At 66.6% G+C, this 56,291-nt stretch carries 53 protein-coding genes (1 of these 53 running past the window's edge); 34 read left to right on the top strand and 19 right to left on the bottom strand.

Annotated elements, in window-relative coordinates:
• The 3 genes from OC184_RS03065 to dacB all read left to right on the top strand — a co-directional run.
• Positions 1-719 carry the 3' portion of a bifunctional metallophosphatase/5'-nucleotidase gene (locus OC184_RS03065; RefSeq protein WP_265505723.1) on the top strand. 880 nt of this gene lie to the left of the window's left edge, so only the last 719 of its 1,599 coding nucleotides appear in the window; its start codon lies off the left edge, out of view; its stop codon occupies positions 717-719.
• Positions 720-771: 52 nt separating this feature from the next.
• A complete protein-coding gene (locus tag OC184_RS03060; RefSeq protein WP_265505722.1) occupies positions 772-1,365 on the top strand; it encodes a nicotinate-nucleotide adenylyltransferase in 594 nt (197 codons plus the stop codon).
• 158 nt (positions 1,366-1,523) lie between these two features.
• Positions 1,524-2,750, top strand: coding sequence for a D-alanyl-D-alanine carboxypeptidase/D-alanyl-D-alanine endopeptidase (dacB, locus tag OC184_RS03055; protein WP_265505721.1), 1,227 nt, complete (start codon positions 1,524-1,526; stop codon positions 2,748-2,750).
• On the opposite strand, the gene OC184_RS03050 is transcribed toward dacB, so the two are convergent.
• Complete coding sequence (locus OC184_RS03050; RefSeq protein WP_265505720.1) at positions 2,747-3,169, bottom strand: tellurite resistance TerB family protein; 423 nt, start codon at positions 3,167-3,169, stop codon at positions 2,747-2,749. The two genes, dacB and OC184_RS03050, sit on opposite strands and share 4 nt — an antisense overlap.
• A gap of 88 nt (positions 3,170-3,257) precedes the next feature.
• Here OC184_RS03050 and OC184_RS03045 point away from each other — a divergent pair, with 88 nt between their 5' ends.
• The 9 genes from OC184_RS03045 (at position 3,258) to OC184_RS03005 (ending at position 16,270) form a co-directional block, all read left to right on the top strand.
• Positions 3,258-4,838 carry a lysine--tRNA ligase gene (locus OC184_RS03045; RefSeq protein ID WP_265505719.1) on the top strand — a complete coding sequence of 527 codons (1,581 nt, stop codon included), beginning with the start codon at positions 3,258-3,260 and terminating at the stop codon, positions 4,836-4,838.
• A 142-nt stretch (positions 4,839-4,980) separates the two neighbouring features.
• A complete protein-coding gene (locus OC184_RS03040; protein WP_265505718.1) occupies positions 4,981-7,275 on the top strand; it encodes a glycosyl hydrolase family 28-related protein in 2,295 nt (764 codons plus the stop codon).
• A gap of 222 nt (positions 7,276-7,497) precedes the next feature.
• Complete coding sequence (gene acs / locus OC184_RS03035; RefSeq protein ID WP_265505717.1) at positions 7,498-9,453, top strand: acetate--CoA ligase; 1,956 nt, start codon at positions 7,498-7,500, stop codon at positions 9,451-9,453.
• A gap of 120 nt (positions 9,454-9,573) precedes the next feature.
• Entirely contained in the window at positions 9,574-9,831 is a 258-nt protein-coding gene (locus OC184_RS03030; protein ID WP_265501655.1) for a DUF4212 domain-containing protein, read from the top strand.
• 10 nt (positions 9,832-9,841) lie between these two features.
• Positions 9,842-11,650 carry a sodium:solute symporter family protein gene (locus tag OC184_RS03025; protein WP_265505716.1) on the top strand — a complete coding sequence of 603 codons (1,809 nt, stop codon included), beginning with the start codon at positions 9,842-9,844 and terminating at the stop codon, positions 11,648-11,650.
• Between the two features lie 58 nt (positions 11,651-11,708).
• Positions 11,709-13,520: a DUF294 nucleotidyltransferase-like domain-containing protein gene (locus tag OC184_RS03020; protein WP_265505715.1), complete on the top strand. Its 1,812-nt coding sequence runs from the start codon at positions 11,709-11,711 to the stop codon at positions 13,518-13,520.
• Positions 13,517-14,020 carry a hypothetical protein gene (locus OC184_RS03015; RefSeq protein ID WP_265505714.1) on the top strand — a complete coding sequence of 168 codons (504 nt, stop codon included), beginning with the start codon at positions 13,517-13,519 and terminating at the stop codon, positions 14,018-14,020. Before OC184_RS03020 ends, OC184_RS03015 begins: the two co-directional genes overlap by 4 nt.
• Complete coding sequence (locus tag OC184_RS03010) at positions 14,013-14,381, top strand: response regulator transcription factor (RefSeq protein ID WP_265505713.1); 369 nt, start codon at positions 14,013-14,015, stop codon at positions 14,379-14,381. Before OC184_RS03015 ends, OC184_RS03010 begins: the two co-directional genes overlap by 8 nt.
• Positions 14,378-16,270, top strand: a complete 1,893-nt coding sequence (locus OC184_RS03005; RefSeq protein WP_265505712.1) for an exonuclease domain-containing protein — start codon at positions 14,378-14,380, stop codon at positions 16,268-16,270. The genes OC184_RS03010 and OC184_RS03005 overlap by 4 nt, the downstream gene beginning before the upstream one ends.
• On the opposite strand, the gene OC184_RS03000 is transcribed toward OC184_RS03005, so the two are convergent.
• The 5 genes from OC184_RS03000 to trpA form a co-directional block, all read right to left on the bottom strand.
• Positions 16,267-16,650, bottom strand: coding sequence for a hypothetical protein (locus OC184_RS03000; protein WP_265505711.1), 384 nt, complete (start codon positions 16,648-16,650; stop codon positions 16,267-16,269). The two genes, OC184_RS03005 and OC184_RS03000, sit on opposite strands and share 4 nt — an antisense overlap.
• A 41-nt stretch (positions 16,651-16,691) precedes the next feature.
• The gene (locus OC184_RS02995) at positions 16,692-17,354 is read right to left on the bottom strand and encodes a molecular chaperone DjiA (protein WP_265505710.1); all 663 of its coding nucleotides are present in this window, start codon (positions 17,352-17,354) and stop codon (positions 16,692-16,694) included.
• An 87-nt stretch (positions 17,355-17,441) separates the two neighbouring features.
• Entirely contained in the window at positions 17,442-17,987 is a 546-nt protein-coding gene (locus OC184_RS02990; protein ID WP_265505709.1) for a GNAT family N-acetyltransferase, read from the bottom strand.
• Positions 17,981-18,466, bottom strand: a complete 486-nt coding sequence (locus OC184_RS02985) for a VOC family protein (RefSeq protein WP_265505708.1) — start codon at positions 18,464-18,466, stop codon at positions 17,981-17,983. The genes OC184_RS02990 and OC184_RS02985 overlap by 7 nt, the downstream gene beginning before the upstream one ends.
• A 69-nt stretch (positions 18,467-18,535) precedes the next feature.
• Positions 18,536-19,333, bottom strand: coding sequence for a tryptophan synthase subunit alpha (gene trpA, locus OC184_RS02980; protein WP_265505707.1), 798 nt, complete (start codon positions 19,331-19,333; stop codon positions 18,536-18,538).
• A 128-nt stretch (positions 19,334-19,461) separates the two neighbouring features.
• Here trpA and ychF point away from each other — a divergent pair, with 128 nt between their 5' ends.
• Positions 19,462-20,559, top strand: coding sequence for a redox-regulated ATPase YchF (ychF, locus tag OC184_RS02975; protein WP_265505706.1), 1,098 nt, complete (start codon positions 19,462-19,464; stop codon positions 20,557-20,559).
• Positions 20,560-21,675: 1,116 nt separating this feature from the next.
• Here ychF and OC184_RS02970 read toward each other — a convergent pair.
• On the bottom strand, positions 21,676-22,176 hold the full coding sequence (locus OC184_RS02970; protein ID WP_265505705.1) for a hypothetical protein: 501 nt from the start codon (positions 22,174-22,176) through the stop codon (positions 21,676-21,678).
• Positions 22,177-22,292: 116 nt separating this feature from the next.
• Between OC184_RS02970 and OC184_RS02965 the strand changes: the two genes are divergently transcribed.
• A complete protein-coding gene (locus OC184_RS02965; RefSeq protein WP_265505704.1) occupies positions 22,293-22,703 on the top strand; it encodes a SufE family protein in 411 nt (136 codons plus the stop codon).
• Here the strand turns inward: OC184_RS02965 and mnmA are convergent.
• Positions 22,675-23,844, bottom strand: coding sequence for a tRNA 2-thiouridine(34) synthase MnmA (mnmA, locus tag OC184_RS02960; RefSeq protein WP_265505703.1), 1,170 nt, complete (start codon positions 23,842-23,844; stop codon positions 22,675-22,677). The genes OC184_RS02965 and mnmA overlap by 29 nt on opposite strands.
• Positions 23,845-24,002: 158 nt before the next feature.
• Here mnmA and sciP point away from each other — a divergent pair, with 158 nt between their 5' ends.
• The 4 genes from sciP to recG all read left to right on the top strand — a co-directional run bounded on the left by sciP (position 24,003) and on the right by recG (position 29,464).
• Positions 24,003-24,287, top strand: a complete 285-nt coding sequence (sciP, locus tag OC184_RS02955; RefSeq protein WP_265505702.1) for a CtrA inhibitor SciP — start codon at positions 24,003-24,005, stop codon at positions 24,285-24,287.
• Between the two features lie 91 nt (positions 24,288-24,378).
• Complete coding sequence (gene ctrA / locus OC184_RS02950) at positions 24,379-25,089, top strand: response regulator transcription factor CtrA (protein ID WP_265505701.1); 711 nt, start codon at positions 24,379-24,381, stop codon at positions 25,087-25,089.
• A 101-nt stretch (positions 25,090-25,190) separates the two neighbouring features.
• On the top strand, positions 25,191-27,371 hold the full coding sequence (gene ligA, locus OC184_RS02945; protein WP_265505700.1) for an NAD-dependent DNA ligase LigA: 2,181 nt from the start codon (positions 25,191-25,193) through the stop codon (positions 27,369-27,371).
• Positions 27,368-29,464 (top strand): ATP-dependent DNA helicase RecG, encoded by a 2,097-nt coding sequence (recG, locus tag OC184_RS02940; protein WP_265505699.1) that lies wholly within the window; start codon positions 27,368-27,370, stop codon positions 29,462-29,464. Before ligA ends, recG begins: the two co-directional genes overlap by 4 nt.
• Before the next feature lie 289 nt (positions 29,465-29,753).
• On the opposite strand, the gene OC184_RS02935 is transcribed toward recG, so the two are convergent.
• Positions 29,754-30,191: an iron-sulfur cluster assembly scaffold protein gene (locus tag OC184_RS02935; RefSeq protein ID WP_265505698.1), complete on the bottom strand. Its 438-nt coding sequence runs from the start codon at positions 30,189-30,191 to the stop codon at positions 29,754-29,756.
• Between the two features lie 73 nt (positions 30,192-30,264).
• Between OC184_RS02935 and hisI the strand changes: the two genes are divergently transcribed.
• On the top strand, positions 30,265-30,621 hold the full coding sequence (gene hisI / locus OC184_RS02930; RefSeq protein WP_265505697.1) for a phosphoribosyl-AMP cyclohydrolase: 357 nt from the start codon (positions 30,265-30,267) through the stop codon (positions 30,619-30,621).
• A 24-nt stretch (positions 30,622-30,645) separates the two neighbouring features.
• Here hisI and gluQRS read toward each other — a convergent pair whose 3' ends face one another.
• The 3 genes from gluQRS to OC184_RS02915 form a co-directional block, all read right to left on the bottom strand.
• Positions 30,646-31,482, bottom strand: coding sequence for a tRNA glutamyl-Q(34) synthetase GluQRS (gene gluQRS, locus OC184_RS02925; RefSeq protein WP_265505696.1), 837 nt, complete (start codon positions 31,480-31,482; stop codon positions 30,646-30,648).
• Complete coding sequence (gene trmFO, locus OC184_RS02920) at positions 31,464-32,801, bottom strand: methylenetetrahydrofolate--tRNA-(uracil(54)-C(5))-methyltransferase (FADH(2)-oxidizing) TrmFO (protein ID WP_265505695.1); 1,338 nt, start codon at positions 32,799-32,801, stop codon at positions 31,464-31,466. Before trmFO ends, gluQRS begins: the two co-directional genes overlap by 19 nt.
• A gap of 98 nt (positions 32,802-32,899) precedes the next feature.
• Positions 32,900-33,517, bottom strand: a complete 618-nt coding sequence (locus OC184_RS02915; protein ID WP_265505694.1) for a 50S ribosomal protein L25/general stress protein Ctc — start codon at positions 33,515-33,517, stop codon at positions 32,900-32,902.
• Positions 33,518-33,721: 204 nt separating this feature from the next.
• Between OC184_RS02915 and OC184_RS02910 the strand changes: the two genes are divergently transcribed.
• Entirely contained in the window at positions 33,722-34,720 is a 999-nt protein-coding gene (locus OC184_RS02910) for an acyltransferase family protein (protein WP_265505693.1), read from the top strand.
• A 14-nt stretch (positions 34,721-34,734) separates the two neighbouring features.
• Here the strand turns inward: OC184_RS02910 and OC184_RS02905 are convergent, their stop codons facing one another.
• A complete protein-coding gene (locus OC184_RS02905) occupies positions 34,735-35,904 on the bottom strand; it encodes an alpha-hydroxy acid oxidase (protein ID WP_265505692.1) in 1,170 nt (389 codons plus the stop codon).
• A gap of 56 nt (positions 35,905-35,960) precedes the next feature.
• Positions 35,961-36,203 carry a hypothetical protein gene (locus tag OC184_RS02900; protein WP_265505691.1) on the bottom strand — a complete coding sequence of 81 codons (243 nt, stop codon included), beginning with the start codon at positions 36,201-36,203 and terminating at the stop codon, positions 35,961-35,963.
• Positions 36,204-36,290: 87 nt separating this feature from the next.
• Here OC184_RS02900 and OC184_RS02895 point away from each other — a divergent pair, with 87 nt between their 5' ends.
• The 7 genes from OC184_RS02895 (at position 36,291) to OC184_RS02865 (ending at position 43,745) form a co-directional block, all read left to right on the top strand.
• Positions 36,291-36,875 carry a TetR family transcriptional regulator gene (locus OC184_RS02895; RefSeq protein ID WP_265505690.1) on the top strand — a complete coding sequence of 195 codons (585 nt, stop codon included), beginning with the start codon at positions 36,291-36,293 and terminating at the stop codon, positions 36,873-36,875.
• A gap of 72 nt (positions 36,876-36,947) precedes the next feature.
• Positions 36,948-38,870 carry a DNA primase gene (gene dnaG, locus OC184_RS02890; protein WP_265505689.1) on the top strand — a complete coding sequence of 641 codons (1,923 nt, stop codon included), beginning with the start codon at positions 36,948-36,950 and terminating at the stop codon, positions 38,868-38,870.
• Positions 38,871-39,019: 149 nt separating this feature from the next.
• A complete protein-coding gene (rpoD, locus tag OC184_RS02885; RefSeq protein ID WP_265505688.1) occupies positions 39,020-40,993 on the top strand; it encodes an RNA polymerase sigma factor RpoD in 1,974 nt (657 codons plus the stop codon).
• Positions 40,983-41,408: a BLUF domain-containing protein gene (locus tag OC184_RS02880; protein ID WP_265505687.1), complete on the top strand. Its 426-nt coding sequence runs from the start codon at positions 40,983-40,985 to the stop codon at positions 41,406-41,408. The genes rpoD and OC184_RS02880 overlap by 11 nt, the downstream gene beginning before the upstream one ends.
• A gap of 69 nt (positions 41,409-41,477) precedes the next feature.
• Positions 41,478-41,891, top strand: coding sequence for a BLUF domain-containing protein (locus tag OC184_RS02875; protein WP_265505686.1), 414 nt, complete (start codon positions 41,478-41,480; stop codon positions 41,889-41,891).
• A 7-nt stretch (positions 41,892-41,898) separates the two neighbouring features.
• The gene (gene rmuC / locus OC184_RS02870) at positions 41,899-43,326 is read left to right on the top strand and encodes a DNA recombination protein RmuC (RefSeq protein WP_265505685.1); all 1,428 of its coding nucleotides are present in this window, start codon (positions 41,899-41,901) and stop codon (positions 43,324-43,326) included.
• Positions 43,323-43,745 (top strand): secondary thiamine-phosphate synthase enzyme YjbQ, encoded by a 423-nt coding sequence (locus OC184_RS02865; protein WP_265505684.1) that lies wholly within the window; start codon positions 43,323-43,325, stop codon positions 43,743-43,745. The genes rmuC and OC184_RS02865 overlap by 4 nt, the downstream gene beginning before the upstream one ends.
• Here OC184_RS02865 and OC184_RS02860 read toward each other — a convergent pair.
• On the bottom strand, positions 43,736-44,407 hold the full coding sequence (locus OC184_RS02860) for an SDR family oxidoreductase (RefSeq protein ID WP_265505683.1): 672 nt from the start codon (positions 44,405-44,407) through the stop codon (positions 43,736-43,738). The two genes, OC184_RS02865 and OC184_RS02860, sit on opposite strands and share 10 nt — an antisense overlap.
• A gap of 154 nt (positions 44,408-44,561) precedes the next feature.
• Here OC184_RS02860 and nrdR point away from each other — a divergent pair, with 154 nt between their 5' ends.
• Entirely contained in the window at positions 44,562-45,026 is a 465-nt protein-coding gene (gene nrdR, locus OC184_RS02855) for a transcriptional regulator NrdR (protein WP_265505682.1), read from the top strand.
• A complete protein-coding gene (gene ribD / locus OC184_RS02850) occupies positions 45,023-46,033 on the top strand; it encodes a bifunctional diaminohydroxyphosphoribosylaminopyrimidine deaminase/5-amino-6-(5-phosphoribosylamino)uracil reductase RibD (RefSeq protein WP_378927050.1) in 1,011 nt (336 codons plus the stop codon). Before nrdR ends, ribD begins: the two co-directional genes overlap by 4 nt.
• Here ribD and OC184_RS02845 read toward each other — a convergent pair.
• The 3 genes from OC184_RS02845 to OC184_RS02835 all read right to left on the bottom strand — a co-directional run bounded on the left by OC184_RS02845 (position 46,030) and on the right by OC184_RS02835 (position 50,630).
• Positions 46,030-48,033, bottom strand: a complete 2,004-nt coding sequence (locus tag OC184_RS02845) for a capsular polysaccharide biosynthesis protein (RefSeq protein WP_265505680.1) — start codon at positions 48,031-48,033, stop codon at positions 46,030-46,032. The two genes, ribD and OC184_RS02845, sit on opposite strands and share 4 nt — an antisense overlap.
• A 7-nt stretch (positions 48,034-48,040) precedes the next feature.
• Positions 48,041-49,129, bottom strand: a complete 1,089-nt coding sequence (locus OC184_RS02840; RefSeq protein ID WP_456095343.1) for a polysaccharide biosynthesis/export family protein — start codon at positions 49,127-49,129, stop codon at positions 48,041-48,043.
• Between the two features lie 145 nt (positions 49,130-49,274).
• Positions 49,275-50,630: a capsule biosynthesis protein gene (locus OC184_RS02835; protein WP_265505679.1), complete on the bottom strand. Its 1,356-nt coding sequence runs from the start codon at positions 50,628-50,630 to the stop codon at positions 49,275-49,277.
• Between the two features lie 175 nt (positions 50,631-50,805).
• Here OC184_RS02835 and OC184_RS02830 point away from each other — a divergent pair, with 175 nt between their 5' ends.
• The 5 genes from OC184_RS02830 to OC184_RS02810 all read left to right on the top strand — a co-directional run bounded on the left by OC184_RS02830 (position 50,806) and on the right by OC184_RS02810 (position 55,080).
• The gene (locus tag OC184_RS02830) at positions 50,806-51,402 is read left to right on the top strand and encodes a riboflavin synthase (protein ID WP_265505678.1); all 597 of its coding nucleotides are present in this window, start codon (positions 50,806-50,808) and stop codon (positions 51,400-51,402) included.
• A gap of 47 nt (positions 51,403-51,449) precedes the next feature.
• Positions 51,450-52,568, top strand: coding sequence for a 3,4-dihydroxy-2-butanone-4-phosphate synthase (gene ribB, locus OC184_RS02825; RefSeq protein ID WP_265505677.1), 1,119 nt, complete (start codon positions 51,450-51,452; stop codon positions 52,566-52,568).
• A 3-nt stretch (positions 52,569-52,571) separates the two neighbouring features.
• Entirely contained in the window at positions 52,572-53,117 is a 546-nt protein-coding gene (locus OC184_RS02820) for a 6,7-dimethyl-8-ribityllumazine synthase (protein ID WP_265505676.1), read from the top strand.
• Positions 53,114-53,590, top strand: coding sequence for a transcription antitermination factor NusB (gene nusB / locus OC184_RS02815; protein WP_265505675.1), 477 nt, complete (start codon positions 53,114-53,116; stop codon positions 53,588-53,590). The genes OC184_RS02820 and nusB overlap by 4 nt, the downstream gene beginning before the upstream one ends.
• Before the next feature lie 506 nt (positions 53,591-54,096).
• The gene (locus OC184_RS02810; protein WP_265505674.1) at positions 54,097-55,080 is read left to right on the top strand and encodes a DUF481 domain-containing protein; all 984 of its coding nucleotides are present in this window, start codon (positions 54,097-54,099) and stop codon (positions 55,078-55,080) included.
• A gap of 633 nt (positions 55,081-55,713) precedes the next feature.
• Here OC184_RS02810 and OC184_RS02805 read toward each other — a convergent pair.
• Complete coding sequence (locus OC184_RS02805) at positions 55,714-55,860, bottom strand: hypothetical protein (RefSeq protein ID WP_265505673.1); 147 nt, start codon at positions 55,858-55,860, stop codon at positions 55,714-55,716.
• Between the last annotated feature and the right edge of the window lie 431 nt (positions 55,861-56,291).

Raw genomic sequence — 56,291 nt, 5'->3', positions numbered from 1 at the left:
ACCTTCTGAAGGCCGAGGGGCAGCCGATCCTGCTTGACGCGTCGGTCTCGCAGGACGAAACGATTGCCGCGCGCGTGAAGGAAATGGCCGAACCCATCGCCGAACTTCGCGAGAAAGTGGTCGCCGACGCCGTGGCGCCAATCGATGGCGATCGGGCGAATTGTCGGGCAAGGGAATGCCAGATGGGAAATCTCGTCGCCGATGCCATGCTGGAGAGGACTGCGGATCAGGGCGTCCCGATCGCGATTCAGAACGGCGGCGGCCTCAGGGCCTCGATCGACCATGGCGAGGTGACCATGGGCGAGGTCTATACCGTCCTGCCGTTCCAGAACACGCTGGCCACCTTCCAGCTGACAGGGGCCGGGATCATCGCCGCCTTGGAGAATGGCGCCAGCCAGTACGATGAGCAGGCCGGGCGCTTTGCCCAGGTCGCCGGCCTGAAGTACACCGTCGATCCGGCGGCTGAAGTCGGCTCTCGCATCAGCGACGTGATGGTGGAGAACGACGGTGAGTGGGTGCCCATCGACGAAGATGCGACTTATGGCGTTGCGACCAACAACTACATGCGTGGTGGCGGCGATGGCTATGCCATGTTCGCGTCAGAGGGGAAGAACGCCTATGACTTCGGGCCAGATCTGGCCGAAGTCGTCGCAGAATATCTTGGCAGCCGGCAAGACGGATACGAGCCCTATACCGATGGCCGCATCACCGTCAAATAGCTTCACGAACTGCGCCGTTGGCTTTGCTGCGACATTGCGCTAGTCGGTGCGGATGCGGACAGGGTTCCCAATCGCGCAGCCTGGTCAGCGGATCGGCGTTCTTGGCGGGTCGTTCGATCCGCCGCACCCCGGACATGTCCTGATCAGCAAGGTCGCGATGCGCAAGCTGCGGCTGGATCGGGTCTGGTGGTTGGTATCTCCGGGCAACCCGCTGAAGGCGCACGGACCGGCGCCGCTCGATGACCGGCTTGGTGCGGCGCGCAGGCTTGTGGTCGACCCGCGGATCGTGGTCACGGATCTGGAAGCAAGGCTGGCGCTTCGTAAGACCGCCGACACGATCCAGGCGCTGCGGGCGCTTTATCCTGATGTCCGGTTCGTGTGGCTGATGGGGTCGGACAACCTGGTCCAGTTCCACCGGTGGGATCGCTGGCGCGAAATTGCGGCGCAGGTGCCGATGGCGGTCCTTGCGCGGCCAGGAAGCAGGATGGCGGCGCGTTATTCGGTCGCTGCGACCGTCTTGCGCCGGTTCCGCGTGGCCGAGGATCGCGCGGCGACGCTTGCTGGTCGCCACGCGCCGGCTTGGACGCTTCTCAACCTGCCGATGTCGCCGCTCTCCTCCACGAAATTGCGGGCGGGTGGCACATGATGTTGAACCGACGCCGCTTTCTTGCCGCACTAAGCGCGGCTGCGCTGCCGACAGGTGCCGGCGCCCGGGTAACTGGGACGCGTCCTCCGCAACGGCCCGCGCCAGACCCCAGGGAGGTTGTTGCCGCCAGCGGCGTTCAGGGGCGGATCTCCTTCGCGATGCTGGACGGCCGGACGCAACTGCTTGGCAAGGCGGCGCTGGCCATGGCGCCGGCAAGCACGCTGAAGGTCATCACCGCCCTCTATGCGCTGGACCGCCTGGGGCCAGAGCATCGGTTTCAGACACGACTGATCCGGTCGGGCGACATGTTGATCCTGGCAGGTGGCGGCGACCCGGTGCTGTCCACCGACGACCTGGCAAGTCTGGCCGCGGCTTTGGCCGGCAGCGGTCAACAGCCGGCGACGCGATTTGCCGTGTGGGGCGGGGCGCTGCCCGCCATCGCGCAGGTCGCGCCCGAGCAGGCGGTGCACCTGGCGTACAATCCCACCATTTCCGGGATGATCCTGAACTTCAACCGCGTCCATCTGGGCTGGCGGAGGGTCGGCGTGGATCATCAGCTCAGCGTCGAGGCTCGCGCGGCCGCCCAGTCGCCCCGCGCCTACACGATCAGCGCCATGCCTGCGACGCATGCGGATCTGTTCACCTATCGCCATGACATCGACCGCGAATACTGGACGATCTCTCGCGCCGCGATGGGCCGCTCCGGCAGCCGGTGGCTGCCCGTTCGCCTGCCCGAGCTTTACGCGGGTGACGTCTTCCAGACGCTGTGCCGGGCGCGGGGGGTTGTGCTGCCTCCACCCGAAGTCATCGGCGATCTGCCGGCAGGAGAGGTCGTCGCCCGGCATGACAGCCCGGCGCTGCAAACGCTTGTGCGGGACATGCTGCTCTATTCCACCAACATCACGGCAGAGGCGCTTGGCCTGCATGCCAGCGGCGTCGGGTCGCTGGTAGAGTCGGCCGAAAGGATGCGCCGCTGGCTGGGCGCTGTCGGGCAGGGGATGAGACTGGCCGATCACTCGGGCCTGTCCGAGGAAAGCCGCCTGTCGGCCTTTGGTCTTGCCAGCGTTCTGGATGGGCCAGGGCGCGACCTTCGACTGGCGCCGCTCTTGAAGCCCGCGCCGCTGGCCGAGGACCTGGCTCCCGGTCCAGCGGGACATCGTGTGCGGGCGAAGACGGGGACGTTGAACTTCGTGTCGAACCTTGCGGGCTATGTCACGACGTCCGCAGGCAATGAAGCGGCTTTTGCCATCCTGTGCACCGACGACGCCCGCAGGGCAGCGGCGGTCGGAGAGGAACGCCCCGCCGGCGTCAGCACCTGGACGCATGCCGCGAAGGCGCTGCAGCAGGACCTGCTGGGGGCCTTCGCGGCCAATCTTGACCGCTAGAAGGTCATGTGCCGGACCCGCGCCGAAAGCTCGATGGCGGCGGCGTGGAGGCGGTTGATGTTCAGCTGCTCGCGGATTTCGGCCAGCATCACGATCTCTCCCTCATAAAGCCGGCCGTCGGCGGCGCCGACATCGCAGGCCAGGGCATAGGCCGTCTCGTAGAGCTTCTCTGGCAGGGCATCGCGGATCAGGCCAAAGAGCGCGTCCACGCCGTCCTCCTCGTCGAACAGCGTCATGACGGTCTGGCTGACCGGCCGGATGCGGTCGTCGTCATAGGATGCGAATACCGGGGCATGGTCGACCATGCGCTGGATCGCGACCAGTTCCGAGGTGCGGATCGTGCTGTCGGACGCCGAGACGGCGACCATCACCGCGACCAGCGCATCGCAGGGGCTGAGGGAAGGCAGGTCGATGGTCATGGCACGCTCCGGCTGGTTCGGGCGCAGATTATTGACGATGCCCGGCGCATTCAATAAGCCTTCCGGACCCTGAGCAGGAGAGAGCGACATGACCACCTTGCGCGACGCCGCAATGCAATCGAAGGCCTGGCCATTCGAAGAGGCGCGCCGGGTGCTGAAGCGCTATGAAAAGAAGGACCCCGAGAAGGGGTATGTCCTGTTCGAGACGGGCTACGGCCCCTCGGGCCTGCCGCACATCGGCACCTTCGGCGAGGTGGCGCGGACCACGATGATCCGCCGCGCATTCGAGTTGATCAGCGACATCCCCACGCGCCTGATCTGCTTTTCGGACGACATGGACGGGATGCGCAAGGTGCCCGAGAACGTCCCGCAGCAGGACATGCTGAAGCAGCACCTGCAGCTGCCGCTGACCGCCGTTCCGGACCCGTTCGGCACCCATGACAGCTTTGGCGGGCACAACAACGCGATGCTGCGCCGTTTCCTCGACACCTTCGGCTTCGCCTACGAATTCGTCAGCGCCACCGAGTTCTACAAGTCCGGCCAGTTCGACGCCGTGCTGCTGCGCGCGGCCGAGAAGTACGACGCCATCATGGAGGTCATGCTGGCATCGCTGCGCGAGGAACGCCAGCAGACCTATTCATGCTTCCTGCCGATCAGCCCCAAGACGGGCCGCGTCCTCTATGTCCCGATCAAGAACGTGGATGCCAAGGCCGGCACCATCACCTTCGACGAGGATGGCGAGGAGATCACGCTGCCCATCACCGGCGGCAACGTGAAGCTGCAGTGGAAGCCCGACTTCGGCGCCCGGTGGGCCGCGCTGGACGTCGATTTCGAGATGTATGGCAAGGACCACAGTACCAACACGCCGATCTATGACCGCATCTGCGAGATCCTTGGAGGCAAGAAGCCCGAGCACTTTACCTATGAGCTGTTCCTCGACCAGCACGGGCAGAAGATCAGCAAGTCCAAGGGCAACGGTCTGTCGATCGACGAATGGCTGACGTATGCGGCCACCGAAAGCCTGTCCTATTTCATGTATCAGAAGCCCAAGACAGCCAAGCGGATGTATTTCGACGTCATCCCCAAGGCCGTCGACGAATACCACCAGCAGCTGCGCGCCTTCCCCGACCAGACGCCCGAGCAGCAGCTGGCCAATCCGGTCTGGCACATCCACGGCGGTGATGTGCCGGCGTCCGATCTGGTCGTCCCGTTCCAGATGCTGCTGAACCTGGCCTCGGTCGCAGGGGCAACCGGCAAGGACGGACTGTGGGGCTTCATCCGCCGGTACGCGCCCGAAGCCTCGCCCCAGACGCACCCAAGCCTGGACGCGGCGGCGGGTTTCGCGCTGCGATATTTTGAGGACTTCGTCGCGCCGACGCGCACCTTCCGCGAGCCAACCGAGGTCGAGCGCCGGGCTATGGAGGATCTGGTTGCGCGCCTGGCAGCCTGGGACCAACCCGCCGACCCCGAGGCGCTGCAGTCGATGGTCTTCGCCGTCGGCAAGGAGCACGGGTTCGAGCCGCTGCGCGACTGGTTCAGCGCGCTGTATCAGGTCCTTCTGGGGGCCGACCAAGGGCCGCGCTTCGGGGGCTTCATCGCGCTCTATGGCGTCGACGAGACGCGGGGCTTGATCGAAGATGCGCTGGCCGGCAAGCTGACCGTCGGCTGACGCCGGGCGGCAGCCGTTGCGCGGGCGACGGTTGCACCGCACGGCGCCTTCAAGTCGCGTTAACCTTTCATCAACTATTCCTGTCGGCATCACGCGGGTCCCTGCCGGGTCCCATCGTCATGCCGATCTGGAGGAATAGCCGATGAACATTGCGATCACCAACGGGCTTCTGCTGATGCCGCCGGCGTTCCGGTCCGGGCTGGACGTCTGGTCGCAGACCGACGGCAGGTCGGGCAGCCCGACTTGGGCCATGGCTGGGAACGCGTCGTTGGTCCCGGCGGACCAGGACTTCGGCGCCTGCCTCGAAGTCGTCAAGCAGCAGACGACGACCAGCCTGCGCTTCATGGGCGAGACGCCGATGATCCCCGGCGTCTATCTGCGCATTTCGGCGCGCGTCAAGGCGGTGGCTGGCGCACTGGCCAGCGTGCGCATTGCCGGATGGGCGGGCGACGGTGCCCGCAATCATGTCGACGGACTGGTCGAGACCGGCAGCACGGTCGCCCTGCGCAATTATGGTGACGTGGTCGAGGTCAGTGCCATTGTCGGCGTCGGATCGCGGCGCGGCGTGGACATGGGCTGGGGTCCGCGTCCCGTCTTCGGTCATTTTGGCCTGGACTTGGTGGGTGCGAACGGCGGCGCCTTCCGCATCGAGTCTATCCGGATCGACGACATCACTGCGGCCTTCGTGCCGTCGCTGCTCGACTGGGTCGACGTCCGCGACTTTGGCGCTGTCGGCGACGGCGTCACGAACGACCGCGACGCCTTCCTCGCCGCGGACGCGGCCAGCAACGGCGGTTCGGTGGTGGTGCCCGAGGGGAACTTCTTCATCTCGGGCGACCTGTCGATCAACAGCCCGATCCGCTTCAAGGGGCGGATCACCACGCCGGCGGCGACCCGCATCTCGTTCCTTAGCAGCTTTGATTTTCCAACCTATGCTGACGCCTTCGGCGACGAGACAATCGGGATGAAGAAGGCGCTGCAGGCGCTGCTGGGCTATACCGACCACCTGTCGCTGGACCTGTGCGGGCGTCGGGTCGACCTGGACGACCCGCTGATGATCGAGCAGCTGGCGCCCACCACGGACGCCTTCTCGAACCGCCGCGTGATCCGCAACGGCGGCATCCAAGCCAAGCCCGGTCCGGCCTGGGCCACAGGCAATTGGTCCAGCGTCGCCACATATCATCCGAACAACCCCCTTCAGCTGACCAACGTCGCGAACGTCGCGCAGATCGAGGTCGGCAGCCGCGTCATCGGCAACGGCGTCGGGCGCGAGGTGTATGTCAACGCCCGAAATATCGCACAGGGCACGCTGACGCTGTCGCAGCCGCTCTATGGTGGGGCGGCGACGCGGACCTACACGTTCGAGCGCTATCGATACCTGTTCGACTTTTCGGGGATGCGTCAGCTGGACCGGCTGAACTTCGTCGACATCGATTTCGGGTGCGAAGGCATCGCCAGCGCCGTGATGCTGGCCCCCAAGGGCGAGATGATCCAGCTGCGCGACTGCTATGTCACCCGGCCCAAGGATCGCGGCATCACCTCGATCGGGCGGGGGTGCCAGGACCTGCTGGTCGATCACTGCCAGTTCCTGTCGAACGACATGGACTTGCCCGCCCAAAGCCGGACCACCATCGCCATCAACGTCAATGCCAACGACGTCAAGATCCGCAACAACCGCTTCGTCAGGTTTGCGCATTTCATGGTGGCCTGTGGCGGCGGGCACATCATCACGGGGAACCACTGGTTTCAGGGTGACGGCTCGGGGCAGGGGCTGCGCTATGCCGGCCTGGTCCTGACGCAGCCGAACGTGCAGACGACGGTGTCGGCGAACTATATCGACAACGCCTCGATCGAGTGGACGAACGAGCACAGCGCCGTCCCGACCTTTACGGGAAGCGAATTCAGCTTCGGCGGGCTGACGCTGACTGGCAACACCTTCCTGTGCTCGAACACCGTGTCATGGTTCACCTGGATCACGATCAAGCCGCACGGAAGCGGCCACTTCATCCAGGGCCTGAATGTTGTCGGGAACGTGTTCAAGGCGCTGTACGGCAATGTCGAGCGAATAGACCGCGTCGACACGTCGATCGCCGACCTGAACTACAACGGCATGCGCAACGTCCAGTTCGAGGCCAACACCTTCAACGGGATCAACACCTATGTCTCGAACCCGCTGATGATCCAGTATAACCAGAATAATGTGTCGGCCAACTGGACCCTTCCGGTGATTCAGGGGCTGCCGTTCCAGGGCTGGGCCAAGTCGGTGCAGTCGGTCATTACCGAATCAGCCCTGCTGACCGCCGACGGCACGAAGCTGGACGCTGCCCCCACCGTCAGCACCGAGGTCGGCAGCACGCGAAGGCAGATCCGCCTGTCCTGGGCACAGCCGCTTCGGGGCAAGGTCTGCATCTATGCCAGAATGGATCGGCCGCAGTAACGACCGAAAGGTGCGGCGCCGACGATAAAAGGCGCCGCGCCTGTCAATTTTTCACAAGATCGGCTTCAAGAAGTCAAATAATTTACAAGATAATCGTTATATAAAAAATACTTAACTTTCTTCCCCGCCTGTGGTTAACATCTTCCGGAACGCAGCCGCGCCCTCGGCCTGATCCGGTCCGTCCCGCCCGAGCTGCGCCATGGCTGCAAGAGGGGGGATGTCATGACGGCTGAACAGGTGCAGAAATACGCGATTCCCGCCGGGCTCGAAGGCGCTCATGTGGGGCCTGACGATTACCGGTGTCTCTATGACGAATCGATGGCCGATCCAGAAGAGTTCTGGGCGCGCGAGGGCAAGCGGCTGGACTGGATCACGCCGTTCACCAAGGTGAAGGACACCGACTTCACCCTGGGCCAGGTGAGCATCAAGTGGTTCGAGGACGGTGTGCTGAACGCCAGCGTCAACTGCATCGACCGCCACCTGCCGACCCGCGCGGACCAGACCGCGATCATCTTCGAACCCGACGATCCCAAGACGCCTGCGCAGCATATCACCTATGCCCAGCTGTCCGAGAAGGTGAACCGGTTCGCCAACGTCCTGCTGAGCCAGGGCGTCATGCGCGGCGACCGGGTCGTGATCTATCTGCCGATGATCCCCGAGGCCGCCTATGCGATGCTGGCCTGCGCGCGGATCGGCGCGATCCATTCCATCGTCTTCGCGGGCTTTTCGCCGGATGCGCTGGCCAACCGGATCAACGATTGCGGTGCCAAGGTCCTGATCACCGCCGACACCGCGCCCCGCGGCGGCCGCAAGACCGCCCTGAAGTCGAACGCCGACGCGGCGCTGCTGCACTGTTCCGACAAGGTGCGCTGCCTGGTGGTCAAGCACACCGGCGACCAGACCACATGGATCGAGGGCCGCGACGTTGACGTCAAGGCGCAGATGGCGCAGGTCGCGCCAGACTGCCCGCCGCGCCCGATGGGGGCCGAGGATCCGCTTTTCATTCTTTATACGTCGGGCTCGACCGGCAAGCCGAAGGGGGTCGTGCATACGACCGGCGGCTATCTGGTCTATGCGTCGATGACGCACCAGTACACCTTCGACTATCACGACGGCGACGTCTTCTGGTGCACGGCCGATGTGGGCTGGGTCACCGGCCACAGCTATATCGTCTATGGCCCTCTGGCCAACGGCGCGACCACGCTGATGTTCGAAGGCGTGCCGACCTGGCCCGATGCCGGCCGCTTCTGGGAGGTCTGCGCCAAGCACAAGGTCACCCAGTTCTACACCGCCCCCACCGCCATCCGCAGCCTGATGGCCAAGGGGCCGGAACCCGTCGAGGCGCATGACCTGTCGTCGCTGCGCATCCTGGGCACGGTGGGCGAACCGATCAACCCCGAGGCCTGGAACTGGTACAACGAACATGTCGGCAAGGGCCGCTGCCCGATCGTCGACACCTGGTGGCAGACCGAGACCGGCGGCCACCTGATCACGCCGCTGCCCGGTGCGACGGAGACGAAGCCCGGATCGGCCACCGTGCCGTTCTTCGGCGTCAAGCCGGTGATCCTGGACGCCTCCACCGCCGAAATCCAGGAAGGCAATCCGGCGGAAGGCGTGCTCTGCATCGCCGACAGCTGGCCCGGCCAGATGCGGACGCTGTGGGGCGACCATGCGCGGTTCGAGGAGGCGTATTTCCAGCAGTACCCGGGCTATTACTTCACCGGCGACGGCTGCCGCCGGGACGAGGACGGGTACTACTGGATCACCGGCCGCGTCGATGACGTCATCAACGTCAGCGGCCACCGGATGGGCACGGCCGAGGTCGAAAGCGCCCTCGTCGCCCATGAGAAGGTCGCCGAGGCTGCTGTCGTCGGTTACCCGCATCCGCTGAAGGGGCAGGGCATCTATGCCTATGTCACGCTGATGAACGGCGTCGAGCCGTCCGAGGACCTGCGCGCCGACCTGGAGAAATGGGTGCGGACCGAGATCGGCCCTATCGCTAAGCCGGACCTGATCCAGTGGGCGCCGGGCATGCCCAAGACGCGGTCAGGCAAGATCATGCGCCGCATCCTGCGCAAGATCGCCGAGAACGACTATGGCGCCTTGGGCGACACCTCGACCCTGGCCGAGCCAGAGGTCGTGGACGACCTGATCGCGAACCGCATGAACCGCGGCTGAAACGTGCCGGGGGGCCACGCCGGTCCCCCGCAAAGCCTGCCCCGCCATCCGCCGGCGCCGTGCAGGACCAAGACAATGGCGGAGCCACCGACATGTCTGAACAGGGAGGGACCGAAGGACATGAGTGACAGACAATCTTCCAACGCCTATTGGCAGGCGAACCTGCGCATCATCTATATCTGCCTGGCGATCTGGGCGCTGGTTTCCTATGGCTTCGCCATCATCCTGCGGCCGCTGATCTCGATGATCCCGGTGGGCGGAACCGACCTGGGGTTCTGGTTCGCGCAGCAGGGCTCGATCCTGGTCTTCATCGTTCTGATCTTCTGGTACGCGGCGCGCATGAACAAGCTGGACGCCGAATACGGCGTGGACGAGTGAGGGGCAGCAGATGAGCCAGTTTACCCTGAACCTGCTGGTCATCGGCGCGTCCTTCGCGCTGTATATCGGCATCGCCATCTGGGCCCGCGCGGGTTCGACGGCGGAATTCTACGCCGCCAACCGTGGCGTCAGCCCGGTCATGAACGGCATGGCGACGGCCGCCGACTGGATGTCGGCGGCGTCCTTCATCTCGATGGCAGGCCTGATCGCCTTCACGGGATACGACAATTCGACCTACCTGATGGGCTGGACTGGCGGCTATGTGCTGCTGGCGCTGCTGCTGGCGCCCTATCTGCGCAAGTTCGGCAAGTTCACCGTGCCGGAATTCATCGGCGACCGCTTCTATTCGCCGACCGCGCGGATCATCGGCGTGATCTGCCTGCTGATCGTCTCGATCACCTACGTGATCGGCCAGATGACCGGCGTGGGCGTCACCTTCTCGCGCTATCTCGAAGTGTCGAACTCGACCGGCCTCTGGATCGGGGCGGCGCTGGTGTTCTGCTATGCTGTCCTGGGCGGCATGAAGGGCATCACCTATACGCAGGTGGCGCAGTACATCGTGCTGATCACCGCCTATACCATCCCGGCGATCTTCATCTCGCTGCAGCTGACGGGAAACTTCCTGCCGCAGCTGGGCCTTTTCGGCACCCATGACGCGACGGGCGTGTCCTTCCTGACCAAGCTGAACCAGATCGTGACGGACCTGGGCTTCCGTGAATACACGGCGCACCACAACTCGACACTGGACATGGTGCTGTTCACTCTGGCGCTGATGATCGGCACGGCGGGCCTGCCGCACGTCATCATCCGCTTCTTCACCGTGCCGAAGGTGTCGGATGCGCGCAAATCGGCGGGCTGGGCGCTGGTCTTCATCGCGCTTCTCTATACCGTGGCCCCGGCCGTGGGCGCGATGGCGCGCTTCAACCTGACCGCCACCATGTGGCCGGGCGCGCAGGCTGGCGACACGTTCAGCGAACCGGCCGTGTCTCTGGAAGCCATCGAGACCGCACCGGAACTCGCCTGGATGCGCAACTGGCAGACCACCGGCCTGCTCGCATGGGAAGACAAGAACGGCGACGGCCGCATCCAGTACTACAACGACGCGAACCCCGACAGCCCGGCAGCCGCCGTCGCAGTCGAGCGTGAGCTGGCCGGGAACGAGCTGACCACCGTGAACAACGACATCATGGTGCTGGCCAACCCCGAAATCGCCAACCTGCCGGGTTGGGTCATCGCCGTCGTCGCGGCGGGCGGTCTTGCGGCGGCACTGTCGACCGCGGCGGGCCTTCTGCTGGCGATCTCTGGCGCGGTGTCGCACGACCTGATCAAGGGCACGCTGCGCCCGAACATCAGCGAGAAGGGCGAATTGATGGCCGCCCGCGTGTCGATGGCGATCTCGATCCTGGTGGCGACGATCCTGGGCCTGAACCCGCCGGGCTTTGCCGCGCAGACCGTGGCGCTGGCCTTCGGCCTTGCGGCAAGCTCGATCTTCCCGGTGCTGATGATGGGCATCTTCTCGAAGCGCGTCACGCGCGAGGGGGCCATTGCGGGGATGGTTGCGGGCATGGCGGTGACGATCCTCTATATCTTCACCTACAAGGGCTGGTTCTTCGTTGCTGGCACCAACATGCTGCCCGATACGGCCGATGCGTGGCTGTTCGGCATCTCTCCGGCGTCCTTCGGGACCGTCGGCGCGCTGATCAACTTCGCCGTCGCTTATGTAGTGTCGCAGGCGACGCAGCGCCCGCCCGCCCACGTGCAGGAGCTGGTCGAATCGATCCGCGTCCCGCGCGGTGCCGGCGACGCGGTCGCCCACTGAACCGAACGCCGCGTCCCCTCGGGGGCGCGGCATCCCCCTGGCAGAGGTCTTGCAGGCGATGTCCGACAGCATCCTGGGCTTCATCGCCACCGTCCACCCCTATGACAGCCTGAAGCGGGACGAGCTGGCGCGGGTCGCCGGCTCCTTCAGCCGCAGGCAGTTCGCCCCTGGCGACGTGATCTATGAATACGGCCACCGTCTTCCCGGCCTCTACCTGATCGAGAGCGGTCGCGTCGCCGTCACCGACCGCAATGGCGACAGCGTGTCCCAGCTGGGACCGCGCAACAGCTTCGGCGAACGCGGCCTGCTGCGCGACGGTGTCGCCGTCACCACCGCGACGGCACTGGACGACGCCGTGGTTCTGATGCTGCCTCGGGCCGAGGTGAACCGCCTGATCACCGATCACCGCAGCGTCGCGCGGTTCTTCGACCGCGGGCGCGGCCCCGTAGACCGCGGCGCCGACGTCGCCATGCTGAAGGTCGGAGAGCTTCTGTCCCACCGCCCCGTCAGCTGCCCCCCCGACACCCCCATCATCGAGGCCGCGCGCCTGATGCGCGACGCCCGCATCAGCAGCCTGGGCATCACCGACCAGGGACGGCTGATCGGCCTTGTCACCATCCGCGACATGACCACGAGGGTCGTGGCCGAGGGGCGCGACATGCGCCAGCCCGTGTCGCAGGTCATGACCGCTGATCCCGTGACTTTGGCACCCTCGGCGCTCGGGTATGACGTGCTGAACATCATGCTGGAACGGCGCGTCGGTCACCTGCCGGTGGTCGATGACGGGCGCTTCGTCGGGATGATCAGCCAGACCGACCTGACGCGGGTGCAGGCGATCTCGGCCGCGGGCCTGATCCGCGATGTGGCGCAGGCCGACGATGCCGCGCAGATGGCCCGTGCCACGGCCCGCATTCCCGAACTGCTGGTCCAGCTTGTGCAGGCCGGTCAGCGGCACGAGATCATCACCCGGATGATCACCGACATTGCCGATGCGGCGACCCGGCGCCTGCTGGACCTGGCCGCTGTCGATCTGGGCCCGGCGCCCGCGCCCTGGCTGTGGGCCGCCTGCGGCAGCCAGGGGCGGCAGGAACAGACCGGCGTAAGCGATCAGGACAACTGCCTGATCCTGGCGCCCGGTGCAGATCCGCAGCACCCGTGGTTCCGGTCGCTGGCGCGGCGCGTCAGCGACGGGCTGCACGATTGCGGCTACGTCCACTGCCCCGGCGACATGATGGCCACGAACCCACGCTGGTGCCAGCCCGCCCCCGTCTGGCGCGGCTATTTTCACAACTGGATCGCCCATCCCAGCCCCGAGGCGCAGATGCTGGCCTCGGTCATGTTCGACCTGCGCGCCATCGGTGGAGAGCGGGCGCTGCTGGACGATCTGCAGCGCGAGACGCTGCTGGCGGCCTCGAAGAACTCGATCTTCGTGGCGCATATGGTGGCCAACAGCCTCAAGCACCGCCCGCCACTGGGGCTGATCGGCGGGTTCGCGACGATCCGGTCGGGCGAATACCGCCACCATATCGACATGAAGCACAACGGCGTCGTCCCGGTCACCGACCTGGCGCGCGTCTATGCGCTGCAGGGGCGCATCGGCGCGGTCAACACCCGCGCCAGGCTGGAAGAGGCCGAGACACGGGGCGTGATCTCGGGCAGCGGGGCGCGCGACCTGATCGCTGCCTATGACATGATTCAGACGGCGCGGCTGGAAAACCAGGCGCATCTGGTCAAGGCGGGGCGCAAGCCCGACAACTATCTCTCGCCCGCCGATCTGCCGGCATTCGAACGCAGCCACCTACGGGATGCGTTCGTCGTCGTGCGCGGCATGCAGTCGGCGGTGGGACACGGAAAGGGAATGCTGGGATGACGGGAATCGGAACCGACCTTCTGGGCGTCATCGCCGTCGGCGTCGGTGCCGCAGCAGTGCTTTACGCCGCGCTGCATGCGGCGCGCAAGGCGGGGTGGCGGCTGCCGCCCTGGCTTCTTCCGGCGGGGATCGGGCTGGCGATGGTCTGCTATTCGGTCTGGGCGGATTATGCCTGGTTCGGCCGGGCGCGGGATGCGCTGCCGCAGGGGGCGCAGGTGCTGGTCGTGGGCCGCGACAGCCAGCCCTGGGCACCCTGGACCTATCTGGCGCCGGTGGCGGTACGCTTCGCCGCACTGGACCCCGACCAGATCACCGAAGCCGAGGGCGGCACCCGCCGCGCCCCGATCATGCTGATCGAACGCCGGGGCCAGACCGTGATCGTCCCGCAGGAATTCGACTGCGCCGGCGGGCGGATCCGCCCCGCACGCGGCGACTGGACGGCGGCGACGGGTGATCCGGCATTCGCCGCGGTCTGCGACGGCGGAGGCGACGATGGCTGACATCCTGGTCATCGAGGACGAGGACAACATCGCGACCGCGTTGGATTTCCTGCTGACCCGCGACGGCCATCGCCACGACCGGCTGGCGACCGGCAAGGGTGCCGTGGCCCGCATCCGCGAGACGCGGCCGGACCTCGTCCTGCTGGACGTCATGCTGCCCGAGGTCTCGGGTTACCAGATCGTGCAGGACGTTCGCGCCGACCCTGATCTGGCCGGGGTCCGGGTGCTGATGATGACGGCGCGCGGCTCGGTGGTCGAGCGTCGCAAGGGGCTGGCGCTTGGCGCCGACGGCTTCATCGCCAAACCGTTCGAACTGGCCGAACTGCGGGCCGAGATGTCGCGCCTGCTGGGCGGGTCATGACCACCCTGTCGCTGCGGCAGCGCATCCTGGCGATGTTCTCCGGGCTGCTGGCGCTGTCGCTGGTGGTGGTCGGACTGGCGCTGTGGCGCGCGGGGCAGGGGGGCGTCGATGCGCTGGTGCAGGCGGCGATGCTGGCCGGGTTCGGGCTTGCGGGGCTGGTCACCGGGCTCTGGTTTCTCTTTGATCGCAATCTGGCCCGACCGGTCGAAACCCTTGCCGGTGCGCTGCGAACCGGGCAGGCGCCGGGACCGGCCGAGGCCGCCTATCTGGCCGACCTGGGCGCCGCCGCGGCGGATGCCGCCCGCGCGAGGGAGCGTTCGGACGACGCCTTGCGCCAGGCCGCCAGGGATCATGCCGCCGAGGTGGCGCGCGAGAAGGCCAATCTTGAGGCGATTCTGGCGGATATTGGCGCGGGGGCGGTGCTGACCGATGCCGAGGGGCGGGTGGTCTTCTATAACGCCAGCGCCGCGCGGTCGCTGCCTGGCCTGGGGCTGGACCGCATGCTGGACCGCCATTTGAACGCTGATGCGCTGCGCGCGGCGCGCGACCGATTGGCGGCGGGCGCTCAGGCGACGGACCTGACCTGCGCCTCGGCGGGCGGTGAACGGCTGTCGGCCCGTCTGCGGCGGGTCGATGGCGGGCAACTGCTGATCCTGCGCGACCACCGCCCACCGTCCGTCCCCCGGGACGCGGTCGAGGCGCTGCGCCGCCACGCCGCGACGCTGGTGCCGATGCTCGAGGTGCTGGACGGCCCTATCCCCCCCGCGCTGGCCCGTGCGATCCGGGCCGAGGGGCGGGGGCTGGCCACCGCCACGCGCAGGCTTTCGGACGCCGTTTCCGGACCCGAGGGGGCGGCGGCTGACGTCCGTGAACTGGTCGCAGGGCTGCAGACGACGACGCCGCTGCCCGATCTCTGTTTCCGCGCCGAGGCCGCGCCCCTGAACGCGCTGTTGCAGGCGCTGGACGCGCGGCTGCGGGCGCAGGGCCTTCTGGCGGCGGTCGGCGTCCAACCCGACCTGCCGGGACAGATGCGGGTGGCGCTGGAATGGCAGGGGGCACCGGTGGCGGTCGATACGCTGGACGATTGGCTGGAGGACGCCCCCGATCCCGGTCAGCCCGAGATTTCCGGAGCCGAGATCCTTGCGGCCCATGACACCGGCATCTGGCCCGAGGCCGAGGGCGGGACCGCGCGGCTTGTGATCCCGCTGTGGCTGGCCGAGGCGCGGAGCGGAGACAGCGGCGTCACCTATGACTTCGGCCTGCCCGCGCGCCGGCTGGGCTCGACGCGCCTGTCGGACCTGACCTGCGTGGTCTTCGATACCGAGACGACGGGTCTGGAACCCTCGGACCGCATCGTGCAGATCGCCGGCCTGCGGCTGGTGCGCGGCCGCCGGACGGGGGAACGGTTCGAGACGCTGGTCGATCCCGGCCGCCCGATCCCGCCCGCCTCGACGAAGATCCACGGCATCGACGACGCGGCGGTCTCAGGCGCGCCGACCCTGTCGCAGGCGCTGATGGCGTTCCACCACTTCTGCGACGACGCCGTCCTCATCGCGCATAACGCGCCCTTCGACATGGGCTTCCTGCGCCGCGCCCAGCCCGAGACCGGGTTGCAGTTCGACAACCGGGTGCTGGACACAGTGCTGCTGTCCGCGATGATCTGGGGCCAGTCCGCCGTCCACAGCCTGGATGCGCTGAGCGAACGGCTTGGGATCGTGATCCCGCCCGAGGCGCGGCATACCGCCATGGGCGACACCATCGCCACCGCCGAGGCGTTCCTGCGCCTGATCCCCGCGCTGGCGGCCAAGGGGATCGTCACCTTTGAGGATGCCGTGGCCGAGGGGCGGCGCCACAGGCGCCTGATCGGCGACGCAAACCTGCCGGGCTAGAGCGAGAACTGCGGCGCGTCGGGGTCGATCGGGATCGGCGTGGCGTCGTCAGGGGCCTCGGGCCGCTCGCCCAGTTCGGGGGGCGGTGGCGCGCCTTCGCGGCGCCGGATCACGATGTCGCCATTCTCCAGCCGCTCGGGCGCGTGATAATTGCCGATGTCGTCGACAAGCGTTGCCATATCCCGCAGGACCGGACCCATCTGGTCCAGCGCGGTGGCCAGATCGCGGGCAATCTGCCCACCCTCGGGGCCGGCATCCTCGAAGAACTGCTGCATGAAGCCGGTGATGCCGCGTTCGAAGAAGCCGGGTTCCTCCTGCGCGATGGCGGGGGGGGCGACAAGCGACATGGCCAGAGCCAGTGGGGCAAGATGCGACTTCATACCCTGAAGATGGGCAGTGGGCGGGGCAGCCGCAAGATCGATCAGGCCAGACCTTGGCGGCCGCCCTCGTGCATGGCACGGAATCGCTCCCACGCCTCGTTCAGGCGGCGGGTACGGGCCTCGGCCAGACGGACGGCCTCGGCGGGCAGGCCGCGGCCGATGGCGTGGTCGGGATGGTTTTCGCGGACCAGCTGCCGCCAGCGCTTGCGGGCCTCGGGCAGGGGGGTGTCGGGGGTTACGCCCAGAAGATCGCAGGGCGGGCAATCCGACCTAGGATCGTGCCGCCGGCGCAGCTCGACGATCTGCTGCGGTGTCAGCCCGAAGATGCGCCCGACTTCGTCAAGGAAGGCAATCTCGGCCTCATGCAGGCCGCCATCGGCGACGGCGATGACGAAAAGCCCCTCGACCACGTCCAGCAGGACCGGGTCGCCTGGCTTGAACATCCCGGCGATGCGCCGCGCCCAGGCATCGAAGCCCGCCACGTCCTGCCGGGCCAGGTCGAAAACGCGGGCGGCGTTCTTCTCTTCGGACCGCGGGATGATGAACACGCGGCGGAAGGCCGACACCTCGGACCGGGCGACGGTGCCGTCGACCTTGGCCAGCTTCGCGCCAAGGGCGATGACCGCGATCGTGAAGGCGACCGAACGTTCCGGCGGCGTCGCGGGACGGTTCGTCCACAGGAACGCGACCACCCTGTCGGCCATCCGTTGCCAGAAGCTTCGGGGCCGGGGCAGGGCGGGGCAGGGGCCAGTGCAGTGTTCGGGCGTCGCGCAGCAATCCATAGCTACAGGTTAACCCTGAATGTCGTCCGACGATAGGGGCGCATTGACGCCCCCAGCCGCCCGCGGCTGCGCCAGGTCGCGTCCCATCAGCACAAGGTCGTGATAGGCTCCGAACTTCCAGCCGGCGTTCGGGATGCAACCCCATTCAGCATAGCCCATCGCTGCGTGGAACGCGATCGAGGCCACGTTAGACCCGGTGATGCCGCCGATCATCAGCCGGTGGCCGCGCGCGACGGCGTGATCCTCGATGGTGCGCAGCAGCAGGCGGCCGGCGCCCCGGCCCTGCCGCCTCGGTGCCAGATAGATGGTGTGTTCATGGCTGCGGGCATATCCGCCGCCGCCGCGGAACTGGGTATAGGTGCCAAAGCCCACCACGCCGCCGTCATCGGCGACCAGGAAGGCGTGTCCCAGGGCTTGCCGGTCGGCGATCAGGGCGGCGATCTCGGCCTCGGACCGCTCGGTCGGCCAGAAGGTGATCACGGTGTCGCGGATGATGGGGTTCCAGATCGCGGCGATGCCCGGCACATCGGCCGCGGTCGCATCGCGGATCAGCACAGTCTCATCTGCCCGGTTGGCGTCGTCAGCGTGGCGGCCATAACAGGCGCACTCAGAACCAATCGGTCGTCGCGAAGATCCAGCGCCGCCAGAGGCAGCGCCAGTGCCGCCAGCCGGATGCCACGGTCCGGCAGCCGGTCCGAGGGGTGTGGACCCGCACCCCAGTCGATCAGCATCGGCTGCGCGCCGGCGCAGGGCATCTGCCCCGCGTCGGGCAGGGTGATGCGCCAGCGCAGATCCCCGCGCGAGGCGTCGGCAATCGTCGTTCCTTCTGGCGCGATCAGCGGGGCACTGCGCGCGACCCATCCCGCCAGCCGGGGCGGGCCGTCGAAGCCGTCCAGCCCGAACCAGCGCGGCGGCGCGTCCGCCTGCGGATCGGGGGCGATCAGTTCAAGATATTCCCCCGGCCCAAGCGACAGCAGCATGTTGTGCGTGCCAAGGCCGGGATGGCGGCCACCCGGCTCGGCCTTGACGCCCAACTGGTCCTGCAGCCACTCGGCGCCCTCGGCCAGTGTGCGGGCAGATGGCCAGATGGTCGAAGGCCAGGCTCATCCCCGGTGCGCGCCGGCGGCCAGGTCGCGGACGAAGTCCAGGATCTCGGGGACGGGGCGGCCTTCGCCGATCTGCTTGACGATGGCGCTGCCCACGACGCAGCCATCCGCGACCGAGGCGATGGCCTCTGCCGCGTCGGGGGTCGAGATGCCGAAGCCCACCACCACCGGAAGGTTCGCGGCGGCGCGGATGCGGGCGACCTCGGGGGCGACATCGGTGGCGCTGGCGGCAGGACCGCCGGTGATCCCGGTGACGCTGACGTAATAGACGAAGCCCGAGGTGTTGCGGACGACCGCCGGCAGGCGCCGGTCATCGGTCGTGGGCGTCGCCAGACGGATGAAGTTCAGCCCCGCCTTGGCGGCGGGGATGCACAGCTCCTCGTCCTCCTCGGGGGGCAAGTCCACGACGATCAGGCCGTCGACTCCGGCCTCGACCGCGTCTGACAGGAACTGGTCGACCCCGCCAGGCCGGGCATAGATCGGGTTGTAGTAGCCCATCAGCACCACCGGCGTGTTGTCATCTCCAGCGCGGAAGGCCCGCACGATGTCCAGCGTCCGGCTGACGCTGCCGCCCTGCGCAAGGGCGCGCTGGCCGGCCGCCTGGATGGTCGGGCCGTCCGCCATCGGGTCGGTGAAGGGCATGCCCAGCTCGATGATGTCGACGCCGGCATCCGGCAGGCCGCGCATGATCTGCAGCGCCGTGTCGTCATCGGGGTCCGATGCCATCATGTAGGCGACGAACGCCTTCTTCCCCTCGGCCCCAAGCGCCTTGAACCTGTCGTCGATTCTGGTCATGTCGTCCCCGCATCCTTTGCGCCCAGCACTAGCCCGCATGGGGGACCTGTGCAATCGGGCGCGGGCTGGACTTGGGGCCGCGGGGCGCGTAACAGACGCGCGTGTTTCTGACGGGAAAGGGTGCTGTCATGGGCTTTCGCATGGGGATCGTCGGGCTGCCGAATGTCGGCAAGTCCACGCTGTTCAACGCGCTGACGAAGACCGCCGCCGCGCAGGCCGCGAACTTTCCCTTCTGCACCATCGAACCCAACGTGGGCGAGGTCGCGGTCCCCGACCGCCGGCTGGACACGCTGGCGCAGATCGCCGGCAGCAAGCAGATCATCCCGACGCGGATCACCTTCGTCGACATCGCGGGCCTGGTGAAGGGCGCCAGCAAGGGCGAGGGGCTGGGCAACCAGTTCCTGGCCAACATCCGCGAGGTTGACGCCATCGCCCATGTGCTGCGCTGCTTCGAGGACGGCGATGTCACCCATGTCGAGGATCGCGTCGATCCCGTCGCCGATGCCGAGATCATCGAGACCGAGCTGATGATCGCCGACATGGAGTCGATTGAACGCCGCCTGGCCAATATCGCCCGGAAGCTGAAGGGCGGCGACAAGGACGCCGTGGCCCAGGAACGCCTGCTGAAGCAGGCGCTGGCGGTGCTGGAGGCCGGACAGCCCGCGCGCACCGTCGAGGTGGCCGACGATGACCTGAAGGCCTGGAACATGCTGCAGCTGCTGACTGCGAAGCCGGTCCTCTATGTCTGCAACGTGGCCGAGGATGAGGCCGCGAACGGCAACGCCCTGTCCGCCAAGGTCGAGGAGATGGCGCGGGCGCAGGGCGCGGGACATGTCGTGATCTCGGCCCGGATCGAGGAAGAGATCAGCCAGCTTGATGCCGAGGAAGCGCAGATGTTCCTGGGCGAGATGGGGCTGGACGAGGCAGGACTGGACCGGCTGATCCGCGCGGGCTACGACCTGCTGGGCCTGCAGACCTACTTCACCGTCGGCCCCAAGGAGGCGCGCGCCTGGACGATCACCAAGGGAACGCTTGCCCCGCAGGCGGCCGGCGTCATCCACGGCGATTTCGAGAAAGGCTTCATCCGCAGCGAGACCATCGCCTATGACGACTATGTCGCCGGCAAGGGCGAGGCCGGCGCCCGAGAGGCCGGAAAGCTGCGCGTCGAGGGCAAGACCTACGAGGTCAAGGACGGCGACGTCCTGCATTTCCTCTTCAGCGGCTGACCGCCTGCGCCAGCCGTTGAACCCCACCAACCCTGGACAGTCCCTGCAAAGGCAGTTCCAGCCTGGGCCGGCAAGCTTGCGGCCGTCGTCCAGGTTCGCCGTCCATCGTGGATCATCTGGCACTGTTCCAAGCCGCATCGAGAGCCGGTGAAGCAGCCTGTTTCCACGAAAAGCGCTCGGGGCGTAGGAGTTGCTTCTACGCCAGAGGCCCGTGCCAGGGCGGTGGTATGGCGTAGTGGTTCGACGCCCGAGAACAGGGAAATTCTGGTCGGGAACTGGCTGACACCGCCGGATCATTCGCAAGGAGACGGAACTCATGGTCTGCGTCGATATGACGGTGCCGTCCGGTTCCTGGGCGATTGGTCCATAGCCTGGCGAAGTATTTCATCGACCATGCCGCGTCCGCTGCCCGTATCAACCGCGTGTCAACGATCCGGCACAGCACGAAAGCTTCCTGAACCTGTCGAAATCGATCCTGCGGGATGCGAATGTGCCTTCGGCTGAACTTTTGAACTCAACTGCGGCAGGCGTCTCGCGGACAAGCATCTTTGAACATGCTGCCGCGATGGCCTGGCATCCGCGACATCTTGTCCATGAATCGTGAGACAAGAAACCGACGCGGACCGGCAGACCATAGAGTTGACCGTCAAGGCTGCGCTTGTTCTACAGCCTGCGATGAAACCTCGTGCACGCAATCCTGCTGATCAAGCGCGACTTCGACCAAAGCCGATTTCTCCGTTGCTCACCCGCCCCGTGTCCGTCAGGCAGAACCTGTCCTGAAGTCCTCCGGCGGCGTCACTGTGGAAGCACGTTGAAGACCGTTCCTTCGTCGCCTGAGCGAGCGGAATTCAGAGATGGACATGCTCCTCCGCTCGAACAGCATCACGGCCTTGGCACGGCTTGTGCGCCGGACTCTGTGGCGCTTCTTGATGATCAGATTTGTCACAGCCCGACGCATCGTCCTCGGCCTCACGCTGCCGAGGCTGCAGCATGCAATTTGAGATTACCTTGAACGGTGCTCTATTGCTCGGCCCACTCTAATGGCCGCGGTTATCGGTGCCTGTCTTGTCAGCGACGGGCCGCGCGCAATGTGGCCTGTGGCGGGGCCCGGAGGGCTCAGCGGCGCAGAAGGATGGTGCCGGTGGCGGCGCTGATTTCGATGGCGGCGATGGAGGCCAACTGCGTGAAGCTCAGCGGCAGGGCGACGATGATCGGATCTGTCACCGGGTCTGCCGCAAGCCTTGCGGCCGGACTGTCGGGCGCGGGGGGCGCCGCGACGAAGCGCAGGCGCAGGACACCGTCAGGATCGGGACTCAGCCGGTCGCCGGGCTGCGGACGCTGCGTGACCAGTTCGGCCGAATGATATCCCTTGGTCGGGGCAAAGCCGCGCACGACCAGAAGCCGCCCTTCGGCCAGCGGCTGCCAGTCCGCAGCCAGGATCTGCGGGACGCCGGGGCGCGGGTCGGTGGCCTGCAGATAGCCGCCCTCGGGCGCCAGATCCGCAGGGGCCGACCTGCCGCCGGACCACCGCAGCGGGTTCCAGCCGCTGTCCCCCAAACGACCGCATCCCGCAAGGATCGTGGTGCCGATCAGCAGCGACAGGGTCAGTCTGGTCATGGCAATCCCTCTTGGCAATCCTGCCTGGTGATAGGCGAAACGCGGGGCGCGGAAAAGCCTCTTTGACCTTGGCCGCCGTGCAGGATAGGCCTGTAGCCCAATCCGAGGAGAGACGCATGGCCACCGCCGCCTTCGAAGACATCGCCGAGACCTTCGACTTCCTGGACGACTGGGAAGAGCGTTACCGCCATGTCATCGAACTGGGAAAGGCGATGCCGCCTCTGGACCCCGCCTTCCAGGTGCCGGCGACCAAGGTCGACGGCTGCGCAAGCCAGGTCTGGATTCTGCCGCGGATCGAGGACGGCCGCTTCGACTTCCAGGGAGAGAGCGACGCGATGATCGTCCGCGGGCTGATCGCGGTGCTTCACGCGCTTTATTCCGGGCTGCCGTTGGACGAGGTCGAGCGCGTGGATGCCCAGGCCGAGCTGGCCCGGCTTGGGCTTGACGATCACCTGTCGGCGCAGCGTTCGAACGGCGTGCGCGCGATGGTCCAGCGGATCAGGCAGCTGGCCGCCGCCGCAGGCTGATCCAGCCGCCGCCCAGCACGCGGGTGCTGTCAGGCGCATAGAACACGCAGGCTTGGCCGGGGCTGACGCCGTCCTCGGGGTCCAGCAGCTCGACCTCGGCCCGGCGGCCGGGCAAAGGGCGCAGGATCGCGGGGCGCGGCGGACGGGTCGAACGGATGCGGACAAGGCACTGAATCTCGCCCTCGAACGGCTCGTCGCCCAGCCAGTTCACCTCGGTCACGTTGACGATGCTGGTGGCCAGCGCCTCTCGCGGGCCGACGACTACGCGGCGAGTTTCGGGTTCCAGCCGCAGCACATAGAGCGGCAGTCCGCCGCCGATGCCCAGTCCGCGCCGCTGTCCAATCGTGTAATGGATCACGCCGCGATGCGTTCCCAGAACCTTGCCCTGCTGGTCGACGATCTCTCCGGGATCGGCAGCGCCAGGGCGCAGCTTCTCGATCACGCTGGCATAGTCGCCGTTCGGCACAAAGCAGATGTCCTGGCTGTCGGGCTTGTCGGCGACCGCCAGGTCGTATTCGGCCGCCAGCGCCCGCGTTTCGGCCTTGCTGGCCAGGTGGCCGAGCGGGAAGCGCAGGAAGTCCAGCTGTTCCTGCGTGGTCGAGAACAGGAAATAGCTCTGGTCGCGGTTCGGGTCGGCGGCCATGTGCAACTCGGCCCGATGAGGGCCGGCCTTTCGCTGGATGTAGTGCCCCGTTGCCATGCAGTCGGCATCAAGGTCGCGGGCCGTTTCCAGAAGGTCGCGAAACTTGACGCGCTCGTTGCAGCGGATGCAGGGGACGGGCGTCGCGCCGGCCAGATAGGCATCGGCGAATTCGTCGATCACCGATTCGCGGAACTTGTTTTCGTAATCGAGGACATAATGGGGGAACCCCATCCGCTCGGCCACGCGGCGGGCGTCGTGGATGTCCTGCCCCGCGCAGCAGGCGCCCTTCTTGGCCAGCGCCGCGCCGTGGTCATAAAGCTGCAGGGTGACGCCGATGACGTCGTAGCCCTCGGACTTGAGCTGCGCGGCCACGACCGAGCTGTCGACGCCGCCGGACATTGCCACCACGACGCGGGTCTGCGCCGGCGGCTTGGCGAAGCCGAGGCTGTTCAATTCGGGCGCGCCCGCGGGGGCGCGGGTGGGGGCAAGCAGGGTCATGGATGATCTTTCGCCGCAAATCGGGGCCGGAACGCGTCAAAATATATGCAAATGCGGGGCATTCTCAACCCCGCCGAGGTTGGAAAACCCGCCGCGCCTAACCGGGGATTAAGCGGAATGGCGGATGGATGGCAGGACCTGATCGAAGGAGCGTTGCCATGTTCGTGAAGAAAACCTCTGGTCCCCGGATCGTGACGCTGGAAGACGGCAGCATCCTCAGTGTGGCGGACCTGCCTCTGGCCAATACGCGATGGGTCGCCAGCCGCAAGCAGGTGGTTGTCCAAGCCGTGTCGCACGGGTTGATCAGCCGCGACGACGCGCTGCGCCGATATGGCCTGTCGGACGAGGAGTTCGATGCCTGGTGCGCGGCCGTGACACGTCACGGCAAGGCGGCGCTGAAAGTGACGGCACTGCAGAAATATAGACAAGCGCAGGTTGAGTAGTGCAAAGTTAATTCTACGGTAACGACATATTAACGTCTTCACGAGATTGTCGTGACAGGACCTTTTGACGAATCGGGGAATGAACCAGGCCATGCGTATTCTTTTGGTGGAAGATGATCCCAGCACGGCACGTGCGATCGAATTGATGCTGACTGCAGCCAGCTACAACGTGTTCCTCACCGACATGGGTGAGGAGGGGATCGACCTCGCAAAGCTTTATGACTACGACCTGATCCTTCTGGACCTGGACCTGCCCGACATGCACGGGATGGAGGTGCTGCGCCACCTGCGGCTGGCGCGCATCGACACGCCCATTCTGATCCTGACCGGTTCGGACGACACCGAAAGCAAGCTGCGCGGCTTCGGCTTCGGCGCCGACGACTACATGACCAAGCCCTTCAACCGCGAAGAGCTGCAGGCCCGCATCCAGGCGATCATCCGCCGCTCGAAGGGCCACAGCCAGGCGCTGATCAAGACCGGAGAGATCGTGGTGAACCTCGATGCCCGCTCGGTCCAGGTCAAGGGCAAGCCGGTGAACCTGACTGGCAAGGAATACCAGATCCTGGAACTGCTCAGCCTGCGCAAGGGCACCACCCTGACGAAAGAGATGTTCCTAAACCACCTCTATGGCGGGATGGACGAGCCAGAACTGAAGATCATCGACGTCTTCATCTGCAAGCTGCGCAAGAAGCTGTCGGAGGCTTTGGGCGGCGACAGCCATATCGAGACCGTCTGGGGGCGCGGATACGTCCTGCGCGATCCAGGCCCCGGCGCGGCCGAACGCTTGGCTGTCGGCGCCTGAACCCGCTTCGCCGGCTGGACGAGCGCGCTGCCTTGGGCGATACCCGCAGCTGACGGACGGCCGGGCGGACCGGTCGCAAGGATGTGGCTTTGGGGGCGAGGATGGCGCAGAGCATCTCTGACCGGCCGGCGGTCGGCGATCTGGACCGTGAACAGGCCGCGGCCGAAATCGCCGACCTGTCGGCGCAGGTGGCCGAGGCGAACGAGGCCTATCACCGCCGAGATGCCCCGCTGATCTCGGATGCCGATTACGATACGCTGAAGGCGCGCCTGACCGCGCTGGAGGAGGCATTCCCACAGCTTGCCCGCCCCGACAGCCCGACGCGCCAGGTCGGCGCCGCGCCCGCCGAGGGCTTCGGCAAGGTCAAGCACGCGCAGCGGATGATGTCGCTGGGCAACGCCTTCTCGGATGCCGACGTCGAGGAGTTCGCGGCCCGGGTGCGCAGCTTCCTCGGCCTGTCTGCGGATGCCCCGCTGCAGATGACGGCCGAGCCGAAGATCGACGGCCTGTCGCTGTCGCTGCGGTATGAGGACGGGGCGCTGGTGCAGGCGGCCACGCGCGGCGACGGCACCGTGGGTGAAAACGTCACCGCCAACGCCGGAACCATCGCCGACATCCCGCAGCGCCTGACGGGGGACGTGCCGAAGATCCTCGAGGTGCGGGGCGAGGTCTACATGAGCCATACGGATTTCGAGGCGTTGAACGCCTCGGACGCGGGGCGGGTGTTCGCGAATCCCCGCAACGCCGCCGCGGGATCGCTTCGCCAGATCGACCCTGCCGTCACTGCGCGGCGGCCGCTGAAGTTCTTTGCCTACAGCTGGGGAGAGCTGTCCGAGCCGCTGGCCCCCACCCAGATGGGAGCGGTCGAGCGCCTGCGTGATCTGGGCTTCCATACGAACCCGCTGACCAGCCTCTGCACCAGCGTGGCCGAGATGATCGCTGCCTGGAGCCGGATCGAGCAGCAGCGTTCGACGCTCGGCTATGACATTGATGGCGTGGTCTACAAGGTCAACGACCTGGCGCTGCAGGCGCGGCTGGGGTTCCGCTCGACCACGCCGAGGTGGGCGCTGGCGCACAAGTTCCCGGCCGAGTTGGCCTGGACCCGCCTCGACCGGATCGAGATCCAGGTCGGCCGCACCGGCGCGCTGTCCCCCGTCGCCCGACTGGAGCCGGTGACGGTCGGCGGCGTCGTGGTGTCTAATGCGACCCTGCACAACGAAGACTACATCGCCGGGCGCGACAACGTCGGCGCTCCCATCCGCGAGGGGCGAGACATCCGCGAAGGCGACTGGGTCCAGATCTATCGCGCGGGCGACGTGATCCCGAAGATCGCCGATGTCGACCTGTCGCGCCGGCCGGATGACAGCCAGCCGTTCCAGTTCCCGACGCTCTGCCCCGAATGCGGGTCAGAGGCGATCCGGGAACCGGGCGACAGCGTGCGCCGCTGCACCGGCGGCCTGATCTGCCCCGCGCAGGCGGTCGAGAAGCTGAAGCACTTCGTCGGCCGTGCCGCCTTCGACATCGACGGCCTCGGCGCCAAGCAGATCGAGATGTTCTTCACCGACAAGGACCTGCCGATCCGCGAGCCCGCCGACATCTTCACGCTGGCGGCGCGGGACGCGAGGAACCTAGGCAAGCTGAAGAACCGCGAGGGCTTCGGCGCCCGCTCGACCGAAAAGCTGTTTGCCGCCATCGACGAAAGACGCCGCATACCGCTGGCCCGCCTGATCTTTGCCCTCGGCATCCGTCATGTCGGTGAGGTGGCCGCCGCGACGCTCGCCCGGCACTTTGGCAGCTGGGATGCGCTGGTCGCCGCCGTCGATGGTGCGGCGCAAGAGCCTGCGTTCAAGGCCCCCGACGACAAGGCGCGCCGCGCCGCGCTGGCCGTCAGCCCGAGCTGGGCCGAGCTGACCGGCATTGACGGCATTGGCGGCGTTCTGGTGAATTCGCTGGTCACCACCTTCTCGCAAGAGGCCGAGCGGCAGGGCATCGACCGCCTGGTCGCCCAGCTCGAGGTGCTGCCGGCCGAGGATCTGCGCGACCTGCAGACCGAGATCACCGGCAAGACACTGGTCTTCACCGGCACGCTGGAGCGGATGACCCGCGCGGAGGCGAAGGCGAGGGCTGAGGCGATGGGCGCCAAGGTGGCGGGCTCGGTCAGCGCCAAGACCGACCTGCTGATCGCCGGGCCGGGTGCGGGATCGAAGGCGGCCAAGGCGGCCGAGCTGGGCGTCGCCGTCATCGACGAGGATGAATGGCTGCGCATCGCGGGGGCGGGATGACCCAGCCGAAGGGTCGGCCGCCCGCGCTGTTCCCGCTGTTCGCGGGCATCGACACGTTGCCGGGCATCGGCCCCAAGGGTCGCGCCGCGCTGGAGCAGATGGGCATCGACAAGCCCCGCGACCTCATCCTGACGCTGCCCGCCAGCGGCATCACCCGCCGGCGTATTCAGCGACTGGCCGATGCCCGCGCCCCCGAAATTGTGACAGTCGCCGTCACGGTCGTCCGGCATCACGCCCCGCAGGTGCGCGGCCGGCCGTGGCGCGTCCATTGCAGCGACGGCACCGACGACGTGACCATTGTTTTTTTCCGCCCCCGCGAATCCTGGATCGAAAGCCAGCTGCCGGTCGGAAGCCGCCGCATTGTCAGTGGCAAGCTGGAATTGTTCGACGGCGCCGCGCAGATGGTCCACCCGGACCACATCCTGCGAGAGGATCAGGACCCTCCGCCCGAGTTCGAGCCGGTATATCCGCTATCGACAGGTCTGACACAGAAGGCGATGGCCAAGGCGGTCGATGCTGCCATGACGCGCCTGCCCGAACTGCCAGAATGGATCGACCCGCAGCTGATCGCCACACGCGGCTGGCCCGGCTTTGCCGAGGCGCTGCGGCTGGCGCATGCCCCGACCTCTCATGCCGCGTTGTCGCCGGACAGTCCGGCACGGGCGCGGCTGGCCTATGACGAGTTTCTGGCCCACCAGATGACGCTGGCGCTGGTCCGCCGCGACAAGCGCCGCCTGAAGGGCCGCGCCAGCGCCGGCGACGGCCGGCTGCGTCGCCGCGTCCTGGACAGCCTGCCCTGGCCGCCCACCGCCGCCCAGACCCGCGCGGTTGCCGAGATTGCTGCGGACATGGCCAGTGACCGCCGCATGAACCGGCTGCTGCAGGGCGATGTGGGGGCGGGCAAGACTCTGGTCGCGCTGCTGTCCGCCCTTGTCGCCGTCGAGGCCGGGGGACAAGCGGTATTGATGGCGCCCACGGAAATCCTGGCCCGTCAGCATGCAAGGGCGCTGGAGCCCCTTGCGCGTGCTGCAGGCATCCGGCTGGCGGCACTGACCGGCCGCGACAAACGGGACCTGCGCGCCCAGATCCTAACCGACCTGTCCGAAGGGCGCATCGACATCCTTGTCGGCACCCATGCCGTTTTTCAGAAGGATGTCGAGTTCCACGACCTGCGCCTGGCGATCATTGACGAACAGCACCGCTTCGGCGTCGCTCAGCGGCTGGAGCTGTCGGCCAAGGGGCAGGTGCCGCCCGACATGCTGATCATGACGGCGACGCCGATCCCCCGGTCGCTGGCCCTGTCGCAATACGGCGACCTGGACCTGTCTGTGCTGGACGAGAAGCCGCCGGGCCGACAGCCGATCACCACGGTCATGATCGCAGATAGCCGCCTGGATCAGGTGACCGAGCGGCTGCGTGTCGCCATGGCGCAGGGGGCGAGGGCCTATTGGGTCTGCCCCCTGGTCGACGAGAGCGAGGTCACCGACCTGACAGCGGCCGAGGCGCGGTTCACGCATCTTCGGGCGCTGTTCGGCGACGCGGTGCGCATGGTGCATGGCCAGATGCCGCCGGACCAGCGGGATGCCGCGATGGCCGATTTCGCCCAGGGTCGGGCTCAGCTTCTGGTCGCCACTACGGTGATCGAGGTAGGGGTCGACGTTCCACAGGCCACGATCATGGTGATCGAACGGGCCGAGAGCTTTGGCTTGGCGCAGCTGCACCAGCTGCGGGGCCGGGTCGGACGCGGGACGGGCGCCTCGACCTGCCTCTTGATGTATCACCCTCCGCTGAACGAAGCCGGCGCCCGAAGGCTGACCACGCTGCGCGACACCGAGGACGGCTTTCGCATCGCCGAGGTCGACCTCGAGATGCGGGGCGCGGGCGACGTCATTGGCACCGCGCAATCGGGTCTGCCACGGTTCCGCATCGCGGACTTGGAACATCAGTCCGGGCTGATGGCCGTGGCCCGACAGGATGCCCGCGCCCTGCTGGAACGCGAGCCGGCGCTGGACGGACCACGAGGGCAAGCCATCCGGCAGCTGATGTGGCTGATGCAGCAGGATCAGGCGATTCGGCTGATTCAGGTCGGCTGACCAAACCGAATGTTCTTAAAAAGTTCTTTACCGAATCGCAGGAACATGAGAACAAAGCAGCAACAAAGAGGAGTTGCTGCCCATGACACGTGATCTTGCCTGTGACATTGCCGGAGTCGCCTCGGTCGCCCTCATTACCGTGGCGGTCCTCTGGTTGCCCGCGATCCTGCACATTTAAGCTGCCCCGCGTTGCAAGGCCGGCGCCCCGCCTGTGCGCCGTCCGCCCCAAGCACGCGCAACTGACCGGCCCTGGCAGGGGCCGGTCCTTTTCATAGAAAGCTAAAGGAAATCAGGAAAGCGCCTGGTCCATTGCCTCGATTGTGGCATCCCAGGCCAGCATGATCGAGGCATGGCGGTTCGGGTATTCCCGCGCGGGCGTCAGCGCCTCGAGATCGGCAAAGGGTGCGCCGGGCGCCGGGGCATCTTCCTTGAGCATCGCGCGCAGCTGGTCGCGCGCGGCAGAAAGCCCTGCGCGATCCATGCCGACCACGGCCTGACCAAGCACGGACGCCGACGCTTGGCCCAAGGCGCAGGCCCGAACCTCTTGCGCGAAGTCGCTGATCCGGCCGTCATGCATCGACAGGTGCACGGTCACGGACGACCCGCATTGCGGTGACCGGCGCTGCACGGTGGCCTGCGGTTCCTCCAGCCGGCCCTGGTGCGGGATGGCCGTCGTCAGCGCCAGGATCCGGCGCGAATAGAGCTGCATGAGATCGCTGTCGGCCATCAATCCTCCGCCCGGGCTTTTGCACCGCTGCCATCAGCGCTAGATAGGGACGCGCCGCGCGAAAGGAAACCCGATGTTCGACCCACTCAGCCTGAAATACGACGCCTCCGGCCTGATCCCGGCGATCGCGCAGGATGCCGGCACGGGCGAGGTGCTGATGATGGCCTGGATGAATGCCGATTCGGTGGCCCGCACGCTGGAGAGCGGGCGCGTCACCTATTGGTCGCGCTCTCGCCAGTCGTTCTGGGTCAAGGGTGAAAGTTCGGGCCACGTCCAGAAGCTGGTCGAGCTGCGGGTCGATTGCGATCGCGACTGCCTTCTGGTGCTGGTCGATCAGGAGGGGCCCGCCTGTCACACCAACCGGCGCAGCTGCTTCTATACCGCGGTCCGCGACGGGGCCGAGACCGTCATCATGGAGCCGATAGCCTAGAATCGCGCCTGTCGGCGCAGTCGGTCACAGGCCGATCATGCGGCGGATGTCGGCGGGCGTGACACCGGCATCGCGGTAATGGCGGATCGCGCGGGCGTCGTCGCGCTTGGCCAGCCGCCTGCCGGCGTCGTCGCGGATCAGCCGGTGGTGCAGGTAGTCCGGCGTCGGCAGGTCCAGCAGGCGCTGCAGCAGGACATGAATATACGTTGAATCGAAGAGGTCCTTCCCCCGCGTGACCAGCGTGATCCCCTGCGTCGCGTCGTCCACGACGACCGCAAGATGATAGGATGTCCCCATGCCGCGCCGCGACAGGATGACGTCGCCGATGCCGTCCAGGAACTGGTCCCGCGTCAGGCCATGATCGTTACCGGGCATGATCACCTGGTCCCGGAATGCGATCCGGTCGATGCCCAGGGCGTCGAAGGCACGGCCAGCGTCCAGCCGGATCACGTCGTCCGGCCCGGCATCCCGAATGTCACGACCGCGGCAGGTGCCGGGATAGATCAGCCCGTCGGGTCCTGCTGGCAATGCCCCTTCTTGCGGCGCGGACAACGCCGCGCGGATGTCGCCGCGGCGGCAGCGGCAGGGATAGGTCAGCGGTGCCAGCCGCGCCAGCGCCGCCTGATAAGCGGGCAGGCGATCCGACTGCCGCATCACCGGCTGCGGCCAGTCCAGCCCCAGCCAGGACAGGTCGTCATGGATCGCCGTTTCGAATTCCGGCTTGCAGCGATCGCGGTCGATATCCTCGATCCGCAGGTGGAACCAGCCATGAGCCGCCGCCGTCAGGGCCGAAAAGGCATGACCAAGGTGCAATAGCCCCGTGGGCGATGGCGCAAAGCGTGTTACTGCGCGGCCAGCCATGCGGTGAAGTCGTCCTTGGCGCGCTGCGTATAGGCGGGATAGCGATCCTTGCGCCCGCGGCGGCCGCTGCGCGCGTCCTCCAGCGGAGGGAACAGGCCGAAGTTCACGTTCATCGGCTGGAAGGTCTTGGCCTCGGCGCCGCCGGTGATGTGGTTGACCAATGCCCCCATGGCCGTGGTGAAGGGCGGAGGGGGCAGATCGCGCCCCTGCGCCTGCGCGGCGGCCATGCGCCCGGCCAGAAGCCCCATTGCTGCGCTTTCGACATAGCCCTCGACCCCCGTGACCTGGCCCGCGAAGCGCAGGTTCGGCCGCGGGCGCAGGCGCATGTGGTCGTCCAGCAGCGTAGGCGAATTCAGGAAACTGTTGCGGTGGATGCCGCCCAGCCGGGCGAAACTTGCGTCCTGCAGGCCGGGGATCATCCGAAACACCTGCGTCTGCGCGCCGTATTTCATCTTCGTCTGGAAGCCCACGATGTTGTAGAGCGTGCCGAGCGAGTTGTCCCGGCGCAGCTGCACCACCGCATAGGCCTTCTCCTGCGGCTTGTGCGCGTTTGTCAGGCCCACGGGCTTCATCGGGCCGTGGCGCAGCGTCTCTCGCCCACGTTCGGCCATGACCTCGATGGGCAGGCAGCCGTCGAAATAGCCTGCGGTCTCGCCCTCGTGGAACTCGGCCTTGTCGGCGGCCAGGAGGGCGTCGATGAAGGCCTCGTATTCGGGCTTGGTCATCGGGCAGTTGATATAGGCCTTCTGCTCGGCCTCGGTCTCGCCCTTGTCATAGCGGCTCTGCTCCCATGCGATGCTCATGTCGATGGTGTCGGCATGGACGATGGGGGCGATGGCGTCGAAGAAGGCCAGCGCGTCCGTCCCGGTGACCTCTCGGATGGCCCCGGCCAAAGCGTCAGAGGTCAGCGGCCCCGTCGCCACGATCCAGTTGCCGTCGGATGGAAGCTTGGTGATCTCTCCTGGGCGGATATCGATCAGCGGCTCGGCCTGCAGGGCGGCGGTCACGGCGGCCGAGAAGGCGTCGCGGTCCACGGCCAGCGCGCCGCCCGCGGGCAGGCGGTGGCGGTCGGCCGTCTGCATGATCAGCCCGCCGGCCGCACGCATTTCCCAGTGAAGCAGGCCGACCGCGTTCATCACGTCGTCATCCGAGCGGAAGCTGTTCGAGCACACCATCTCGGCGCAGTCGCCGGTGCGGTGGGCAAAGGTTTCGACGGTGGGGCGCATCTCGTGCAGGACGACCGGGACGCCGGCGCGGGCAATCTGCCAGGCGGCCTCGGACCCGGCCAGGCCGGCGCCGACGATGTGGACGGGTTCCATGCGTGTCTCCATGCGGTCGGGCTAGCAAAGCGGCCCTGATATGGAAAGGGCGGCGCCAATGGCACCGCCCGATGGTCATGCGACCGAAGCGCGCGGGATCACTCCTCGGCGGTGGCTTCTTCCTCGGCCGAGTCTTCCGAACGAAGCGCCGACGGGGCGGCGATGTTGGCGATCACGAAGTTGCGGTCGATCACCGGCTTCACGCCCTCGGGCAGGGCCGCGTCGTTGATGTGGATCGTGCTGCCCACTTCCAGGCCTTCCAGGTCCACGGTGATGTGGTCCGGGATGTCGCCCGCGGTCACGATCAGCTCGACCTCGGCGCGGACGGTGACCAGGGTGCCGCCCTTCTTCAGGCCGGGGCACTTCTCGTGGTTCACGAACTCGACCGGGATGAACAGGTTCACCTTCGAGGTGCGGCGCAGGCGCATGAAGTCGATGTGGATCGGCAGATCCTTCACGACGTCGCGCTGAACGCCGCGGCAGATGACGCGGACGTCGTCCTGGCCGTCGACCTTCAGGTTCCACAGCGTGGACATGAAGCGACCGGCGCGCAGTTGGGTCAGAAGCTTGTTGAAGTCGAACGCCAGGGCAACGGGCTCTTTGCCGTCGCCGTAGACGATGCCGGGCACCTTGCCTTCGCGGCGAGCTTGGCGGGCGGCCCCCTTGCCTGTCCCCGCGCGTGCCTCGGCCACCAGATCCGGAATCTCTTTGGCCATGTCTTTCATCCTTAACCATGTTGAGGCCGCCACCCTCCAAGGGTGCGTGGCGGCAAGCGGTGCCCATAGCGCATGTCCGGCCCATTTGAAAGATGGGATCACACATTTTCGTTGACGGATGAACCGCCATGGCTTTTTACGGATGGACCGGTGCCGTAGGTTGAAGCGACATCGGCCGGGGAACGTCCAAGGTTGTAATTGTCCATGTCGCCCGTCACGAACCGCTATCCCTCGATCGACTATCTTCGCGTGATCCTGGCGTGCTGCGTGGTCTTTGCGCATACGGTCCTGATGACCGGCTATGAATTCCGCTGGATGACCGAGATCGGTTACGGGCTGCTGCGGCTGGTGGTGCCGACCTTCGCGCTGCTGTCGGGCTTCGGCCTTTATCATACGGCGACCCGCAATCGCTTGTCGGGGTGGCTGCGCGGGCTGGTCATCCTCTATGCGACCTGGGTGATCATCTATGCGCCGCTCTGGCTGCGCCTGGTCGAGAGTGGTGCCGAGGTCCTGCACCAGGTCCTGAACGGTCCGATGCACTTGTGGTATGTCGCGTGCCTGGTCCAGATCGTGGCGATCATCTGGCTGGTGCGCCAGACGGTCCCAGTCCGACATCAAGGCACGGCGCTGGCCGCCGCCGCGGTTCTGGCGGCCATCGTGGCGACGCTGGCGCAGTACAACGACCGTTACGCCTTCGTCGGGCCATGGTTCGCTCTGCGGCGGGCGAATGTCCTCTATCTGCTGCCGTTCGTGGTCGAGGGGTTCCTGCTGGCGCACTGGGTCGCGCGGCGGGGTCGCGCGGCGCTGCCGAAGGCCCTGCCGCTGTGGGGGCTGGTCGCCGTCCTGCTGGTCCTGAGGCTGGTCGAGGTGCGCTGGCTGATGGACGCGGGGGCCGTTCCGCTGAAGGACCCGCCAGAGTTTCCAGTGATGCTCTACCTTGTGCCGGTGCTGATCGTGATGGCAGTGATGCGGATGGACGTTCCCGCGACGCGCCTGAACCTGTCCAGCGCATCGGTCCTCATCTACCTGATGCATATCGGGATCATCTTCGCCTTCATCACGATCGGCATCACCCACATGTGGCTGGTCCTGGCGACGGCGATCGTCGTGCCGTTCCTGTCGGCCATGGCGCTGCCGCATGTCCCGATCGTCAGCGGGATCAACCGGAAGCTGTCGCGAACCTCCTCGGCGCCCAGAAGCTGACGCCAGTCCCGCGCTCAGGCGATCTCGTATTCGTCGAGGAAGCCGCGGGGGATCAGCAGGTTCTGGCGGCCCACGTTCGCCAGGTCACGCTCTCCGCACAGCGCCATGCTGATGTCCAGCTCCTTGTGGATGACCTCCAGCGCGCGCGTCACCCCGGCCTCGCCCATGGCGCCAAGCCCGTGCACCCAGGCCCGGCCGATCCAGGTCGAACGCGCCCCTAGCGCCAGCGCCTTGAGCACGTCCTGGCCCGACCGGATGCCGCTGTCCATGTGCACCTCGACCCGGTCGCCCACCGCCTTGACGATATGCGGCAGCATGCGAATCGAGGACAGCGCGCCGTCCAGCTGCCGCCCGCCATGGTTGCTGACGACAATGGCGTCGGCGCCGAAATCGGCCGCGATGCGCGCGTCTTCGGGGTCCAGGATGCCCTTCAGGATCAGCTTGCCGCCCCACATGTCGCGGATCGCCGCGATCTTGTCCCAGTCCAGCCGCTCGTCGAACTGCTCGGCCGTCCAGCTCATCAGGCTCGAGGTGTCGCCGACGCCCTTGGCATGGCCGACGATGTTGCCGAAATGCCGGCGCCTGGTGCGCAGCATGCCCATGCCCCATCGCCAGCGGGTCGCCAGGTCCAGCATCGTCGGCAGTGTCATCTTGGGCGGGGCGGACAGCCCGTTCTTCAGGTCCTTGTGCCGCTGGCCCAGGATCTGCAGGTCCAGCGTCAGCACCAGCGCGCTGCAGTTCGCGGCCTTGGCGCGTTCGATGATCGCGGCCAAGAAATCCTGGTCCTTCATCACATAGAGCTGGAACATGAAGGGCTTGGTCGTGTGCTGGGCGACGTCCTCGATCGAGCAGATCGACATCGTCGACAGGCAGAATGGGACACCGAACTTTTCGGCCGCTCGCGCCGCGTGGATCTCCCCGTCGGCATGCTGCATGCCGGTCAGTCCCACGGGCGCCAGCGCCACCGGCATCGTCGCCGGCAGGCCCACGATATCGCGGGCGATCCTCCGGTTCGACATGTCGACGGCCACCTTCTGGCGCAGCTTCAGCCGGGCGAAGTCGGTGGTGTTCTCACGGAACGTCTGTTCGGTATAGCTGCCCGATTCGGCATAGTCGTAGAACATCTTCGGCGTCCGCGCGCGGTGCAGCGCCTTGAGGTCGTCTATCGAGGTGATCACCGGCATGAGCAGACCCTTTCCAGCTGGTAGGTCGTTCTAACCAGCGGCAAGGTGTCATGCAATCATGCGCCGGCCCGCCGCCTCAGGGACGGGTCGACCACCGGGCCCTGCAGCGCCTTGGCCCGCGCCCGCAGCGCCTCGGCGCGGGACAAGGCGTCCTCCTCGACCGCAGCCGGGCTGGCAGCCGCGGCATGGTCAGGCACGTCCGGCGGGCTCAGCAACTGTTCGGTTGGCAGCAGCCGGGGATAATCGGCGCCTTCGGTGCAGGCCGTCAGCAGCAGGGCAAGGATGATCGCATATCTCATGGCAAGATGGTTACGCCGCCGCCCCGGCATGGGCAACGGCGGTGTTCGTGCTTTCCAAGCCATCCCACCTCGGGCTAACAGGTTCCGATGGCCCGCACCCAAGGTTCCCGCGCCGAGATCACCGGCCCCCTGCTTCGCGACGAAGCCCGCCGCCTTTTCGCGCGGCAGGGCTATGCGGCCGTGTCGATGCGCCAGATCGCGGCCGCCGTGGGCGTGCAGGCCGGCGCCCTCTATGCGTATACGACCGACAAGCAGGCGCTTCTCTTCGACCTTCTGGAAACGCACATGCAGGATCTGCTGGCCGCGTGGCGCGACGACCCGCTGGCCGACCCGCTGGCACGCCTGCACCGTTTCGTAGACTTCCATATCGGCTTCAGCCTCGATCACCCGGACGCCGTCTTCCTGTCCTACATGGAACTTCGCAACCTCAGCCCCGATAATTTCGCGCGCATCGCCGACCTGCGCGGCCGGTACGAGGCCGCTCTTGAAGACATCCTCCGCGATGGTGTGGCCGCCGGGACGATGCGGATCGAGGACGCCAAGCTGACCACGCTGGCGCTGATCGCCATGCTGACCGGCGTGACCAACTGGTATCGCGAAGGCGGGCGCCTCGACCGCGCCCGGATCATGCAGATCTACTGGGGGCTGGCCCGCGGGGCGGTGGGCGCGTAACGCTTCTTCTTTGCCCAAATACCCCTGATCCGGCGCTTGCCGCTCCTTCCGCCATCCCGGATAATGGCGCCCATGTCCCTGCCTCCCGGTTTCCTCGACGAGATTCGCAACCGCGTCCCGATCAGCAGCGTGATCGGCAAGAAGGTGACGTGGGACCTGCGCAAGTCGAACCAGGCCCGCGGCGACTGGTGGGCGCCATGCCCCTTCCACCAGGAAAAGTCTGCCAGCTTCCACTGCGACGACCAGAAGGGCTTCTACTACTGCTTCGGGTGCCAGGCGAAGGGGGACGTGGTGTCCTTCCTGCGCGACCACGACGGGCTGGAGTTCATCGAGGCCGTCAAGCTGCTGGCGGCCGAGGCCGGGCTGACGATGCCCGAACCCGACCCGCGGGCACGCGAACGCACCGACCGGCGGACGAAGCTTCTGGACGTGACCGAAGCTGCCTGCCGCTGGTTCCGGCTGCAGCTGCAAACGGGCGCCGCCGCCGACGCCCGCGATTATCTGGCCCGCCGCGGCCTCGACGCCGCCGCGCTGGACCGGTTCGAGATCGGCTTCGCCCCCGACAGCCGCCACGCCCTGACTGGCGCCCTGCGGGAGAAGGGGTTCGACGAGGCGCAGATCGTCGAGGCCGGCATGTCCGCGCGCCCCGATGGCGGCGGCGCAGCCTACGACCGGTTCCGGGGCCGCATCATCTTCCCGATCCGCGACGGCCAAGGCCGCTGCATCGGCTTCGGCGGCCGCGCCATGGACCCGAACGCCCGCGCCAAGTATCTCAACAGCCCGGAAACGGCGCTCTTCGACAAGGGCCGCAACCTCTACAACCTCGGCCCCGCGCGCAGCGCCGTCTCGAAGGGCCAGCGGCTCGTGGTGGCCGAGGGTTACATGGACGTCATCGCCTTGGCCCGTGCCGGGTTCGAAGGCGCCGTCGCCCCCCTCGGCACCGCCATCACCGAGGAACAGCTGCGCCTCATGTGGCGCCTCTCGCCCGAACCGATCATCGCACTCGACGGCGACGCGGCCGGCCAGCGGGCGGCGCAGCGGCTGATCGACCTGGCGCTGCCGCTGACGGGGCACGGCCAGGCGCTGCGCTTCGTCATCCTGCCGGCAGGGCAGGACCCCGACGACCTGATCAAGTCTGCCGGACCGGGCGCGATGGCGGCGCTTCTGGATCAGGCCCGCCCGCTCTTGGATCTGCTTTGGACGCGAGAGACCGAAGGGCAAGTCTTCGACAGCCCCGAACGCAAGGCCGCGCTGGACCGGCGCCTGCAAGAGGCCATCGGCCGCATTCCTGATGAGCTGACCCGCAACCACTACACCGAGGAGATCCGCCGAAAGCGGTGGGAGCTTTTCGGTCCGGGAAACCGCCAGCGCCCTCCGGGGCAGGGGGCGCGGCAAGGGACGGCCGGGCGCAGCCCGGTCCGGCGCGGAGGGGCTTCGATGGCCCCGCGCGCGCCGTTCCTGCCCGGCAACTTCTCTGCACCCGCCAGGGGCGCGGACATCCTTGAAGGTGCCGCGCTGCTGATCTGCGCGCTTCGACCCGCAGTGGTTCCCCTGGCCGAGGCGCGGCTGGAAAAGCTGCTGCCGCAGGACGCCGATCGTGCCGCACTGCTTCACGATCTGCTGACGCAGGGCGACAGCGCCGCCGGTCGTCGCGGACTTGAAACGCTCCGCCGCGACGCCCATCTGGGCCTGACCCCCGCAGTGATCCACCAGCAAGAGGACGAGGCCGCAGCCGCCATTCTGGACAACCTGCTCGATCGTCTCGAGGCCGAGCGCGCCGCCAGCCATGAACTCGCCCGCGCCGAATCAGAGATACAAGGCGAAGCCGACGAAGGGCTGACGTGGCGCATCAGCCAGATCGCCCGCGCCCGTCACCGGGCCGAGCGTCCCGAGCTGGAGGTCAGCAGCGACCTGAACGAGGACCGTACCGCCCTGTCGGCGCAGTTGTCCGACTGGCTCAGCGGCCAGATCTGGCGCAAGCCTTCGGGAAAATGACCACGATGCGCGTCCGCAGCCGGTCGCGAATCATCCGCGCGGACGGCCTTTGATTCGGCCCGGAAGCGCGTTAGATACGAATTTCTTTCGCGACGATTCGGCCCAGCCCGCGAATCGCCCGCCCGAGACCGCCGAGAAGGAGCCCCCGGATGGCCGCCAAGGACGATGACCACGAAAAAACCGATAAGGACGACAATGCCCATTCGCTGGACATGAGTCAGGCGGCGGTCAAGAAGATGATCGCCGAGGCGCGAGAGCGTGGTTACATCACCTACGACCAGCTGAACTCGGTCCTGCCGCCCGATCAGGTCAGCAGCGAACAGATCGAGGACGTGATGTCGATGCTGTCCGAGATGGGCATCAACGTCATCGAGGATGAGGAAGGCGGCGAGGAATCCGAAGGCGGTGCCGTCGTCACCACCGGGTCGGGATCGCGCGAGGTCGCCGTTGCGGCGACCGAGACGGAAAAGCTGGACCGCACCGACGATCCTGTCCGCATGTACCTGCGCGAGATGGGCAGCGTCGAACTGCTTTCGCGCGAGGGCGAGATCGCCATCGCCAAGCGCATCGAGGCCGGCCGCAACACGATGATCGCGGGCCTTTGCGAAAGCCCGCTGACCTTCAAGGCCATCACCCTGTGGCGCGAGGAGCTTCTGGACGAGGAGATCCTGCTGCGCGACGTCATCGACCTTGAAACCACCTTTGGCCAGGCCGTCGACGGCGAGGAGGGCGACGAGGAGGAATTGACTGTCGAGGGCGAGACCTCCGAGGCCGCCCCCAAGCGCGAGGAATACGACGCCGACGGCAACCCCCTGCGCACCGAGGACGACGACGAGGACGACGAGGGCGCCAACCTGTCGCTGGCGGCGATGGAGGCGAGCCTCAAGCCCAAGGTCCTGGAAACGCTGGAAGCCATTGCGCTCTATTATGAGCGTCTGGCCGACATGCAGGACCAGCGCATGTCCGCGACCCTGAACGAGGACGACAGCTTCTCGGCCACCGCCGAGAGCGACTATCAGGCGTTGCGTTCGGAAATCGTCGTCCTGGTGAACTCGCTGCACCTGAACAACGGCCGGATCGAAGCGCTGGTCGACCAGCTTTACGGCATCAACCGCCGGATCGTCACGATCGACAGCGGCATGGTCAAGCTGGCCGACGCGGCCCGCATCAACCGCCGCGAGTTCATCGACGCCTATCGCGGGTCCGAGCTTGATCCGAACTGGATGGACCGCATGTCCGGTCAGGCCGGCCGCGGCTGGCAGGCGCTGTTCGAGCGGTCGCGCGACCAGGTCGAGAAGTTGCGCGGCGACATGGCCGAGGTGGGCCAGTATGTCGGCGTCGACATCGAGGAATTCCGCCGCATCGTGGCCCAGGTCCAGCGCGGCGAAAAGGAAGCCCGTCAGGCCAAGAAGGAGATGGTCGAGGCCAACCTGCGCCTGGTCATCAGCATCGCCAAGAAATACACGAACCGCGGCCTGCAGTTCCTGGATCTGATCCAGGAAGGCAACATCGGCCTGATGAAGGCCGTGGACAAGTTCGAGTATCGCCGCGGCTACAAGTTCTCGACCTATGCGACCTGGTGGATCCGTCAGGCGATCACGCGCTCGATTGCGGACCAGGCCCGGACCATCCGCATTCCGGTCCACATGATCGAGACGATCAACAAGCTGGTCCGTACCGGCCGCCAGATGCTGCACGAGATCGGCCGCGAGCCGACCCCCGAGGAACTGGCCGAGAAGCTCCAGATGCCGCTGGAGAAGGTTCGCAAGGTGATGAAGATCGCCAAGGAGCCGATCAGCCTCGAAACCCCGATCGGGGACGAGGAGGACAGCCAACTCGGCGACTTCATCGAGGACAAGAACGCCGTCCTGCCGCTGGACAGCGCCATTCAGGAAAACCTGAAGGAGACCACGACCCGCGTCCTGGCCAGTTTGACCCCTCGCGAAGAACGCGTGCTGCGGATGCGCTTCGGCATCGGCATGAACACCGACCACACGCTGGAAGAAGTCGGCCAGCAGTTCAGCGTCACGCGTGAACGGATTCGTCAGATCGAGGCGAAGGCGCTGCGCAAGCTCAAGCACCCCTCGCGGAGCAGAAAGCTGCGGTCCTTCCTTGACCAGTAGATTGGACAGCGTCGACGGCCTCGGCTTCTTTCTTTATCGCAGCACGGCACGCCCTGGCCTGGACCAGGGCGACATGCATGACATCCTGACCGAGGCGCGGCGGCGCAACCAGCAGCTTGGCCTGACCGGTTGCCTGCATCACGAGGACGGGCTGTTCTTTCAGTGGCTGGAGGGCCCGGCGCCGGCGCTGCTGCAACTGATCGCGCTTCTGGACCAGGACCCGCGTCACCTGAACCTTGAGGTTCTGGACGAGGGCGCGCTGGATTATCGACGGTTCCAGGACTGGCGGATGCGGTTTTCCGACCGCGATCGCGCCTCGCTGATGGACTGGTTCGCGGTATCCGACAACTCGACCGTGCATCGCGGCGACTATGCCGGCGGGATCACCGCCTTCCTGATGTCGGTCGCTGCTTAAAATACCGCGCAGGTCGCGGCTTGCATCATGTGCAGGGACGGTCAACATCCCCTGACGGGAGGTGCGATCATGCGCGATATGAACAATGGCGATGCGCCGGAAGAGGTCGGCTTCTGCCTCTATCGAAGCGTCGCTCTGCCCCACATGACGGCCGACGAAATCTCCGGCATCATCGAGAGGTCGGCAGAGAACAACCGGCGGATGGAATTGACCGGCTGCCTGCATCACGAGGACGGACTGTTCTTCCAGTGGCTGGAAGGGCCGCCCATTGTCTTGTTCCGGCTGCTGGACAAGCTGCGCGACGATTCGCGCCACCTGGACATGACGGTCCTTGACCAGGGGAAATTGCCGCGGCGGCTGTTCCCCGACTGGCAGATGCGCTACTCGGACAGGACGGCGGGTTCGCTGATGGACTGGCTTCAGCGGCGGGATGACAGTTCCGTTGGAAGCATCGGCACCTTCCTGCGCGAGATCAGGGCATAGGTCGAAGATGCAACAAGACGTGACGATCCTGTGGGTGCTGGCCGGGGCGCTTCTGGTGCTGGCGGTGGCGCTTGGGCTGCATTGGCGGGGCCAACAGAGGTCGGCGCAGCGCGAGGTCGAGGCGCTTCGCGAACGGCTGGCCGAGGATCGGGACGCGGCGCGGGCGCGCCTGCACGAGAAGGACCTGAGCTTGGGGCAGCAGCAGGCGCGGCTGGAATCGCAGCTCGCGCGCCTGTCGGAACTGACCGAGGAGCGGGACGGCCTGACCGACGCGCTGCACCGCGCGCACCAAGAGGCCGCAGTCCTTGCCACGCAGTTGGCCGAGGCGCGCCTGCGGGCGGAAAAGGACGCCGAGGCCTCGGTCCGAGAGATTGCCACCCTGCGCGAACTGCGCGCCGAGATGACCGGCCAGTTCAAGCTGCTGTCGGCCGAGACCCTGCGAGTCCAGCAGGCGGACCTGCAGAAAACCCAGCAAGAGCATCTGAACGCCCTGCTGACCCCTTTCCGCGACCAGGTCGGTCGGTTCCAGACCGAGCTTCAGGCCCGCAACAAGATCCTGGACGAGGAATCTTCGCGGCTGCGCGAGCAGATCCTGTCGCTGCACAATCGCAGCGAGCAGATCTCGCGTGAGGCGGTAAACCTGACGCGAGCCTTGAAAGGTGACAAGCAGCGGCAGGGCGCCTGGGGCGAGATGGTGCTGGAACGGATCCTCGAGGATTCCGGCCTGATGGCGGGGACGCATTACGATCTGCAGTCCAGCTGGCGCGACGAGGACGGGAAGCTGTGGCGGCCCGACGTCGTCGTGAAGATGCCGCGCGGCAAGGTCATGGTCATCGACAGCAAGGTTTCGCTGAACGACTACGAGCTGTCGGTCACGTCCGAGGACCCGGCCGAGGCCGAGGCTGCGCTGCGCCGCCATCTGGCCGCGATCCGCACCCATATCGGTACGCTGGCCGGCAAGGGCTATCAGAGGATGGATGACAATTCAGTCGACTACGTGCTGATGTTCATCCCGATCGAGGGCGCCTTCTCAGATGCGCTGCGCGCCGATCCCTCGCTTGCGGCCTTCGCGATGGAGCGGCGGGTTGGCCTGACCACGCCCACGACCCTGATGCTGACGCTGCGCACCGTCGAGCACATCTGGGCGGTCGAGCGTCGTGAAAGCAACGCAATGGAAATCGCCCGTCGCGCCGGGCAACTCTACGACAAGGTCGCAGGCTTCGTCGACTCGATGGAGGGCGTGGGCCGGGCGCTGGACCAGGCGAACCGGGCGCATGGTCAGGCCATGGACCGGCTGACGCGCGGCTCTGGCAACGTGATCCGGCAGGTCGAGATGCTGCGCGGCCTGGGCGCCCGTGCCAGCAAGCAAATCGAACTGGATCACGATCGCGACGACGACGCACCGGCGCTGCAGGGACCCGAGGCGGCGGAATGATCCTGAACCTGACGATCGACACGAACGGCCCCGCCTGCCACGAGATCACCGACCGTCTGGCCGACTGGCTGCTGGACAGGGGCGACGGCGTCCTGACACTGCTGATCCGCCACACCTCGGCCTCGCTGCTGATCCAGGAAAATGCCGATCCCGAGGTGCAGGCCGACCTGCTGGCGTGGCTGGAAAGGCTGGCCCCGCCCGCGGACGATCCGTCGATGGGTTGGATCAGCCACCGCTACGAAGGCCCGGACGACATGCCGGCGCATCTGAAGGCTGCGGTGCTGCCGACGACGCTGCAGATCCCGGTGGTCGATGGGCGGATGATGCTGGGCCGCTGGCAAGGCATCTATGTCGTCGAGCATCGGCGCGCGCCGCACCGGCGGCAGGTCGTGGCAATGTTCCAAGCGTCTCAGTTCTGAGGCATCAGGAAGGTTTCGCGGATTGCCGTATGCGGGGGTGCGGTGATCATGTGCAAGACAGCTTCGGCCACGTCCTCGGGTTGCAGCTTGTCGGGGGCGCCGTCGTCGAAGAAGTTGGTGTTCACCATGCCCGGTGCCACGACCGAACAGCGGCCACCCCATTCGCGCATTTCCGCGGCGAGGTTTCCAGCATAGCCGTGCACGAACCACTTGGTCGCGCCATAGATTGATCCGGCGATGTGGCTCCGGCCCGCGGCGGATCCGGTTAGAACCAACGTTCCCTTGGTCTTGCGCAACTCGGGCAGCACCGCACGCGCAGTCAGCACCACGCCCATCACGTTCAGGTCGATCATCCCGCGGATGTCGTCCAGGTCGCCAGCTTCGGTGCCGGGTTTCGACAGTCCTCGACCGGCATTGGCGAAAGCAGCGTCGATGCCGCCGAACCGATCGACGGCCTGCGCAACGGCGGCCTGCAGATCGTCGATCCGCGTGGCGTCGCCTGCGGTGGCAAGGGCCTCGCGCCCCAGTTCTTGCGACAGGTCGGCCAGCTTGCCGGCCGAGCGCGCAAAAAGGGCAACGTTCCAGCCGGCCTTTGCGGCAGCCTTCGCGGTGGCGGCGCCGATGCCTGACGAGGCGCCGGTGATGAACAGGGTCCTGGCCATTGTTCTCCCCCTAGATTGGCGATCACGCCCGCCAACGCGGCTTCGAAGCCACAGGTTCCTGAGGGGCGCATCTTGTGTGCTGTGGATAAGGCTACCCAATCCCTGCCAAGGTGCCTATACTGGCGGCGGATCGCCCGATTGAAGGGACAAGGGAATGCGCTGCCCGTTCTGTGGAAATGCCGATACCCAGGTCAAGGACTCGCGTCCGGCCGAGGATAACGTTGCGATCCGCCGCCGTCGGTTCTGCCCGGCCTGCGGGGGACGTTTCACCACCTATGAACGCGTGCAGCTGCGCGATCTGGTCGTGGTGAAGGCCAATGGCAAGCGCGAGGATTTCGACCGCGACAAGATGGCCCGCTCGATCCGCATCGCCATGCAGAAGCGCCCGGTCGAGCCCGAGCGCATCGAGCAGATGATCAGCGGTCTGGTCAGGCGGTTGGAAAGCACGGGCGAGACTGACATCCCGTCGAAGACCATTGGCGAGATCGTGATGGAGGCGCTGTCGCGTGTCGACAACGTCGCCTATGTCCGCTTTGCAAGCGTCTACAAGAACTTTCAAGACGCGGACGACTTCGACAAGTTCGTGTCGGAACTGCGGCCCGGCGCCATCGGCGATTGACACAGGATACCACAGACGACGCTGCCCACATGGCGCATGCGCTTTGCCTGGCTCGGCGCGGGCTGGGGAATGTCTGGCCGAACCCGGCCGTGGGCTGCGTCCTTGTCCGGGACGGTCGCGTCGTCGGCCGGGGCTGGACCCAGCCGGGCGGGCGGCCGCATGCCGAACGAATGGCGCTGGATGCGGCGGGACCATTGGCCGCCGGCGCGACCGCCTATGTCACGCTTGAGCCCTGCGCCCATTTCGGCCGGACCCCCCCCTGTGCGGCGGGACTGGTGCAATCCGGCGTGGCTCGGGTGGTCACGGCGCTGACCGATCCCGACCACCGCGTCGCCGGGCGCGGGCATGCGATGCTGCGGGCGGCCGGGATCCAGTTGACCGAGGGCGTGCTGGCGGCCGAGGCAGCCGAGCTGCAGGCCGGCTTCCTGTCGCGGATCCTGCGCGGCCGACCGTTCGTGACGCTGAAGCTGGCCAGCAGCCTTGATGGTCGCATCGCCATGGCCAGCGGCGAAAGCCAGTGGATTACCGGCCCTGCGGCACGCGCCCATGTGCATGCGTTGCGCGCCCAGCACGATGCGGTGATGGTCGGCGGCGCCACGGCGCGCGCGGATCTGCCGCAGCTGAACGTGCGCGGCATCCGCACGCCGCAGCAGCCGGTGCGGATCGTGGTATCGCGACAGGCCCTGCCGCCGCTGGCGCCCCAGGATGCCGACCATGGGCCGCTGTGGCGGGTCGAGGGGACGCCCGCCGATATCCTGGCGGATTTGGGCAGCCGCGGCATCACCCGCGTCTTCTGCGAAGGGGGCGGCCGGCTGGCCGCCAGCCTGCTGCAGGCGGGACTGGTCGACCAGATGGTCGGCTATACCGCCGGTCTGGCGATGGGGGCGGATGCGCGCCCCTTCGTCGGTCCCACGGGTTGGTCGCAGCTGGCGCAGGTGCCCAGGTTTGACCTGATCGAGACAAAGGTGATCGGCGGCGACCTCTTCCATCGCTGGCGGGCACGCTAGCGCCGCCAGATCCAGCTGTGGCCTGCCAGCGCGCCTTGCGCCTTGGCCAGCAGGCGCAGGGCGGGCGTCTGGCCGGACAGCCCCGACGCCAGCCTGTCCAGCGCGACCTCGACCGGGCAGGGCAGGCCGGTCAGCGGATCGCGATAGCGCGGATACGCGATCAGGCAGGCATGGACCAGCGCCTCAAGATCAGGCCGCGCCCGGCGCCGGGCCGGCACCGGCCCGAGGTCACGCGTCAGCCCCCAGCCGGCATAGAAGGGCGCCCCCAGCACCGTGACCGGTTTGCCGCGCAGCAGCGCCTCGAAGCCCAGGGTCGAGGTGATGGTCCAGACCGCATCCGTCGCCTCGATCAGCGCCACGGGGTCGGCCTTGCTGGCAATATGGTCGGCCAATGACGCCAGGGCATCCTCGGGCAGGACGCCGGGGCGCAGCCCCGCCTCGACGTCCGGATGCGGCTTGTAGACGATCCAGGCCTGCGGGTTTTCGGCCCGAACACGTCGGAGAAGGTCTAGGTTTGTGCGTTCGGCCCCCGCGCCACGCCGGATCGAGGCATCATCCTCGACCTGACCCGGCACAAGGATCCGGTGACGGCCATCGGGGGGCGGCAAGGGCGCCTCCGCCTGCAGATTGTACTTGCTCAGCCGCATCTCGATCAGGCGGGCGATCAGGTGCCGGGCTCGCTGGCGTCCGCCAGGCGGCGGGCCGAGGGCGATCAGCGTCTCGAGCCGTGACGGTCGGGTCGGATCGAAATAGATTCCCAGATCGTCCGCCACGACCGAGATTGGCGGCGTCAATTCCGCCCCCAGACCGCGCGACCGAAGGAAGCCGTCCTCGACCCGGATGGCCGAGGGAGCGGCGGCAGAGGCGCTGGCCCAGACCAGTGTCGTATCAGCGCCAGCGTCGCGGGCAAAACGCAGCGGCGCGACGTCGCCGAATTCGCGCGAGAGGAACCGCCGCTTCCACAGCCGGATGCCGAACGCGACGTGGCCGTGGCGGTCCTGCCGAAAGGCGCGGGTTTCGGCCTCGATTTGCGACAGGGCGCCTTCGAAATCGGTCAGCCGGTCACGGCAGGGGTCGTACCATGTCGGCGCCAGAAGGTGGCTGGCGGTGAACAGGGCCTCTCTTGTGGCTGATCCGCGGCGGCCCGCCGGCATCGCCATCTCGTCGCGGGTCTGCCCCCAGCCCGCATAGAAGGGCAGCCCGAACAACCGCGGCTTGTGGCCTGCCAGCACCGCCTCGTATCCCAGTTGGGAGCTGACTGCGTAAACCTCGTCGGCCTCCTCGACCAGCCGCCAGGGTGAAACAGGGGTGTCGCAAAGCTGATCGCCCGGCCGCAGGTCGCCGGCGTCCAGATGGCCCGGTCGCAGTCCGGCCGCCGTTTCCGGATGGGTCCGGATCACGATCCGCTTGCCCGGATTTTCGTCCCGTGCGGCGGCCAGCACGCGAAGGAACAGCGCCCGGTCTGCGCCCCGCAGCGATGCGTCGCCTTGGGTCTGATCGACGACCAGGACATAGCCTGGTTTGGGCGGCTGCAGCGCGGGATCGTGGGCGTTGTATTTCGACAGGTCCAGCGCCCTCAGCCGGGCAAGGCACTGGACGGCACGGGCGTGCAGGTCGGGCGTCTGCGGGGTCGCGATCAGCCGCTCGAGCGTCGAGGGCCGGGTCGGATCGAAGTGCAGGCCGACCGGGTCGATCAGCAGCCCGATTAGTCCGCGCCGGGCAAGCCGGCCCCGCGCCCGCCCCGGAAGGACCGAGCGCAAGAACGCATCCTCGACCGTGACGACCGGGCAGTTCCGCTTCGCGGCGATGGCGATGCCGCGCCATGACGTCGGACTTGCGCCCCAGATGCCCACCGGCTCACCCGGACGGGGGAGGGCAAGCGCGGGGCGGTATCCCGCCAGCGTCAGTATCCGCGACAGCCGCGGGTTCCGGAGAAAACCGAGGTTCGCAACGCAAAGCCGCCGGACAGTGCCGGCGGCTTCGAGGTCAGGTGACGGCATTGATGCGTCAGTTGCCGATGCTGGTCAGGCTGTCGGCGGTCGAGGCGCTTCCGGTGATCGCGCCCAAGGTCTTCTGCCACTGAACATAGGGCGCCTCGGTCACGTAGACGGTGTCCCCGTCGCGGATGATGAAGTCGCGCGCCAGGAAGAGACCGTTCGGCCGCGTCAGGTCCAGCACATAGGCGAAACGCTGCGTACCGATGACCGGCTTGCCCAGGACCCGGCTTGCGACGGATTCGGGTTCGTCGCGCATGACGAACACGCCGGTCGGGTCGGCCAGCTGCGAGTTCAGGCCGCCGACCATGGCGATCGCCTCGACCGCGTTGATTGTCTCGTTCCCCAGCGGCACGCGGGTCTGGCCACCAAGGGCACCGAGGGCCGTGAAGTTGCGCTGGTCCTCCTCGACGACGATCAGGTCGCCGGGCCGCAGCGCGATGTCGTTGAGCGGGCTGGCATAGAGGTCGGTCAGCCAAACGCGGCCGCTGTCGTTGCCGCGCTTGACAGTGACCACCGCCACCTCCGGGTCGATGGCGACGCCGCCGGCGCGGGCCAGCATTGCCGAGAGCGAGCGGGTCGGCCGTTCGATCGGATAGACGCCTTGCGAGGTCACCTGGCCCACGACCGACACAGTCGCACCGTCACCGGCGACGCGCTGCACCGTGACCTGCGGGTCCGGCGTCTGCACAGACAGGCGTTCCGTGATCGTCTGGCGCAACTGGTCCGGAGTGCTGCCGGCGGCGCGGACGCGCCCGGCATAGGGAACGAAGATGAAGCCGTCGCTGTCCACCTGGATTTCGGTCAGCGCGGTGGAGCTGGCGCCGAGCGAGGTCAGAAGGCCGTCATCGACGTTTTCCCAGATCGACAGGCCCAGCACGTCGCCAGCCCGGATTTCGTCGGCACCGACCTGGCCGGCGTTGCGGAAGCTGTTCGAAAAGCCATAGGCCGGCGCGAAGGCGGATGCGCGTGTCACATGGTCGTTGACGTAGATGACCTGCGCATCGCCGCCACGTTCGACGGCGCCGTCGAAGATCTCGTTCTTGTTCGGGCCCGAGCGGGGCAGGGCGCATGCGGCAAGCAGCGTCATGGATGCAAGCATCAGCAGGCGCAGCGGCGCTGCGGATGGAATGAAAACTGTCACCTCGGGTACTCCTGTTATTTTCCTCGGCCGGTCATGCCGATTACAAAGACTGTTTTAGCTGTGTCGACGCAGATTACGCCATAGTCGGATTTTGTGGACTTCATCAACGATGACGGTCCGAAAGCTGCTGGCGTGGCAGGACATTGCCGATGGCCAGCGCATCGTAGGGGTCGTGGGGCGACAAAAGCATGTCGGCCACCAGCCTCAGCGCGTGCGCGCGCGAGCGGCTGGCATAGTATCCGCCGGGAATCTGGCTGGTTTGCAGCAGATAGTCGCGGAACGTGCGATAGGCCTGGGGGTCCGGCGCCTCGGGCGCGGCAAGGAAATCCTCGAGCGGCTGATCGGACACAAGCCCGGGTTTTCCATAGACCGCGCGGCCAAGCGCCTTGACAGGGATGCCGCGCCACAGCGCCTGCTGCGCGCCGGTTGAATTCACGGTCACCACCGCCCGCGCGTGCGACAGGATCTCGGCCAGTTTGCCGCCGCGGACGTAATGGACGCGATCGGCGACGCCTTCGGCTTCGGCCGCGGCGCGGATGGCGTTGCGGTTGCCGGCCCGCCCATCCTCGAGCGGGTGAGCCTTGAAGACCAGGTGATGGTGCCGCGGCGCCGAACGGGCAAACGCCTGCACCACCGTCTGCACGAACTGCGCGTTCCGGGTGAAGGACGAGTGACCGAGGAAGTTCGAGTCGTGCTCGAGCTGCATCAGCACGAGGTTGTAGGGCCAGCCCGACAGCCGCAGCCGCCGCCACTGGATCATGTGTTCGATCCGGTGCACCGGCGTCATGAGAAGGCGGCGAAGATTCAGCTGGAATTCCCGCCGGACCGAGATGTTCCGGTGCCCCCGATAGGCACGATACTGTCGGTTCGCGACCAGGATCATGAAGTGGTAGAAGGCGCCATAGAACTTGTGCTGCCGCATGTCGCCCCAGTGGGCCGGGGGGCGGCGCACCTCGTTGATCTGTTCGCGCAACACGCGGCGCATCTGGGCCAGCGGGATGTCCAGCAGGACCGAATTCCCGTTCGCGCCTTGCCGCTCGTAGCTGATCCAGTAGGGGCGCAGGTAGCCTTCCTCGAAGACGTGGACCGCGATGCCGCGTTCAGCGGCCATGCTGCGTGCCGCCGCGTGGATCGGGCGCACGTCGCCATAGAGGATGATGTCGGTGATGCCCTTGTCATCCAGGATGCGGCGCAGGTGGTCGGGCCAGTCCTGGGCCGTGCCCTCGTAACGGATGAAGCTGGCCTTGTCGCGCCAGAAGAATTCGTCCCCCGCATTGAAGCCGCAGCGCCACACCTGCGCGCCCGCAGCCCGCAGCAGGCGGCCCAGGCCGTCGAAGAACGGCCCGTGCGGGCCCTGCAGCATCAGGAAGACCCGACCCTGACCACCCGGCATCGCCGCGGACGTGGCGGCGGCATCGCCGCGCTGCGGCAGCGGAAAGGTTGAGCTTTGGTGCAACATGCTCGACTTGCTACGGGCTGTCCTGATTGGGCAAGGGGTTGTCTTCACATGCCATGGAAAAGGGGGGCCGATCCAGTAATTTGTGCATCGTCCTTAACCGGGTCGAACCGGCATGGCGCTTGAACGGGCAAGGCCGATGCCCTAGGTCAAATCGAACGGCAAGGGGAAGACGACGATGTTCACCGGCATCATCACCGATATCGGCATTGTGCGCATGGTGCAGATGCGCGGCGACATGCGCGCCCGAATCGGATGCGCCTATGACATGGCGGGCGTGGACATGGGGGCGTCAATCGCCTGCGACGGCGTCTGCCTGACGGTCGTGGCGAAGGGCGAGGACTGGTTCGAGGTCGACATCTCGGCCGAGACGCTCTCGAAGACCAGCATAGGGTCGAACGGATGGGCGGTCGGACAGCGGCTGAACCTGGAACGCGCGCTGCGCGTCGGGGACGAGCTTGGCGGTCATATCGTCAGCGGGCATGTGGATGGCGTCGCACGGATCGTGGCCGCGTCGCGCGACGGCGACAGCCTGCGCCTGACCTTCGAGGCCCCGGCGGCGCTGGCCCGTTTCGTGGCGCCCAAGGGTTCGGTCGCGCTGAACGGCACCTCGTTGACGGTGAACGAGGTCGATGGCAACCGCTTCGGCATCAACCTGATCCCGCATACGCAAGAGGTGACCACCTGGGGCGATGCGGCCGAGGGCGATGCCGTCAATCTCGAGATCGACACCTTGGCCCGCTATGTCGCGCGGCTGGCCGAGGCGGGGCACTAAATCCAACGGCGCGTTCCCCTTTCGGGCGCAGCAGCAAGGACGACCAGATGCAATTCGAACAGCCCGGCCCCGTGGAACGCGACCTCTCGGGCGCGATCTCGCCTATCGAGGAGATCATCAACGAGGCCAGGAACGGCCGGATGTTCATCCTGGTTGATCACGAGGACCGCGAGAACGAGGGCGACCTGGTCATCCCGGCGCAGATGGCCACGCCGGACGCGATCAACTTCATGGCCACTCATGGCCGGGGCCTGATCTGCCTGTCGTTGACGGCCGACCGGATCGAGACTCTGGGCCTGACGCTGATGAGCCCCAAAAATTCCAGCCGCCACGAGACCGCCTTCACCATGTCCATCGAGGCGCGGGAAGGTGTCACGACCGGCATCAGCGCGCACGACCGCGCCCGCACGATCAGCGTGGCGATCGACCCGTCGAAGGGCGCCCCCGACATCGCCACACCCGGCCACATCTTCCCGCTGCGCGCCCGCGACGGCGGCGTTCTGGTCCGGGCCGGCCATACCGAGGCGGCCGTGGACATCTCTCGGTTGGCGGGGCTGAATCCCGCGGGCGTGATCTGCGAGATCATGAACGAGGACGGCAGCATGGCGCGGCTGCCCGACCTGGTGGCTTTCGCCCGCAAGCACGGGCTGAAGATCGGCACGATCAGCGACCTGATCCGCTATCGACGGCGCTATGACAATCTGATCGCCGAGCGGGCGCAGCGCCAGGTGCATTCCATGCATGGCGGCGACTGGATGATGCGGATCTTCGCCGACGAGACCCAGGGGATCGAACATATCGTCCTGTCCAAGGGCGACCTGAACACGGATGCGCCGGTCCTGGTGCGGATGCACGCGCTGGACCCGCTGCACGATGTTCTGGGCATCGGTCGCGAAGACGCGGGCAGTCTGCAGGCCGCCATGCAAGCCATCGCCGACGAGGGGCGGGGCGTCGTGGTGCTGATCCGCGACCTGTCCGAGGTCGTGGTTGAAGGTGGCGAGGTCGGCCCCCACACGCTGCGGCAATACGGTCTTGGCGCGCAGATCCTGTCGGCACTGGGCCTGTCGCAGCTGATCCTTCTGACCAATTCGGCGCCCGTGAAGGTGGTGGGGCTTGACGCCTACGGCCTTTCGATCCATTCCACCCGGCCTATTCCCAAGGACTGAATGATGGCCTCGAACACGCAACATCACGAACTGGCGCTGCCGCGTCTGGAGGCTCCGGTCCGCCTGCTGGCGATCGTCGCGCCCTATTACCGCGAGATCGCTGACGGGCTGGTCGCCGGCGCCCGCGCCACGGCCAGTCAGGCCGGTGCCGAGATCGAGGTGATCGAGGTCCCCGGCGCCCTTGAAATACCGACTGCCGTGGCACTTGCCTCCCGCAGCGGGCGTTTCGACGGCTTCGTCGCGCTTGGCTGCGTGATCCGGGGCGAGACGACGCATTACGATACGGTCTGCAATGACAGCTCCCGCGGGCTGACGCTGCTGGGCCTGCAAGGGCTTTGCATCGGCAACGGCATCCTGACGGTCGAGAACATGGCGCAGGCGCAGGTTCGCGCCGACCCCGAGGGACAGAACAAAGGTGGCGGCGCTGCCGCGGCGGCCCTGCATCTGATTGCGCTGGCCCGCCGGTGGCGCCGGACGCCCGAGGGGGCTCTGCCCGAAACCGACCTGATCCGTCTGGCCGGGGCGCTGGAAGGGCAGGGGCGCGCATGACCGAGAGCGGCAAACGCCCCGACCGCCGCACGCTGAGCAGCGCGGCACGGCTCTATGCCGTACAGGCCCTGTTCCAGATGGAGGCTGCCGGCCAGTCGGCCGACCGTGTCACGCGCGAGTTCCAGAACTTCCGCATCGCCGCCGACGACCGTGACGGCCCAACAGCCGAGGCAGACGAGGCCCTGTTCGGCCGGATTGTCGACGAGGTCGTCATCTGGCAGTCCCGCATCGACCAGGCGACAGATCGGGCCTTGGTCGAGCGCTGGCCGATCGAGCGTATCGACCCTGTCCTGCGCGCGGTCTTCCGGGCCGCCGGCGCCGAACTTGTGACCGGACGCGCACCCGCCAAGGTGGTGATCAGCGAATATGTCCGCCTGACGCAGGCCTTCTTCCCCGAGGGCCGCGAGACGAAATTCGTCAATGCAGTCCTGGACCACATGGCGCGGCACCTGCAGCCCGACTCGTTCAGCTGAGCGGCGTGCAATCGCGACTCTGATCAAGGCCCGGCCTGCTGAGGCCGGGCTTTTCTGTTGACGCGTGCGGGCCTTGCGGGCTCTAAGTGCCCTGCCTGCGACACAGTGGCTTGGAAAGCCGGGCAACGACCGTGACTTCTATGCAACATCGCGCGGGGCGGGAAGTCGTCGAGGAACTGCCTTACCTTTCAGCAGTCACGTCCGTGTTTCAGAGACGCCAGTTTCACGATCAGTCCACGACCTGCAGTTTAAGCCTTGTTTCCGCAATCAGTATTGCAAGTTACATGATACGCCAAATAGTTGCATCAAAAATCGTTTCAGTGCCTTTTCGGCAAACTTTCGCCGGTTGAAAGCAGGCGGCAGTGCTGTCGGATTTTCATGGCTTCGTAATATGTCCGGCTGCTCTTTGAACCTGCGGGGGGCGGGTCTAATTGATCTCGCAGCAGAGATGCTCTGGTGCCAAGATGGAGCCAGGACAACGAAACTCAGCTCGTGAGGAAGTTAAGATGAAAAAAGTTACGCTGCTGACCGGCACTGCCGCCATCCTGGCCGCCCTGTCGGCACCCGCGTTCGCGCAGACCGAAATCGCCACCGGCGCCGACGCGACCGGCATCTCGGGTATCGACGACCGCATCACCGACATTGAAGATGACGTCACCGACGTGTTCGATCGTGACAACGACGCGGACCGGTTCGGCCCCGCTGACCGCCGTCAGGGCCTGTTCGGCACCATGTCGCTTTCCTACATCGGCCGCACCGGCAACACCGAGAACCAGGACCTCGCGGTCGCTGGCCGGATCAGCTACAATCAGGGCGTTTTCGCGCAGAGCGTCGGCCTGTCGATTGAGTTCGGCGAAGACGACAACGGCGACAAGGATCAGGAAGAAGTCAACGCGATCTATGACGCGCAGTACTACTTCAACGACCAGTTCTATGCCTTTGCCTTGGGCCGCATCAGCCAGGACGGCTTGGTCGATGGCGAACGCAACAGCGATGGCCAGTCGGTTGAGGACTACGCCGCCGAATTCAGCGACTTCCGTCAGGACGCGTTCCTGGGCTTCGGTCCCGGCTACCGCATCCTCAACAGCCCCGAAACCACTTGGCGCGTCCAGGCCGGTGTTGGCGTCCGTTACACGGAGACCGGTGCAGCTTATGCCGGAGTTGAGCCTCTGCGGACGGCCGATGGTGACCTCGTCCTGACGGACGGTGACCTGACGCTGGTTTCGAGTGATGCCTCGTCGGATACCGAGGTAGGCTATATCGCGTCGTCGCGTCTTTACCACCGCTTCAACGACATGATCTTCATCACCAACGACACCGACTATCTCGGTTCGAGCGACTCGGATGATGTGATCACGAACGAGTTCGGCGTGAACTTCCAGATGTCCGAACAGCTGGCCACCCGCTTGAGCTATACCACGGAATACCAAGAGAACCGTGCAATCCGTACCGACAACACCCTGGGCGTTGCAGTCGTCTACGGCTTCTAATCGACACTATCGGCATCGACGGTCTTTGGGCGCGGTCCTTGCCGATGGATCCGCATCAAGTTCTCAGTTGGCCGCACTGCGGCCAACTTTGCGTTTATGGGTCTCCACATGTTGGGTCAGCAGCAGTGACCAGGTTTGTCATCTGTTTTTTCGAGGTCCCCGGGAGCGTGAAGTAGGTTAACATACTTTGGGGTGCCAAGATGGCTCTATAGTACGTTTGGCAAGCCGACTTTTCGGCAGGACCCTCATGCTCAGCGAACAATCAGGCTCGTGACTACCTGAGCCAGTTACGACATCCGCTTACATCGACGAATGCTGCTCTCCATAGCTCGAAAGCTCTCGGTCTAGGGCAGCTCCGAAGAGCGAATCACAATTGATGATGGTGCCCCAGAAACAAGCCTCATCCAGCAGTACTGTTAAGGCGTTTCTGCAAAACCCCGGGGCCGGGGAATTACAAGGGCGGTTAATTTGTCGTTCGTTCTTTCCGGGAGGATGGATTATGTCAGCACCAGTGCGCCTCGCAGGTTCGCGCCGCGGCTCTTCGGATCAGGGCCTTGAGCTTTGCGGATCTGAGGGCGTGGACGCCCGAGGGATCTCGATAGGGTCAAGATCCGGGCTACAGAGAGGCAAGACCTAGAACCACGCGCCAACGGCGCTCATGGTTGCCGCGGCCTTGGGGCTCTTGTGCGATGACAGGTCATCCGGAATGATCACCTCGCCGGGTCGCAGTGTCGGGGCCAGTCGGGTTTCGCCATAAATCTCGGACAGTTCGCGGTTCATGGCATCGCCAGTCACCCTCGGGGCGCATCCAGCCGGTCGTGGCGCAGGGCGGCGATGAAGGTCCGGGTGTTCCCAGTGGCCGAAGGGCGCACGGTCGACAAGGCGCGCCTTCTGGAAGCCATCTGGTGGTCCTGGCCATGTTTGCCGCGCCTTTTTTGTTTCTGCGTCACTGGTGGGCATGTGTGGCGAGTTTGGGGCGGGCGCGGTGGTGGGGCGGGGGAACTGGGGGGTGACGGTTGTTCTGTCATGCGGGCGTCGTGATTCCGTGCAGAATGGGGTGCAGGCCGCTGGCAGGGCGGCGCGAGGCCGGAGGCTGTCTCTGATTATCCCAGGATAATCAGCAGGTTGTTCGTTTTCTTGTGGTTCCTGTCATTTTTCCTATTGCGGGTCCGGTTCGTTATCCGTAGATACCGCTTCACCGAAGGCGGGGA

It is taken from the genome of Paracoccus rhizosphaerae, assembly GCF_026162645.1.
GTDB classification, from domain to species: Bacteria; Pseudomonadota; Alphaproteobacteria; order Rhodobacterales; family Rhodobacteraceae; genus Paracoccus; species Paracoccus rhizosphaerae.
Note: the sequence above shows the minus strand (reverse complement) of the source record. Positions and strands in the feature narration are given on the sequence as shown.

Excerpts from the sequence above, each read along its gene's own strand:
- acs (WP_265505717.1), top strand. The coding sequence starts at position 7,498 with ATGACGGCTGAACAGGTGCAGAAATACGCGATTCCCGCCGGGCTCGAA.
- OC184_RS03025 (WP_265505716.1), top strand. The coding sequence starts at position 9,842 with ATGAGCCAGTTTACCCTGAACCTGCTGGTCATCGGCGCGTCCTTCGCG.
- sciP (WP_265505702.1), top strand. The coding sequence starts at position 24,003 with ATGTTCGTGAAGAAAACCTCTGGTCCCCGGATCGTGACGCTGGAAGAC.
- ctrA (WP_265505701.1), top strand. The coding sequence starts at position 24,379 with ATGCGTATTCTTTTGGTGGAAGATGATCCCAGCACGGCACGTGCGATC.
- OC184_RS02865 (WP_265505684.1), top strand. The coding sequence starts at position 43,323 with ATGATCCTGAACCTGACGATCGACACGAACGGCCCCGCCTGCCACGAG.
- trmFO (WP_265505695.1), bottom strand. The coding sequence starts at position 32,801 with ATGGAACCCGTCCACATCGTCGGCGCCGGCCTGGCCGGGTCCGAGGCC.
- OC184_RS02860 (WP_265505683.1), bottom strand. The coding sequence starts at position 44,407 with ATGGCCAGGACCCTGTTCATCACCGGCGCCTCGTCAGGCATCGGCGCC.
- OC184_RS03050 (WP_265505720.1), bottom strand. The coding sequence starts at position 3,169 with ATGACCATCGACCTGCCTTCCCTCAGCCCCTGCGATGCGCTGGTCGCG.
- OC184_RS02895 (WP_265505690.1), top strand. The coding sequence starts at position 36,291 with ATGGCCCGCACCCAAGGTTCCCGCGCCGAGATCACCGGCCCCCTGCTT.
- dnaG (WP_265505689.1), top strand. The coding sequence starts at position 36,948 with ATGTCCCTGCCTCCCGGTTTCCTCGACGAGATTCGCAACCGCGTCCCG.
- OC184_RS03005 (WP_265505712.1), top strand. The coding sequence starts at position 14,378 with ATGACCACCCTGTCGCTGCGGCAGCGCATCCTGGCGATGTTCTCCGGG.
- OC184_RS02840 (WP_456095343.1), bottom strand. The coding sequence starts at position 49,129 with ATGCTTGCATCCATGACGCTGCTTGCCGCATGCGCCCTGCCCCGCTCG.
- OC184_RS02995 (WP_265505710.1), bottom strand. The coding sequence starts at position 17,354 with ATGGCCGACAGGGTGGTCGCGTTCCTGTGGACGAACCGTCCCGCGACG.
- OC184_RS02845 (WP_265505680.1), bottom strand. The coding sequence starts at position 48,033 with ATGCCGTCACCTGACCTCGAAGCCGCCGGCACTGTCCGGCGGCTTTGC.
- OC184_RS02905 (WP_265505692.1), bottom strand. The coding sequence starts at position 35,904 with ATGCCGGTGATCACCTCGATAGACGACCTCAAGGCGCTGCACCGCGCG.
- nrdR (WP_265505682.1), top strand. The coding sequence starts at position 44,562 with ATGCGCTGCCCGTTCTGTGGAAATGCCGATACCCAGGTCAAGGACTCG.
- rpoD (WP_265505688.1), top strand. The coding sequence starts at position 39,020 with ATGGCCGCCAAGGACGATGACCACGAAAAAACCGATAAGGACGACAAT.
- OC184_RS02970 (WP_265505705.1), bottom strand. The coding sequence starts at position 22,176 with ATGACCAGACTGACCCTGTCGCTGCTGATCGGCACCACGATCCTTGCG.
- OC184_RS03030 (WP_265501655.1), top strand. The coding sequence starts at position 9,574 with ATGAGTGACAGACAATCTTCCAACGCCTATTGGCAGGCGAACCTGCGC.
- OC184_RS02820 (WP_265505676.1), top strand. The coding sequence starts at position 52,572 with ATGGCCTCGAACACGCAACATCACGAACTGGCGCTGCCGCGTCTGGAG.
- OC184_RS02805 (WP_265505673.1), bottom strand. The coding sequence starts at position 55,860 with ATGAACCGCGAACTGTCCGAGATTTATGGCGAAACCCGACTGGCCCCG.
- gluQRS (WP_265505696.1), bottom strand. The coding sequence starts at position 31,482 with ATGGCTGGCCGCGCAGTAACACGCTTTGCGCCATCGCCCACGGGGCTA.
- nusB (WP_265505675.1), top strand. The coding sequence starts at position 53,114 with ATGACCGAGAGCGGCAAACGCCCCGACCGCCGCACGCTGAGCAGCGCG.
- OC184_RS02935 (WP_265505698.1), bottom strand. The coding sequence starts at position 30,191 with ATGGCCGACAGCGATCTCATGCAGCTCTATTCGCGCCGGATCCTGGCG.
- OC184_RS03000 (WP_265505711.1), bottom strand. The coding sequence starts at position 16,650 with ATGAAGTCGCATCTTGCCCCACTGGCTCTGGCCATGTCGCTTGTCGCC.
- trpA (WP_265505707.1), bottom strand. The coding sequence starts at position 19,333 with ATGACCAGAATCGACGACAGGTTCAAGGCGCTTGGGGCCGAGGGGAAG.
- mnmA (WP_265505703.1), bottom strand. The coding sequence starts at position 23,844 with ATGACCCTGCTTGCCCCCACCCGCGCCCCCGCGGGCGCGCCCGAATTG.
- OC184_RS03060 (WP_265505722.1), top strand. The coding sequence starts at position 772 with ATGCGGACAGGGTTCCCAATCGCGCAGCCTGGTCAGCGGATCGGCGTT.
- OC184_RS02830 (WP_265505678.1), top strand. The coding sequence starts at position 50,806 with ATGTTCACCGGCATCATCACCGATATCGGCATTGTGCGCATGGTGCAG.
- OC184_RS02965 (WP_265505704.1), top strand. The coding sequence starts at position 22,293 with ATGGCCACCGCCGCCTTCGAAGACATCGCCGAGACCTTCGACTTCCTG.
- OC184_RS02810 (WP_265505674.1), top strand. The coding sequence starts at position 54,097 with ATGAAAAAAGTTACGCTGCTGACCGGCACTGCCGCCATCCTGGCCGCC.
- ribB (WP_265505677.1), top strand. The coding sequence starts at position 51,450 with ATGCAATTCGAACAGCCCGGCCCCGTGGAACGCGACCTCTCGGGCGCG.
- OC184_RS03010 (WP_265505713.1), top strand. The coding sequence starts at position 14,013 with ATGGCTGACATCCTGGTCATCGAGGACGAGGACAACATCGCGACCGCG.
- hisI (WP_265505697.1), top strand. The coding sequence starts at position 30,265 with ATGTTCGACCCACTCAGCCTGAAATACGACGCCTCCGGCCTGATCCCG.
- ligA (WP_265505700.1), top strand. The coding sequence starts at position 25,191 with ATGGCGCAGAGCATCTCTGACCGGCCGGCGGTCGGCGATCTGGACCGT.
- OC184_RS02875 (WP_265505686.1), top strand. The coding sequence starts at position 41,478 with ATGCGCGATATGAACAATGGCGATGCGCCGGAAGAGGTCGGCTTCTGC.
- ychF (WP_265505706.1), top strand. The coding sequence starts at position 19,462 with ATGGGCTTTCGCATGGGGATCGTCGGGCTGCCGAATGTCGGCAAGTCC.
- dacB (WP_265505721.1), top strand. The coding sequence starts at position 1,524 with ATGCTGGACGGCCGGACGCAACTGCTTGGCAAGGCGGCGCTGGCCATG.
- OC184_RS02835 (WP_265505679.1), bottom strand. The coding sequence starts at position 50,630 with ATGTTGCACCAAAGCTCAACCTTTCCGCTGCCGCAGCGCGGCGATGCC.
- OC184_RS02900 (WP_265505691.1), bottom strand. The coding sequence starts at position 36,203 with ATGAGATATGCGATCATCCTTGCCCTGCTGCTGACGGCCTGCACCGAA.
- OC184_RS03040 (WP_265505718.1), top strand. The coding sequence starts at position 4,981 with ATGAACATTGCGATCACCAACGGGCTTCTGCTGATGCCGCCGGCGTTC.
- OC184_RS02910 (WP_265505693.1), top strand. The coding sequence starts at position 33,722 with ATGTCGCCCGTCACGAACCGCTATCCCTCGATCGACTATCTTCGCGTG.
- OC184_RS03015 (WP_265505714.1), top strand. The coding sequence starts at position 13,517 with ATGACGGGAATCGGAACCGACCTTCTGGGCGTCATCGCCGTCGGCGTC.
- OC184_RS03045 (WP_265505719.1), top strand. The coding sequence starts at position 3,258 with ATGACCACCTTGCGCGACGCCGCAATGCAATCGAAGGCCTGGCCATTC.
- rmuC (WP_265505685.1), top strand. The coding sequence starts at position 41,899 with ATGCAACAAGACGTGACGATCCTGTGGGTGCTGGCCGGGGCGCTTCTG.
- recG (WP_265505699.1), top strand. The coding sequence starts at position 27,368 with ATGACCCAGCCGAAGGGTCGGCCGCCCGCGCTGTTCCCGCTGTTCGCG.
- OC184_RS02915 (WP_265505694.1), bottom strand. The coding sequence starts at position 33,517 with ATGGCCAAAGAGATTCCGGATCTGGTGGCCGAGGCACGCGCGGGGACA.
- OC184_RS03020 (WP_265505715.1), top strand. The coding sequence starts at position 11,709 with ATGTCCGACAGCATCCTGGGCTTCATCGCCACCGTCCACCCCTATGAC.